The sequence below is a fragment of the Aeromonas sp. DNRA1 genome, from assembly GCF_963888745.1.
GTDB lineage: Bacteria > Pseudomonadota > Gammaproteobacteria > Enterobacterales > Aeromonadaceae > Aeromonas > Aeromonas hydrophila.
Window position 1 is genome coordinate 56892 of record NZ_CAWPKQ010000009.1, and the last position, 56304, is coordinate 113195.

The 56304-nt window shown below is 61.9% G+C and carries 51 protein-coding genes and 1 tRNA gene (2 of these 52 running past the window's edge); 28 read left to right on the forward strand and 24 right to left on the reverse strand.

What is annotated here, in order from left to right; all coding sequences use genetic code 11:
• The 7 genes in view from nagA to kbaZ are tightly spaced (at most 46 nt apart) and all read right to left on the reverse strand, a layout consistent with a single transcriptional unit that may run on beyond the window.
• A protein-coding gene (gene nagA / locus AACQ43_RS20790; protein WP_168968590.1) for an N-acetylglucosamine-6-phosphate deacetylase crosses the window boundary here: on the reverse strand, window positions 1–636 show its 5' portion. 564 nt of this gene lie to the left of the window's left edge; the window shows 636 of its 1200 coding nt (coding positions 1–636); it begins with the start codon at window positions 634–636; its stop codon lies beyond the left edge, outside the window.
• The gene (agaF, locus tag AACQ43_RS20795; protein WP_010635027.1) at window positions 637–1071 is read right to left on the reverse strand and encodes a PTS galactosamine/N-acetylgalactosamine transporter subunit IIA; all 435 of its coding nucleotides are present in this window, start codon (window positions 1069–1071) and stop codon (window positions 637–639) included.
• A gap of 46 nt (window positions 1072–1117) precedes the next feature.
• The gene (gene agaE, locus AACQ43_RS20800) at window positions 1118–1996 is read right to left on the reverse strand and encodes a PTS N-acetylgalactosamine transporter subunit IID (protein ID WP_017786470.1); all 879 of its coding nucleotides are present in this window, start codon (window positions 1994–1996) and stop codon (window positions 1118–1120) included.
• Window positions 1986–2762, reverse strand: a complete 777-nt coding sequence (gene agaW / locus AACQ43_RS20805) for a PTS N-acetylgalactosamine transporter subunit IIC (RefSeq protein WP_168968591.1) — start codon at window positions 2760–2762, stop codon at window positions 1986–1988. Before agaW ends, agaE begins: the two co-directional genes overlap by 11 nt.
• Before the next feature lie 15 nt (window positions 2763–2777).
• Entirely contained in the window at window positions 2778–3251 is a 474-nt protein-coding gene (gene agaV / locus AACQ43_RS20810; protein WP_005309404.1) for a PTS N-acetylgalactosamine transporter subunit IIB, read from the reverse strand.
• Complete coding sequence (locus AACQ43_RS20815; protein ID WP_168968592.1) at window positions 3251–4420, reverse strand: SIS domain-containing protein; 1170 nt, start codon at window positions 4418–4420, stop codon at window positions 3251–3253. Before AACQ43_RS20815 ends, agaV begins: the two co-directional genes overlap by 1 nt.
• 12 nt (window positions 4421–4432) lie before the next feature.
• On the reverse strand, window positions 4433–5746 hold the full coding sequence (gene kbaZ, locus AACQ43_RS20820; RefSeq protein WP_045527949.1) for a tagatose-bisphosphate aldolase subunit KbaZ: 1314 nt from the start codon (window positions 5744–5746) through the stop codon (window positions 4433–4435).
• A gap of 272 nt (window positions 5747–6018) precedes the next feature.
• Between kbaZ and AACQ43_RS20825 the strand changes: the two genes are divergently transcribed.
• A complete protein-coding gene (locus tag AACQ43_RS20825) occupies window positions 6019–6816 on the forward strand; it encodes a DeoR family transcriptional regulator (protein WP_045527951.1) in 798 nt (265 codons plus the stop codon).
• 69 nt (window positions 6817–6885) lie between these two features.
• On the opposite strand, the gene AACQ43_RS20830 is transcribed toward AACQ43_RS20825, so the two are convergent.
• The 3 genes from AACQ43_RS20830 to barA form a co-directional block, all read right to left on the reverse strand.
• Window positions 6886–7806, reverse strand: coding sequence for an N-acetylmuramoyl-L-alanine amidase (locus AACQ43_RS20830; protein WP_168968593.1), 921 nt, complete (start codon window positions 7804–7806; stop codon window positions 6886–6888).
• A gap of 3 nt (window positions 7807–7809) precedes the next feature.
• On the reverse strand, window positions 7810–8289 hold the full coding sequence (locus AACQ43_RS20835) for a YehS family protein (protein ID WP_043125137.1): 480 nt from the start codon (window positions 8287–8289) through the stop codon (window positions 7810–7812).
• A gap of 72 nt (window positions 8290–8361) precedes the next feature.
• Window positions 8362–11073, reverse strand: a complete 2712-nt coding sequence (gene barA, locus AACQ43_RS20840; protein WP_024946174.1) for a two-component sensor histidine kinase BarA — start codon at window positions 11071–11073, stop codon at window positions 8362–8364.
• Window positions 11074–11226: 153 nt separating this feature from the next.
• Between barA and rlmD the strand changes: the two genes are divergently transcribed.
• The 14 genes from rlmD (at window position 11227) to rpoS (ending at window position 25838) form a co-directional block, all read left to right on the forward strand.
• The gene (gene rlmD, locus AACQ43_RS20845) at window positions 11227–12549 is read left to right on the forward strand and encodes a 23S rRNA (uracil(1939)-C(5))-methyltransferase RlmD (RefSeq protein ID WP_168968594.1); all 1323 of its coding nucleotides are present in this window, start codon (window positions 11227–11229) and stop codon (window positions 12547–12549) included.
• 266 nt (window positions 12550–12815) lie between these two features.
• Window positions 12816–15026 carry a GTP diphosphokinase gene (gene relA, locus AACQ43_RS20850; protein WP_011704766.1) on the forward strand — a complete coding sequence of 737 codons (2211 nt, stop codon included), beginning with the start codon at window positions 12816–12818 and terminating at the stop codon, window positions 15024–15026.
• Window positions 15027–15110: 84 nt separating this feature from the next.
• Window positions 15111–15908: a nucleoside triphosphate pyrophosphohydrolase gene (gene mazG / locus AACQ43_RS20855; protein WP_168968595.1), complete on the forward strand. Its 798-nt coding sequence runs from the start codon at window positions 15111–15113 to the stop codon at window positions 15906–15908.
• 141 nt (window positions 15909–16049) lie between these two features.
• A complete protein-coding gene (gene pyrG / locus AACQ43_RS20860) occupies window positions 16050–17687 on the forward strand; it encodes a glutamine hydrolyzing CTP synthase (protein WP_017410643.1) in 1638 nt (545 codons plus the stop codon).
• A gap of 89 nt (window positions 17688–17776) precedes the next feature.
• Window positions 17777–19078 carry a phosphopyruvate hydratase gene (eno, locus tag AACQ43_RS20865; protein ID WP_106553325.1) on the forward strand — a complete coding sequence of 434 codons (1302 nt, stop codon included), beginning with the start codon at window positions 17777–17779 and terminating at the stop codon, window positions 19076–19078.
• A gap of 178 nt (window positions 19079–19256) precedes the next feature.
• Window positions 19257–19574 (forward strand): cell division protein FtsB, encoded by a 318-nt coding sequence (gene ftsB, locus AACQ43_RS20870; protein ID WP_011704770.1) that lies wholly within the window; start codon window positions 19257–19259, stop codon window positions 19572–19574.
• Window positions 19567–20298, forward strand: a complete 732-nt coding sequence (ispD, locus tag AACQ43_RS20875) for a 2-C-methyl-D-erythritol 4-phosphate cytidylyltransferase (protein ID WP_146061336.1) — start codon at window positions 19567–19569, stop codon at window positions 20296–20298. The genes ftsB and ispD overlap by 8 nt, the downstream gene beginning before the upstream one ends.
• On the forward strand, window positions 20295–20771 hold the full coding sequence (gene ispF, locus AACQ43_RS20880; protein ID WP_016349536.1) for a 2-C-methyl-D-erythritol 2,4-cyclodiphosphate synthase: 477 nt from the start codon (window positions 20295–20297) through the stop codon (window positions 20769–20771). The genes ispD and ispF overlap by 4 nt, the downstream gene beginning before the upstream one ends.
• A complete protein-coding gene (gene truD / locus AACQ43_RS20885) occupies window positions 20771–21829 on the forward strand; it encodes a tRNA pseudouridine(13) synthase TruD (protein WP_168968596.1) in 1059 nt (352 codons plus the stop codon). The genes ispF and truD overlap by 1 nt, the downstream gene beginning before the upstream one ends.
• Window positions 21810–22556, forward strand: coding sequence for a 5'/3'-nucleotidase SurE (gene surE / locus AACQ43_RS20890; RefSeq protein WP_168968597.1), 747 nt, complete (start codon window positions 21810–21812; stop codon window positions 22554–22556). Before truD ends, surE begins: the two co-directional genes overlap by 20 nt.
• A gap of 4 nt (window positions 22557–22560) precedes the next feature.
• Complete coding sequence (locus tag AACQ43_RS20895; protein WP_011704775.1) at window positions 22561–23178, forward strand: protein-L-isoaspartate(D-aspartate) O-methyltransferase; 618 nt, start codon at window positions 22561–22563, stop codon at window positions 23176–23178.
• Window positions 23175–23756: a YqaA family protein gene (locus AACQ43_RS20900; RefSeq protein WP_016349540.1), complete on the forward strand. Its 582-nt coding sequence runs from the start codon at window positions 23175–23177 to the stop codon at window positions 23754–23756. The genes AACQ43_RS20895 and AACQ43_RS20900 overlap by 4 nt, the downstream gene beginning before the upstream one ends.
• A 10-nt stretch (window positions 23757–23766) precedes the next feature.
• On the forward strand, window positions 23767–24807 hold the full coding sequence (locus tag AACQ43_RS20905; RefSeq protein ID WP_029302383.1) for a peptidoglycan DD-metalloendopeptidase family protein: 1041 nt from the start codon (window positions 23767–23769) through the stop codon (window positions 24805–24807).
• A gap of 47 nt (window positions 24808–24854) precedes the next feature.
• Window positions 24855–25838, forward strand: a complete 984-nt coding sequence (gene rpoS / locus AACQ43_RS20910; RefSeq protein ID WP_011704778.1) for an RNA polymerase sigma factor RpoS — start codon at window positions 24855–24857, stop codon at window positions 25836–25838.
• Between the two features lie 84 nt (window positions 25839–25922).
• On the opposite strand, the gene tsaD is transcribed toward rpoS, so the two are convergent.
• A complete protein-coding gene (gene tsaD, locus AACQ43_RS20915; RefSeq protein ID WP_024946180.1) occupies window positions 25923–26936 on the reverse strand; it encodes a tRNA (adenosine(37)-N6)-threonylcarbamoyltransferase complex transferase subunit TsaD in 1014 nt (337 codons plus the stop codon).
• A gap of 179 nt (window positions 26937–27115) precedes the next feature.
• Here tsaD and rpsU point away from each other — a divergent pair, with 179 nt between their 5' ends.
• The 5 genes from rpsU to AACQ43_RS20940 all read left to right on the forward strand — a co-directional run bounded on the left by rpsU (window position 27116) and on the right by AACQ43_RS20940 (window position 32017).
• On the forward strand, window positions 27116–27331 hold the full coding sequence (rpsU, locus tag AACQ43_RS20920) for a 30S ribosomal protein S21 (protein WP_005309452.1): 216 nt from the start codon (window positions 27116–27118) through the stop codon (window positions 27329–27331).
• 15 nt (window positions 27332–27346) lie between these two features.
• Window positions 27347–27790, forward strand: a complete 444-nt coding sequence (locus AACQ43_RS20925; RefSeq protein ID WP_076362682.1) for a GatB/YqeY domain-containing protein — start codon at window positions 27347–27349, stop codon at window positions 27788–27790.
• A gap of 88 nt (window positions 27791–27878) precedes the next feature.
• Window positions 27879–29666 (forward strand): DNA primase, encoded by a 1788-nt coding sequence (gene dnaG, locus AACQ43_RS20930; RefSeq protein WP_168968598.1) that lies wholly within the window; start codon window positions 27879–27881, stop codon window positions 29664–29666.
• Between the two features lie 183 nt (window positions 29667–29849).
• On the forward strand, window positions 29850–31745 hold the full coding sequence (gene rpoD, locus AACQ43_RS20935) for an RNA polymerase sigma factor RpoD (protein ID WP_263642045.1): 1896 nt from the start codon (window positions 29850–29852) through the stop codon (window positions 31743–31745).
• A 195-nt stretch (window positions 31746–31940) separates the two neighbouring features.
• Window positions 31941–32017, forward strand: a tRNA-Ile gene (locus AACQ43_RS20940).
• Window positions 32018–32488: 471 nt separating this feature from the next.
• Here AACQ43_RS20940 and AACQ43_RS20945 read toward each other — a convergent pair.
• From AACQ43_RS20945 to purH, 5 genes are all read right to left on the reverse strand, one after another.
• On the reverse strand, window positions 32489–35065 hold the full coding sequence (locus AACQ43_RS20945; protein ID WP_168968599.1) for an alpha amylase C-terminal domain-containing protein: 2577 nt from the start codon (window positions 35063–35065) through the stop codon (window positions 32489–32491).
• Window positions 35066–35340: 275 nt separating this feature from the next.
• Window positions 35341–35895 carry a cytochrome b/b6 domain-containing protein gene (locus tag AACQ43_RS20950; protein WP_103829262.1) on the reverse strand — a complete coding sequence of 185 codons (555 nt, stop codon included), beginning with the start codon at window positions 35893–35895 and terminating at the stop codon, window positions 35341–35343.
• Window positions 35876–36250 carry a cytochrome b562 gene (locus tag AACQ43_RS20955; protein ID WP_011704785.1) on the reverse strand — a complete coding sequence of 125 codons (375 nt, stop codon included), beginning with the start codon at window positions 36248–36250 and terminating at the stop codon, window positions 35876–35878. Before AACQ43_RS20955 ends, AACQ43_RS20950 begins: the two co-directional genes overlap by 20 nt.
• Before the next feature lie 263 nt (window positions 36251–36513).
• On the reverse strand, window positions 36514–37803 hold the full coding sequence (gene purD, locus AACQ43_RS20960; protein ID WP_168968600.1) for a phosphoribosylamine--glycine ligase: 1290 nt from the start codon (window positions 37801–37803) through the stop codon (window positions 36514–36516).
• Window positions 37804–37913: 110 nt separating this feature from the next.
• The gene (gene purH / locus AACQ43_RS20965) at window positions 37914–39506 is read right to left on the reverse strand and encodes a bifunctional phosphoribosylaminoimidazolecarboxamide formyltransferase/IMP cyclohydrolase (RefSeq protein WP_168968601.1); all 1593 of its coding nucleotides are present in this window, start codon (window positions 39504–39506) and stop codon (window positions 37914–37916) included.
• A gap of 411 nt (window positions 39507–39917) precedes the next feature.
• Here purH and zntR point away from each other — a divergent pair, with 411 nt between their 5' ends.
• The 3 genes from zntR (at window position 39918) to AACQ43_RS20980 (ending at window position 41228) form a co-directional block, all read left to right on the forward strand.
• Complete coding sequence (zntR, locus tag AACQ43_RS20970; RefSeq protein ID WP_005309469.1) at window positions 39918–40355, forward strand: Zn(2+)-responsive transcriptional regulator; 438 nt, start codon at window positions 39918–39920, stop codon at window positions 40353–40355.
• Window positions 40345–40881, forward strand: coding sequence for a dihydrofolate reductase family protein (locus AACQ43_RS20975; protein WP_168968602.1), 537 nt, complete (start codon window positions 40345–40347; stop codon window positions 40879–40881). Before zntR ends, AACQ43_RS20975 begins: the two co-directional genes overlap by 11 nt.
• Before the next feature lie 128 nt (window positions 40882–41009).
• Window positions 41010–41228 carry an alternative ribosome-rescue factor A gene (locus AACQ43_RS20980; RefSeq protein ID WP_017410628.1) on the forward strand — a complete coding sequence of 73 codons (219 nt, stop codon included), beginning with the start codon at window positions 41010–41012 and terminating at the stop codon, window positions 41226–41228.
• Between the two features lie 225 nt (window positions 41229–41453).
• Here AACQ43_RS20980 and hemW read toward each other — a convergent pair whose 3' ends face one another.
• Complete coding sequence (hemW, locus tag AACQ43_RS20985) at window positions 41454–42599, reverse strand: radical SAM family heme chaperone HemW (protein ID WP_168968603.1); 1146 nt, start codon at window positions 42597–42599, stop codon at window positions 41454–41456.
• A gap of 134 nt (window positions 42600–42733) precedes the next feature.
• On the reverse strand, window positions 42734–43330 hold the full coding sequence (gene rdgB / locus AACQ43_RS20990; RefSeq protein ID WP_041217113.1) for an RdgB/HAM1 family non-canonical purine NTP pyrophosphatase: 597 nt from the start codon (window positions 43328–43330) through the stop codon (window positions 42734–42736).
• 222 nt (window positions 43331–43552) lie between these two features.
• Between rdgB and AACQ43_RS20995 the strand changes: the two genes are divergently transcribed.
• From AACQ43_RS20995 to AACQ43_RS21005, 3 genes are all read left to right on the forward strand, one after another.
• Window positions 43553–44716: a multidrug effflux MFS transporter gene (locus tag AACQ43_RS20995; RefSeq protein WP_045790579.1), complete on the forward strand. Its 1164-nt coding sequence runs from the start codon at window positions 43553–43555 to the stop codon at window positions 44714–44716.
• A gap of 108 nt (window positions 44717–44824) precedes the next feature.
• Window positions 44825–45874: an oxidoreductase gene (locus AACQ43_RS21000; RefSeq protein ID WP_076362690.1), complete on the forward strand. Its 1050-nt coding sequence runs from the start codon at window positions 44825–44827 to the stop codon at window positions 45872–45874.
• Window positions 45875–46183: 309 nt separating this feature from the next.
• A complete protein-coding gene (locus AACQ43_RS21005; RefSeq protein WP_005309486.1) occupies window positions 46184–46429 on the forward strand; it encodes a hypothetical protein in 246 nt (81 codons plus the stop codon).
• A gap of 102 nt (window positions 46430–46531) precedes the next feature.
• Here AACQ43_RS21005 and rimJ read toward each other — a convergent pair whose 3' ends face one another.
• Both rimJ and AACQ43_RS21015 read right to left on the reverse strand, forming a co-directional pair.
• Window positions 46532–47083, reverse strand: a complete 552-nt coding sequence (gene rimJ / locus AACQ43_RS21010) for a ribosomal protein S5-alanine N-acetyltransferase (RefSeq protein ID WP_146061347.1) — start codon at window positions 47081–47083, stop codon at window positions 46532–46534.
• Window positions 47083–47637, reverse strand: coding sequence for a GNAT family N-acetyltransferase (locus AACQ43_RS21015; RefSeq protein ID WP_073348946.1), 555 nt, complete (start codon window positions 47635–47637; stop codon window positions 47083–47085). The genes rimJ and AACQ43_RS21015 overlap by 1 nt, the downstream gene beginning before the upstream one ends.
• A 350-nt stretch (window positions 47638–47987) precedes the next feature.
• Here AACQ43_RS21015 and AACQ43_RS21020 point away from each other — a divergent pair, with 350 nt between their 5' ends.
• Complete coding sequence (locus AACQ43_RS21020) at window positions 47988–49757, forward strand: M4 family metallopeptidase (protein ID WP_168968604.1); 1770 nt, start codon at window positions 47988–47990, stop codon at window positions 49755–49757.
• Window positions 49758–49808: 51 nt separating this feature from the next.
• Here AACQ43_RS21020 and AACQ43_RS21025 read toward each other — a convergent pair whose 3' ends face one another.
• The gene (locus AACQ43_RS21025; RefSeq protein ID WP_024946193.1) at window positions 49809–50708 is read right to left on the reverse strand and encodes a LysR family transcriptional regulator; all 900 of its coding nucleotides are present in this window, start codon (window positions 50706–50708) and stop codon (window positions 49809–49811) included.
• Window positions 50709–50916: 208 nt separating this feature from the next.
• Here AACQ43_RS21025 and mdtH point away from each other — a divergent pair, with 208 nt between their 5' ends.
• Entirely contained in the window at window positions 50917–52110 is a 1194-nt protein-coding gene (mdtH, locus tag AACQ43_RS21030) for a multidrug efflux MFS transporter MdtH (RefSeq protein ID WP_011704798.1), read from the forward strand.
• Between the two features lie 64 nt (window positions 52111–52174).
• Here mdtH and AACQ43_RS21035 read toward each other — a convergent pair whose 3' ends face one another.
• The 3 genes from AACQ43_RS21035 to aspA all read right to left on the reverse strand — a co-directional run.
• Complete coding sequence (locus AACQ43_RS21035) at window positions 52175–53260, reverse strand: porin (protein WP_168968605.1); 1086 nt, start codon at window positions 53258–53260, stop codon at window positions 52175–52177.
• A gap of 200 nt (window positions 53261–53460) precedes the next feature.
• Complete coding sequence (locus tag AACQ43_RS21040; RefSeq protein WP_011704800.1) at window positions 53461–54780, reverse strand: anaerobic C4-dicarboxylate transporter; 1320 nt, start codon at window positions 54778–54780, stop codon at window positions 53461–53463.
• A gap of 127 nt (window positions 54781–54907) precedes the next feature.
• A protein-coding gene (aspA, locus tag AACQ43_RS21045) for an aspartate ammonia-lyase (protein ID WP_016349560.1) crosses the window boundary here: on the reverse strand, window positions 54908–56304 show its 3' portion. It continues 46 nt past the right edge of the window; the window shows 1397 of its 1443 coding nt (coding positions 47–1443); its start codon lies off the right edge, out of view — the gene reads right to left on this strand; the stop codon is at window positions 54908–54910.

The following is a 56304-nucleotide window of genomic DNA, read 5'->3' on the forward strand; positions in this document are numbered from 1 at the left end:
GTGCACCAGCCCGGAGGCCCCCGCCGCCAACGCCGCCATGGTGGTGTCGTGGTCGGCGGCGGAGTGACCCAGCATCACCCGGATGCCGGCCTGCTTGAGATGACGGATGGCGGCCAGCGCCCCGGTTTTCTCGGGGGCGAGGGCGACCACCTTCAGGGTGCCTCGCGCCACCTGTTGCAGCCGGTCGAGCTCCGCCAGGTCCAGCTCCCGGAACAGGGCCGGGTCATGGGCCCCCTTGTTGTCCGGGGTGAAGTAGGGCCCCTCCAGATAGCTGCCGAGCAGCTGTGCGCCCGGCAGGGGGCTGGCCATGGCATCGGCAATGCGACCGAGGGTGCTGAGGATGGCGGGCAGCGGGGCGGTGACCGTGGTGGCGAGGAAGGCGCCCACCCCTTCTGCCGCCTTGGCAAGGGAGAGGTGGGCCAGGGCGTCGGCCGCCTCGTCCATCACGTCGACGCCGGCCCCGCCGTGGACGTGGCCATCGATGAGGGCAGGCACCAGCAGCTCGACCTCCCGCACCGGGTCGTCGGCCGGGATGGGGTCGATGGCGGTGATGACGCCCCCTTCATGGGTCAGTACCTGATGTTCCTGCCAGCCCTGCTCGGTCAGCAGGCGGTGGGCGCGGATCCGCTCTGCCATCTAGATTCCCTCCTCGGCCAGCGTCTCGGCCCGCTCGCGCGCCAGCTCGTCCACTAGGCTGGTGAGGCCGCGATGACCGCAGCACAGTGCCTGTTCACGAAACTGGGACGGGGTCAGCTCGCCGCGCTCCATCACCATCTCCAGCAGTAGCTGCAGATTGGTGCCGGTGACCACCTCCCGCCCGGGTTGGCGCAGTGCCAGGGTGGAGGCGACCCGAAACGGGGTTCCCCCCAGCAGGTCGGTCAGAAAGACCACGCCATCCCCTCGTTCCACCTGAGTCAGGGCGGTTTCGCACTGATCCTGCAGCAGGGCCGTGGTGGAGGACTCGGGAAAGTCGATGGCGACCACCGCCTCCTGCTCGCCGAGGATCTGCAACATGGCCTGTTCCATGCCGCTGGCGAAGCCGCCGTGTCCGCAAATGATGATGCCCAACATAATCTGTTCCTTTACAGCAAAGGGCCGGCCTGGTGCCGGCACCGGATTAGAGGAAGCCTGCAAACTTGCCGACGATGCCGAGCACGACCGTGATGACGATGAGGCGCAGCGGGCTCCAGCCGCGGCGGATCAGCCCATACATGGCCAGGGTGTAGAGCAGCGGCAGGAAGGCCGGCATCAGCTTGTCGAGCACGTCTGCCTGCAGCTTCACCACGGCATCACCGGCGGTGATCTCCAGAGTGGTGCCGAGCCGCACATAGGTGGCGACCAGGGCGCCGATCACCGTCATGCCGACGATGGAGGCGGCATGACCCACCTTGCGGGTGTTGGCCTTGATGAGCGGAATGGCGGCCACCCCCATGCGATAGGCGTAGTGCGCCAGCCCGAAGCGCAGGCCAAAGTGCACCAGGTTGAACAGCAGGAAGAAGACCACAGCCCCCATGATGGAACCCTGCAGGGCAAGATCTGCCCCGATGCCGCCGCAGATGGGCAGCAGGGTGAGCCAGAACATGGCATCGCCGATCCCGCCGAGCGGGGCACCGACCGCGATCTTGGTGCTCTGGATGCTGTTGACGTTCTGCTTGGAGCGCTCCATCGCCAGCACTATCCCCATCACGAAGGTGACCAGGAAGGGGTGGGTGTTGAAGAAGCCCATGTGGCCCTTCATTGCCCGGGAGAGATCCTTGGGATTGGTGTGGATCTTCTGCAGGGCTGGCAGCAGGCCGTAGAGCCAGCCGGAGGCCTGCATCCGCTCGTAGTTGAAGGAGGCCTGCAGCAGCAGGGATCGCCAGGCGAAGCGGTTGATGTCCTGGCGAGTCAGCTCGGCCCCCAGTTGTTGATCTTCGTAGACGTCGTCGGAGACGGCGCGGGTCGGTTGCGGCTCGGCCGCCTGGGCCAGCCGGGTGGCTGTGTTGTTAGATGCCATCTTCAGTTTCCTCCTGGATGGGGCGGGCTTGTGGCGCCGGGTCCTTGCGCATGAAATCGATCAGAGCCATGGCCAGGGCGGCCGCGGCGATGGCCAGCACCGGCAGCTTGAGCCAGGCGGCGGCGACGAAACCGAGGATGAAGTAGGGGATGTAGACATTCTTCATCATGATCTTGAGCAGCACGGCGAAGCCGATGGCGGGCATGATGCCGCCGGCGACGCCGAGGCCGTCAATGAGACGGGCGGGCAGCACGTCGATGGCGGTCTTGGCGTGTTCGGCCCCGAAGTAGGTGGGCAGGAAGGCGCACAGGAAGTAGAAGGAACCGAGCGCCAGCAGCGCCAGGTAGTTGACCCGCTCGATGCCGCGCACATCCCCCTGTTCCGCCATCCGGTCACAACGGGACATGACCCCCGACATCACCGAGAAGAGGAAGGTGATCCCCATCTGGACCGCCACCGCGAACGGTACCGCGACCCCGACCGCCACATCCGGCTTGACCCCGGTGGTGATGGCGAAGGTGGCGCCGACTATGGTGCCGATGATGACGTTGGGCGGCTGGGCGCCTGCCAGCGGGGCCAGCCCCATCCAGACCAGCTCGAGAGTACCGCCCACCAGAATGCCGGTGGGCAGGTCGCCGAGGACCAGGCCCACCAGCGGGCCCAGTACCACGGGCCGGTGGAAGTGGGTCAGGCCGTTGAACAGGTCAAGCCCGGCGAAGAACGCCAGCATGCCCAGCAAGAGCCCTTGCAACAAACTGATTTCCATCACAATTGTCCTTAATCAGATGAGGTTGAAAATGTCCTGTGCCGGTTCGGTCGGCACCCCCTGGACAAAGCAGGCGACGTGGGCGTCCTGCAGGGCGCGAAACGCCGCTATGTCCGACTCGTCCACCGATACCGTCTTGTGGATCTGACGCTTGCCGTCGGCGTAGTGCATGTTGCCGACGTTGATGCGGGGGATGGGCACCCCGCCCTCCACCAAGGTGCGAAAGTCCGCCGGACTCTTGCACACCAGCAGGATCTTCTGGCGATCGGCGGCCTTGCCGATGTTGTCGATCACCTTCTGCAGCGGCCAGAAGCGCACTGCGATGCCCTCCGCCAGCACCATCTCCATCAGGTTCTGCTGGATAGGGTCCTCTGCGACTTCGTCGTTGGCTACCAGCACCAGATTGGCGCCGGCGAAGCCAACCCATTGCACGCCGACCTGACCGTGGATCAGGCGCTCGTCGATACGGCTCAGCACTATGTTCGGCATCAGACGCCTCCTTGCTGGTTGAACGGATAGATGTTGACCCCCTGTACGACCCGGTTGACCCGCCCGCTCGGGCAGGGATTGTCCGGGGTGATGCCCAGCACCAGCGCGGTGTGGAAGGCGTAGTACTGGGCGTAGAGCAGGTAGCAGAGCGCCAGCTCGGCGTCGTCACCGTTGAGGGGGGTTGGCAGGTAGATATGTTCGCCGGCGCTGATGAGCGGATCCGGCCGGTCGGCCAGGGCGACCACCCGGGCGGCATGGCCGTCCTGGCGCAGCTCGCCGAGCAGGTCCAGGTCGTACTGGCGGGTATAGGGATCGTTGGACACCATCAGCACGATCAGGGTCTGCCGATTGATGGCCGACTTGGGCCCGTGGCGAAAGCCGGTGGGGGAGTCGTACATGGCCATCACCTGGCCTGCGGTGAGCTCCAGCAGCTTGAGGGCCGCCTCCTGGGCCACCCCCTGCAGGCTGCCACTGCCAAGGTAGATGACCCGCTCCGGCAACGGCCGATCCCACTCGGGCACCTTCAGTTCGGCCTGGGGCAGGATGGCGTCCCCCAGCGCGATGAGCGGCTGGCTGGCGATCGGGTTGAACTGGCGCGGCAGGAACACCGCCAGGCAGCTCAGCATCATGCTGGTCAGGCTGCTGGTCATGGCAAAGCTGCGGTCGTGGGTCTGGGGCGGCATCAGCAGCGCCAGGGAGCGGGCATCCTTCTGGCAGCGGCGATAGAGCTCCCCCTCGCCGTTGCAGGTCAGCACCAGGTGATGGCACTCGCTCAGCAGCTGGCTGGCCAGCTCCACCGCCGCCACGCTCTCTGGGCTGTTGCCGGAGCGGGCGAAGGAGATGAGCAGGGTCGGGCAGTCCTGTGCCAGGTATTCGCCCGGATCGGTGACGATGTCGGTGGTGGCGATCGCCTCGAAACGGCCGTTGAGGCGGGCACTGAGATAGGGGGCGAGGGCGCGGCCGGCAAAGGCGGAGGTGCCGGCTCCGGTCAGGATCACCCGCAGGTTGCCCCGCGACAGCAGGGGCAGCAGGAAGCGCTCTATGGTGGCGCGGCACTCCTCCACCATGGTGAGGGTCTCCCGCCAGGTGGCGGGTTGCTGGTGAATTTCACGGGCGGTGGCCAGGCCGTTGGCCGACCGCAGCGTCTCTTCTGGATAACCAAGGATCATCTCTACAACTCCTTATACAACCGGGGTCAGCCGGGAGTGGCTGGCGGGGGCGGCGCTGCAGGCCGCCGCGTATTGGCGCAGCACCTCCTGCACCTGATCGAGAATGAGGTCGTGAACCCGGGGCGACAGCGTGCCCTGGCGCACCTTGCGGTATTGCAGCGGCAGGTGCTGGCTGAGCAGCGGCAGGGGAATGGGTTCGGCGGCCAGGTTGGCCAGCAGCCGGGCGTAACAGTCATCGACCCGGCTGTCGGGCCAGTAGTAGCGAATGCGATCGGAGTAGCTGTAGCCGCGGGCCAGCCGGCACTCGTTGGGGCTGCCCTGATAGTGGCTGCGCCAGAAGTCGGGGCGATCCAGCATGGTCTCTTCCAGCACCTGACGCAGGCCCGAGCAGGCCTTGGCCACCACCAGCTCCTCCTCGATGGCGGCAAGGGCAAACAGCGCCTCGCGCAGGGCAAAGGTGAGGGCCGGGCCGACCTTGAGGATGGCGAAGTGATCGCGCACCAGCTGGCGGTAGGCGTCCGGGGTCTGGTAATCGGTGGAGTGGGCCTCGAACACCAGATGGGGATAGGCCTCGATCATCCGGCTCAAGGGGGCGGCCCGCTCAGGGCGGTAGTCGATGACGTGGGTGTGGTCGAACTCCACACCGGGCTGCACCACCAGACCGATCACCCGCGGCCAGAGCTGGGCCAGTCCGGCCTGCTCGAAGGCCTGCTGGTGGGCGGCCAGGGTGTGGCGCGCCGCTTCCGGCGTGGTGACCGCCAGCTCGGCCAGCTCTTCGTGGGCGCCGCCCGGTACCGGCACTTCGGTGCCAATCACATAGACCAGGTCGCTGTGGCCAAACTGCCGGATGGCGGTCTGCTCGGCCACGTTTGCCAGCCGGGCGGCGCGCGCGGCCACCAGCTCGTCGGTCAGCGGCACCGGATCCCCCTGGCAGGACATGCTGCAGTCGAGGTGGATCTTCTTGAAGCCGGCCGCGACATAGCTGGCGATAAGATCTTCGGCGTGGACCATGGCCTGTGCGGCGGGCTCGCTCTGCCAGCGGTTGGGGCCGAGGTGATCCCCACCCAGTACCAGCCGCTGCACGGGAAAGCGGCACTCGGCGGCGAGCCGGTGCAGCAGGTCGCGAAAATCGGCCGGCGTCATGCCGGTGTAGCCGCCAAATTGATCCACCTGATTGGAGGTGGCCTCGACCAGCAGCAGCTGGTCCCCTTGCGCCGCCAGTCGCAGGGCCGCCTCCAGCACCAGCGGATGGGCGGAGCAGACGGCGTAGATCCCGACCTGCTCCCCCTGCTTGTGTTGTGCGACCAGATCCAGCATTGATTTCATTTCCCTCTTCCTCTTGGCCTGAACAAGATGCTTTGCTTTCGATTTCTTTCTTTACCCTAGGCGTACGGCGTTCGAAACGAAATAAAAGCGTGTTCACATCTTGAGCAAGATCACAAAAAGAAATGAATCGAAAGTGCTGTTGCTGTTTTAGGGAGTCTGACGGCACTTTTCAATTCAATGAAAGCTTGATTTGCCATCGAGGCTGAGTGTTAATAGGGAAACGTAACGAAGTGAAAGCTCTACTTTCACCACAGGACTCCGGCAGAGAGACTATGCAAATCACCGAAAAGAGCGTGCTCGGCACCAGCGAGCGACGGGAGCGCATCATTCAACAGCTGCGCAGCAATGGCAGCGTTCAGGTCAACGAGCTGGCCAGCCACTATCAGGTCTCCACCGTCACCATCCGCAACGATCTGGCATTTCTGGAGAAACAGGGGGTGGCGGTGCGCGCTTACGGCGGCGCCCTGTTGTGTGAATCCGGCCAGCCGGTGGCCGAGCGCACCATCGCCGACAAGAGCGTGCTCAACACCCCGGTCAAACAGCGCATCGGCGCCATGGCGGCGAGCCTGGTGCAGCCGGGCTGCCGCCTCATTCTCGACTCGGGTACCACCACCCTGGAGGTGGCACGCCACCTGCGCGATCACCAGGAGATAGTGGTGATGACCAACGGCATGAACGTGGCGAATGCCCTGCTGGAGGCGGAAGGGGTGGAGCTGCTGATGACGGGCGGCCACCTGCGCCGCAAGTCGCTCTCCTTCTACGGCGCCCAGGCGGATCTCTCCTTGCAGAACTATCACTTCGATCTGCTGTTTCTCGGGGTGGATGGCATCGATCTGGAGCGCGGCGTCAGCACCCATCATGAAGACGAAGCGCGCCTCAACCGCTGCATGTGCCACGTGGCCGAGCGGATCATCGTCGTGACCGACTCCAGCAAGTTTGGCCGGCTGAGCCTGCACAAGATCATCGATACCCGGCGCATCCACACTCTGATCACTGACGACGCCATCGCGGCCGAGACCCTGGCCGGTCTGCGTCAGGCCGGGATAGAGGTGCTGCTGGTGGAGGCCTGAGTCGGCACTCGACTGAGAATGTGAAAGAGGGACGCCGCGGCGTCCCTCTTTTGTGGTCGGGGGCAAAGCTCAGCGTTGCTCGGGAAAATAACGTTCCAGCAGGGCGGTCAGGATGGCCTGGCTCTCGGCATCCGGTTCACCGCTGACCAGGGCGGGCCGAAAGTGGAGCTGGAAGGCGCGCAGAGCGGCGCGGCTCTGCTCGTCCCAGTTGCCGCTTTGGGCGACGCCGTAGCCGTAGCGGGCCAGTCGTTGCTGCCAGCCGAGGGCATCCCAGGCCGGTGCCGGCTGCTGGCGCAATTCGGCCAGCCGTGTTTCGTCGGGCCAGGCTCCCACCCCGTAGTGCAGGGCCAGTTCGCGCCAGGGGAAGTGGGGGCCGGGATCCTGCTTGCGCTCGGGGGCGACATCGCTGTGAGCCAGCACCTGGGTGGGGGGGATCTGGTAGCGCTCGACCAGCTTGCGGGTGAGGGCACCGAGGGCGGCTATCTGTGCCTGGGTGTAGGGCTGCCAGCGACGCTGGTGGGCGGGCAGCAGCTCGTCTTGTGGCGGGTAGCCGAGATTGACGATCTCGATGCCGAGCGAGCTGGCGTTGAGCCCCGCATATTGATGCCAGCGACTGCGGCCGGCATGCCAGGCGCGCTGGCTGTCGGGCACCAGCTGGTAGACCGGCAGCGGCCGCTCATCGGTATCGCGCGGGATCAGGTAGTGGGCGCTCACCTGATGGGCCGGCTCGGTCAGCAGGCGCAGGGAGTGGCCATCGTCTTCGTCCGTGTAGTGCAGGATCAGAAAGGCGATGCGCTCGTTCTGGCTGGCGCTCTGATAGTCGTTGTTGAGCCGATAGGGGGCGGGCTGACAGGCGCAGAGCAGCAGGGCGAGGCAGAGCGCAAACCCGTGGCGAGGAGTGCCCGGGAGGTGAATTCCCAGTTGCCATGGCCGGCGCCACCCACCGGCCGCCTGCTGGCGGGATGACGGTGAGTGCAGACGCCGGCCCATGGTTCAGCCGCGATACTTGGCGGTGAGACCGATGAGGAAGTTGCGCAGGATCTGATCCCCGCAATCCTGATAGTGCTTGTGGTCCCGTGAACGGAACAGGGCGCTCAGCTCGGACTTGGAGAGGTTGAAGTGGGCCAGCTTGAGGGTGCCCAGCATGTCCTCTTCCTTGAAGTTGAGGCCGATGCGCAGCTTGCGCAGGATCATGTTGTTGTTGATCCGGTTCGGGATCACCTGGGCTGGCGCATCTTCCCGCGCGCCGCGGCGCGCCAGGATGAAGCCGTCGAGGAACTGGCTCAGGGCCGAATCCGGACAGGCGGCAAAGCCCGCTTCCTGCTCTTCCCCTTCCTCCGCCTCTTTGATCAGCCAGCCGTGCAGCTGGGCATGGGTGACGGTCAGGTTGCCCTTGGCAAACATGTCGACCATCTGGTCGTTGCTGATGCTGAGGGCGTAGCGCAGGCGGCGCAAAATATCGTTGTTGGTCATGTCGACTCCTGTGGAAACGGCGCAACTTTACCATCTGGCGGGGCCCGCGTCAGAAAAAGCGGGTTGCCCGGTTCAGGATAGATAGCGTGGCGCCTCCTGGCGTACCTGCTCCATCGCATCCTGCAGCTCCAGCAGCTCGGGCTCGAGTTCGGCCACCGGCACCCCGTCGCGCAGCTGCTGTTCCAGCTGGGAGAGCAGCCGCTGCAGGCCGGGGACGCCGGAATAGGCGCAGCCGCCGTTGAGGCGATGGAGCTGGGCCAGCACCTCGCTATCCTCCACCTGGCCGGCAAGCGCTGCCTCCAGCACCGGATCCACCTCGTCGAAACTGGCCATCAGCATGGTCAGCATCTCCTTGGCCAGATCCAGCTTGCCCGCCGCCTGGCGCACCGCCAGCGCCCAGTCGATCTGCTGGCTGGCGTGATTCTGGTGGCGACGATGGGCGAAGTCGGTGATGAGCTTGGCCAGCATGGCCTCGTCGATGGGCTTGGCCAGGTAGTCGTCCATGCCCTGGCGGATCAGCCGCTCCCGCTCGCCGGGAATGGCGTGGGCGGTGACCGCGACGATGGGGGTCTCGGTGTTGAGGGACTGGCTGCGAATCGCCTGGGTGGCGCTGATGCCGTCCATGATCGGCATCTGGATATCCATGAAGATGATGTCGAACGGCTGGCTCTGGGCCAGTCTGACCGCCTCCTTGCCGTTCTTGCACACCACCACCTGGCTCACCATCTCCTTGAGCATGGCGGCGATGAGCTTGAGGTTGGCGGCGTTGTCGTCCACCGCCAGCACCTTGATCTCCTGCACGCTGCGCGGGGAGGGGGTCGGCAGCGGGGCGCTGCGGACCGCCTCGGGGGAGAGCAGGGCATGCAGCAGCTTGCGATGGTTGATGGGTTTGGAGAGGCAGTGCTGGGCACCGTGGGCCAGCATGGCCTCATAGAGCGAAGGCTCGTGGCTGCTGAGCAGCACTATGGTGTTCTGCTGGCGATCCAGCCCGTCGAGGCGCGCCACCACCTGCTGCGGGCTGTGCTGGGTGCCGCTGCCGATGATTACCATGTCCTGGCTGCTCATTTCGGGCCAAGGGGCGTCGCTGGCGAGGGATTGCACCTCCAGCTGCCACTCCGCCAGCAGGGCGCAGAGGGCCGAGTGGCTGAAGGGATCAGGCTCCAGCAGCCAGACCCGTTTGCCCTGAATGCGATCCAGCGGCAGCTTGTCGGTCTGGGGCAGGGGAGAGACCTCCAGATCCAGGCTGAAGGAGAAGACAGAGCCTTTGCCAAGCTCGGATTCGAACCGGATCTGGCCACCCATCTGCTGTACCAGCTTCTGGGTGATGACCAGGCCCAGCCCGGTGCCGCCATAGCGGCGGGAGATGGAGGAGTCAGCCTGGTTGAAGGCCTGGAACAGCTGGCGCTGCTGCTCTTCCGAGATGCCGATGCCGGTGTCGCGGATCAGCACGTTGAGCCGCACCTTGCTGCCGCTGGCACTGCCGATCTGCTCGATGCGCACATCCACGTTGCCGTGCTCGGTAAACTTGATGGCGTTGCCGGTGAGGTTGGTCAGCACCTGCTGCAGGCGCATGGGGTCGCCGGTGAGGTAGTCCGGCACCTCGGCATCCACCTGCAGGGAGAGCTCCAGCTGCTTGTCGTGAGCGCTGGGGCCGAGCAGGTGCATGGTCTCGTTGAGGGTGTCGCGCAGGCTGAACGGGATGTGCTCCAGCTGCAGCTTGCCCGCCTCCAGCTTGGAGAAGTCGAGGATGTCGTTGATGATGCCGAGCAGGTTGCGAGCCGACTTCTCGATGGTCTGCATGTAGTCGGTCTGGCTCGGGGTCAGGCTGGTCTTGAGCAGTTGGCGGGTAAAGCCGATGACCCCGTTGAGCGGGGTGCGCAGCTCGTGGGACATGTTGGCGAGGAACTCCGACTTGACCCGCGCCGCCTCCTGCGCCCGCTTCTTGGCCATGTCGAGCTCGACGTTCTGGATCTCGATCTGTTCCAGCGTTTCGCGCAAGTCGGAGGTGGCCTGATCGATGTTCTGCTGCATCTCCTCGTGGTATTCCGAGAGCGCCTTGGCCATGGCGTTGATGCCGTTTTTCAGCATGTCCAGCTCGCCGGTGAGCTGACCGCTGACCCGTGTATCGAGCCGCCCCTCCCTGATCTTGTGCACCGCCTGCACCATGTCGGTGATGGGCTGGGTCACGCTCTTGACCAGCCTGAAGCCGAACAGGGTACTGAAGGCGATGCCGATGAGCACCATGATCACCGCGAAGAAGGTGTCGCGGTATTGCAGGATCATGGCCCGATCGGTGGTCATCTGCATGGAGATGTAGCCGATCATCGGCGGCTCCACGTCGCTTGGCAGCGGGAAGCCATCCATGCTGGTCTCGGCCTGGATCGGGGTGCGCAGTATGATGTCATCACCATAGAGGGTGACGCTGGTGAGCTCGGGGATCTGGCTGCCGTCCGGCAGCCGCAGCCGGGTGAAGTCTCTGTGGTAGTTGGACGTCACGAACAGCTGGTTGTCCTGGGTAAAGACGGCGATGGACTTGATGAGCGGCGAGTTCTTGCGGTGGGTGAGGCCGATCAGCCGCTTGAGCGACTCGCGGCTGTGCTGGGTCATCCCGTATTCGCTGGCGATGGCCAGCGGCTCTATGATGTTGATGCCCTGATCGATCAGGTTGTTTTCCAGCTGCTGATAGCGGTGGAAAGTGAAATAGCCGGCCATCAGGCCGCCGATGATCAGGGTCGGCAAGATGGTAAAGGCCAGCACACGTGCCCGAAGGCCGTATTTGGTCATGCGGATGGTCCCCCGATGAGCAGGGTTGGCAATGGCGTAAACGAGCGGGAGCGGGCCCACAGGCCGTATTTGGTCATACTATTATTCTTGTGGGACAATAGCCTGCTGCAGATTCCACAATCATGACATAGCCACCTATAGGCACCAAGTTTTATGGCCCAGTTTTTCAAGCCCCAAAAGAAATCCACCCAGCCCCAACGCATTGAATTTACGGTAGACAGCCTGGATCACCACTGCGTCGGGATCGGCCGCCACCAGGGCAAGGCGATCTTCATCGAAGGGGCGCTGCCCGGTGAGCAGGTCAAGGCCCGCATCCTCGAAGACAAGAAGCAGTATGCCCACGCCGCCCTGCAACAGGTGGTGACGCCGGCGGCCAATCGCGTAGCCCCCTTCTGCAGCCACTACCGCGAGTGCGGCGGCTGCAGTGCCCAGCACCTGGCCGAAGCGGATCAGCGCGCCGCCAAGGAGGCCGGACTGGTCAGCCTGTTCGAGCGGCTCGGCAACATCCAGCCTCCGGCGCTGGAGCCCGTGCTGGGCGGAGAGTCCCGCGCCTATCGCCGGGTCTGCCGGCTGGCCATCAAGTTTGACAAGAACGGCCGCTGCACCCGGGTGGGCTTTCGTCGTCGCCAGTCGAACGATCTGGTGGAGATCGGCGGTTGCCCTGTGCTGGCCGAGCCGCTCTCCGTGCTGATCAGCCCGCTGCGTGAGTGCCTCAACCGCCTCAAGAGCCAGCGCGAGCTGGGCCATGCGGAGCTTATCCAGGCCGAGCAGGGGATCCTGATGCTGCTGCGCCATACCGGTCGGCCGACCGAGGCGGATCGGGCGCAGCTGATCGAGTTTGCCAAGACGCAGGGGATCGACCTCTATCTGCAGGCGGCCGACGAGCAGATTGAGCCGCTGCACCAGCAGTTTGCGCCCTCCTACTCGCTGGATGGCCTGTCTCTTGCATTCGCACCCGGTGACTTCATTCAGGTCAATGCGCCGGTCAACCAGCGCATGGTGGAGCAGGCGCTCTCCTGGCTGGAGGCGGGCAAGGATGACAAGGTGCTCGATCTGTTCTGTGGTATCGGCAACTTCACCCTGCCGCTGGCCCGTCAGGCCCGCGAAGTGGTAGGGGTAGAAGGAGAGCTGGCCATGGTGGCGCGCGCCGAAGAGAACGCCCGTCGCAACGGTATCAACAATGCTCGTTTCTACAAGGCGGACTTGAGCGGCGACATCGCCGGCATGTCCTGGGCACGGGAAGGCTTCGATCTGGTGCTGCTGGATCCGGCCCGCCCCGGTGCGTTCGAGGTGATGGAGCACGTCGTGAAACTTTCACCCAGACGGGTGGTCTACGTTTCCTGTAATCCGGTCACCCTGGCGCGCGACAGTCAGGTGCTGGTGAAAGGGGGCTACCGGCTGGTGCGCCTCGGCATGCTCGACATGTTCCCCCACACCGGCCATCTGGAGTCCATGGCGCTGTTCGAGCGCAAGTAACGGGCGCTGCGGGGCAGATGAAACGGTACCGCCGCAGGGGCGTCGGCTCGCCAGGTTGGGTGGCATTTGCCCGGTCCATAACGCTGTCTGGGCGGGCATGATTGGGGTAATCTAGACCCTCGTAAATCGGCAGGGGCTGGCGGAGAACTCTATTGTCTTTCTTGACAATATGCCTTGAAAACATCTCCGCATATCCCCATTTGAGGCATTCTCATGAGGGGGAGGGGGCGACAGCCTTCGGCCCAATAATTTAAAGGATTGATACCATGGTTGCGGTTCGCGATATTCATTTGAAAGACAACTTCACCCTGGAGGAGTGGGTCAGCTCGCTCACCTTGAGTGACAGTGACAAGGATCAGCTGCGAACCGTCTACCAGTACTGTCTGACGCTCGGTGACGAAGCGCTCACCAACCGCCTGCTGGTGCGCGGGGTCGAGATGGTGGGCATCCTGCTGATGCTCAGCATGGATCTCGGCACCCTCAAGGCCGCCATCATCTACCCCTTCGTCGAAGCCGGTCTCATCAGCCAGGAGCGGATGGACGAGGACTTCGGCCCCAAGATCGCCAAGCTGGTGGAAGGGGTGCTGGAGATGGAGGCCATCCGCTCCCTGCAGACTCTGCACCGCAGTGAAACCTCGCCGGAACAGGTCGACAACGTGCGCCGCATGTTGCTCGCCATGGTCGAGGATGTGCGCGCCGTGGTGATCAAGCTGGCGGAGCGGATCGCCTGCCTGCGGGAAGCGAAGAAGGCGGATGAAGAGACCCGGGTGTTGATGGCCCAGGAGATCACCAACATCTACGCCCCGCTGGCCAACCGGCTCGGCATCGGTCAGCTCAAGTGGGAGCTCGAGGATCTCGCCTTCCGCTACCTGCACCCGGATACCTACAAGCAGATCGCCAGGCAGCTCGACGAGAAACGGCTCGATCGGGAGCGCTACATCCGCGAGTTCGTGCAGTCTTTGCGCGATGCCCTGAAAGAGGCGGGGGTCGAGGCCGAGGTCTACGGCCGACCGAAGCACATCTACAGCATCTGGCGCAAGATGCAGAAGAAGCACCTCGAATTCAACGAACTGTTCGACGTGCGGGCGGTGCGGGTGGTGACCAAGCGGCTGCAGGATTGCTATGCGGCGCTCGGCATTGTTCACACCCACTTCCATCATATTCCCCGCGAGTTTGACGACTACGTCGCCAACCCCAAACCCAACGGCTACCAGTCCATCCACACCGTGGTGGTGGGGCCCGAGGGCAAGACGGTGGAGATCCAGATCCGTACCGACCAGATGCACCAGGATGCCGAACTCGGTGTCGCGGCGCACTGGCGCTACAAGGAAGGGGCTCAGGCCGGTGGCAAGGCCAACACCTTCGAAGACAAGATCGAGTGGCTGCGCAAGCTGCTCGCCTGGCAGGAGGATCTCTCCGAGAGTGGCTCCCTGCTCGAAGATCTGCGCAGTCAGGTGTTCGAGGACCGGGTTTACGTCTTCACCCCGAAAGGGGATGTCATCGACCTGCCGGCGGGCGCCACCCCGCTCGACTTTGCCTATCACGTGCACAGCATGATCGGTCACCGCTGCATCGGCGCCAAGATTGACGGCCGCATCGTGCCGTTCACCTATGCGCTGCAGACCGGCGATCAGGTGGAGGTGATCACCCAGAAGGAGCCGAACCCTAGCCGCGACTGGATGAACCCCAACTCCGGCTTCCTGCGCTCCAGCCGGGCGCGGGCCAAGGTGGCCACCTGGTTCAGAAAGCTGGATCGGGACAAGAACATCGCCGCCGGCAAGGAGTTGCTGGAGAAGGAGCTGGACAGGCACAACCTGACCCTCTCCAAGGTGGACAAGGTGGTGCTGGAGCGCTTCCATGCCGACGAGCTGGAAGATCTGCTGGCCGGCATCGGCAGTGGCGACATCCGCATCAACCAGCTGCTGAACTATCTGGACACCCGCTACAACAAGCCGACAGCGGAAGAGGAAGATCGTCGCCTGCTGGAGAAGCTGGAGCAGAAGGCCAACGTGCCGTTCCGGCCCAAGCCCAAGGATCACATAGTGGTGGAAGGGGTCGGCAACCTGATGACCCACATCGCCCGTTGCTGCCAGCCCATTCCGGGGGACGGCATTCAGGGCTTCATCACCATGGGGCGCGGCGTCTCCATCCACCGCGAGGATTGCGAGCAGCTCAAAGAGCTCTCCCGTCGCAACCCGGAGAGGCTGATCGATGCGGTATGGGGGGAGAACTACTCCGGTGGCTACGGCCTCACCATTCGCATCCTCTCCAACGACCGCTCCGGCCTGCTGCGCGACATTACCACCGTGCTGGCCAACGAGAAGATCAACGTGATGGGGGTGCGTTCGCGCTCCAACGTGCGCGAGCAGACCGCCGAGATCGACATGGAGCTGGAGATTTACAACATCAACGCCTTCAACCGGGCATTGGCCAAGCTCAGTCAGCTCAACGACGTGATCAGCGCCAAGCGCCTCTGATTGTCATCAACAACCAATTCGTGACCGACCGCCAGGTCGGTCACTGTTTTCCCCCTGCGTTACGAATCAAGAAGCGAATATCCCATGTCCCAACGTTACGACCTGCCTCAACTGCTCGACATCATGGCCAGATTGCGCGACCCGAACGGGGGTTGCCCCTGGGATCTGAAACAGAGCTTCCAGACCATAGTGCCGCACACCCTGGAGGAGGCCTACGAGGTGGCCGATGCCATCGAAACCCAGGATTGGGACGGATTAAAGGGTGAACTGGGCGATCTGCTGTTCCAGGTGGTGTTCTACGCGCAGCTCGGCAAGGAACAGGGGCTGTTTGATTTCGCCGATATCGTCGATACGGTGAGCGAGAAGCTGATCCGCCGCCATCCCCATGTTTTCTCCGATGCCGACCTTGGCGACGAGCAGGCGGTGAAGGTGAACTGGGAGGCGGAAAAAGCCAGAGAGCGGGCCGCGCTCGACAAGGAGAGCGTGCTGGACGATATCCCGCTCTCGCTGCCGGCCCTGACCCGCGCCGCCAAGATCCAGAAGCGCTGCGCCACCGTCGGCTTCGACTGGAAGACCTTGGGCCCGGTAGTGGACAAGGTCCACGAGGAGATCGACGAGGTGATGGAAGAGGCGCTGATGGCCGACGTGGACGAAGCGCGGGTGAGCGATGAGCTCGGCGATCTCTTGTTCGCCACCGTCAATCTGGTGCGCCATCTGGGCAAGGATCCGGAGCAGGTGCTACGGGGCGCCAACGCCAAGTTCGAACGCCGGTTTCGTCAGGTTGAGCAGTTTATCGCCGCAGAAGGGCTGAAAGTGAGCGATTGTTCGCTGGAAAAGCTCGATGCCGCCTGGGACCGGGCCAAGGAAACCGAACAAAGTTGATTTGGCGCAAGATGGGGGCGCCAGGAGCCTGATAGATTTTTGTTCATTGTTTGGGAGAGGGGGTTTTGGTATACTGTTTCCCCGTCCTGCTTCATCCCCGAAGCACCCCTTAAAATTCCCTAAACTTCTTTCAGGTTCAGCATGACGACAAAATATATTTTTGTAACTGGTGGCGTTGTTTCATCCCTCGGCAAAGGCATTGCCGCAGCTTCTCTGGCAGCCATTCTGGAAGCCCGTGGTCTGGATGTGACCATCATGAAACTGGACCCCTATATCAACGTGGATCCGGGCACCATGAGCCCGACCCAGCACGGTGAAGTGTTCGTAACCGAGGACGGGGCCGAGACCGATCTGGACTTGGGCCACTACGAGCGTTTCATCCGCACCAAGATGACCCGCCGCAACAACTTCACCACCGGTCGCATCTATGCCGACGTGCTGCGCAAAGAGCGCCGTGGTGACTATCTGGGCGCCACCATTCAGGTGATTCCGCACATCACCAACGCCATCAAAGAGCGGGTGATTGCCGGTGCCGAAGGCCATCAGGTTGCCATCGTCGAAGTGGGCGGTACCGTGGGCGACATCGAGTCCCTGCCGTTCCTCGAGGCCATTCGTCAGCTGGCTGCCGAAGTGGGCCGCAACAATGCTATGTTCATGCACCTGACGCTGGTTCCTTACCTGGCTGCCGCCGGTGAAGTGAAGACCAAGCCGACCCAGCACTCCGTCAAAGAGCTGCTCTCCATCGGTATTCAGCCAGACGTGCTGATCTGCCGCTCCGACCGTGCCATTCCGGCCGTTGAGCGCGCCAAGATCGCCCTGTTCTGCAACGTGCCGGAGCGCGCCGTCATCTCCATGAAAGACGTCGACTCCATCTACAAGATCCCGGCACTGCTCAAGTCCCAGAATCTGGACTCCTACTTCACCGAGCGTTTCGGTCTGGAGTGCAAGGAGGCCGATCTGGCCGAGTGGGAACAGGTCATCTATGAAGAAGCCAACCCGACTGCAGAAGTGACCATCGGCATGGTCGGCAAGTACGTATCCCTGCCGGATGCCTACAAGTCCGTCAACGAGGCGCTCAAGCACGGTGGCCTCAAGACCCGTCTGTCCGTCAACATCAAGTACATCGATTCCCAGGACATCGAGACCCGTGGCGCCGAGCTGCTGGAAGGTCTGGACGCTATTCTGGTGCCGGGTGGCTTCGGTGAGCGCGGCGTGGAAGGCAAAATTCAGGCGGCCCAGTATGCCCGCGAGAACAAGATCCCCTACCTGGGTATCTGCCTCGGCATGCAGGTAGCCATGATCGAATTCGCCCGCAACGTGGCGGGCATGGAAGGGGCTCACTCTTCCGAGTTCAAGAAGGATTGTGCCTATCCGGTGGTGGGTCTCATCACCGAGTGGGTGGATGACGAAGGCAACGTCGAAACTCGTACCGAGAAGTCCGATCTGGGCGGTACCATGCGTCTGGGTTCCCAGCTCTGCCACCTGGTCGAAGGTTCCAAGGTGCGCCAGATGTACGGCAGCCCGACCATTTACGAGCGCCACCGTCACCGTTATGAAGTGAACAACAAGTTGCTGCCGCAGATTGAAGCAGCAGGCCTGAAAGTGACCGGTCTCTCCGCCGACAAGAAGTTGGTGGAAATCATCGAGATCCCGGATCACCCCTGGTTCGTGGCCGCGCAGTTCCACCCGGAGTTCACCTCGACTCCCCGTGATGGCCACGCCCTGTTCGCCGGTTTTGTGAAGGCGGCAGGCGAGTATCAGAAGCGTAATCTGAAGTAATTGAAAATAAATGCGGTTGGGGCCCTGTGCCGCAGCCGCTTTTTTTGGCATATTTTTGTTGTTTTTTTACGAAACCTGAGGAAATACACATGTCCAAGATCGTTAAAGTGATCGGTCGTGAAATCATCGACTCCCGTGGTAACCCGACCGTTGAGGCCGAAGTTCACCTGGAAGGTGGTTTTGTTGGTATGGCAGCCGCTCCGTCTGGCGCGTCCACCGGTTCCCGCGAAGCGCTGGAACTGCGTGACGGCGACAAGAGCCGTTTCCTGGGTAAAGGCGTGCTGAAAGCCCTCGAAGCCGTAAACGGCCCGATCGCTCAAGCTCTGCTGGGTAAAGATGCCAAGGACCAGGCCACTGTCGACCAGATCATGATCGACCTCGACGGTACCGAGAACAAATCCAAGTTCGGCGCCAACGCCATCCTGGCTGTTTCCCTGGCTAACGCCAAAGCTGCCGCTGCTGCCAAAGGCATGCCGCTGTACGCCCACATCGCCGAGCTGAACGGCACCCCGGGTGTTTACTCCATGCCGCTGCCGATGATGAACATCATCAACGGTGGTGAGCACGCCGACAACAACGTCGACATCCAGGAGTTCATGATCCAGCCGGTTGGCGCCAAGACCCTGAAAGAAGCCGTTCGCATGGGCGCAGAAGTGTTCCACAACCTGGCCAAAGTGCTGAAGTCCAAGGGCTACAACACTGCAGTTGGTGACGAAGGTGGTTTCGCTCCGAACCTGAAATCCAACGCCGAAGCGCTGGAAGTGATCGCTGAAGCCGTTGCCGCTGCCGGTTACAAACTGGGCACCGACATCACCCTGGCTATGGACTGCGCTGCTTCCGAGTTCTACGACGCAGAGAAGAAAGAGTACAACCTGAAAGGCGAAGGTCGTGTCTTCACCTCCAACGGTTTCTCCGACTTCCTGGCTGACCTGACCACCAAGTTCCCGATCGTCTCCATCGAAGATGGCCTGGACGAATCTGACTGGGAAGGTTTTGCCTACCAGACTGCTGAACTGGGCAAGAAAATCCAGATCGTGGGTGACGACCTGTTCGTAACCAACACCAAGATCCTGAAGCGCGGTATCGACAACGGCATCGCCAACTCCATCCTGATCAAGTTCAACCAGATCGGTTCCCTGACCGAAACTCTGGCTGCCATCAAGATGGCCAAAGACGCTGGCTACACTGCCGTCATCTCCCACCGCTCCGGTGAGACCGAAGACGCTACCATCGCCGACCTGGCTGTTGGTACCGCTGCTGGCCAGATCAAGACCGGTTCCATGAGCCGTTCTGACCGTGTTGCCAAGTACAACCAGCTGATCCGTATCGAAGAAGCGCTGGGTGCCAAAGCTCCGTTCCGTGGTCTGAAAGAAGTGAAGAACCAGGCTTAATTTTCGCCTGCTTCCACGCTTTGCAAAGCCCCGCCAATCGGCGGGGCTTTTTCGTTTCTGCCGCCGCTGCGGCGGGTTTCTGCATTTTTTATTCCGGCCCAACCCATCCGGGGCACAGGCTTTCTTTTGTCTTGCCTGCGAATATGGGAAACTAGGCCGCTTGAAGGAGACTCAGTGCATGCGGCTACTCACTCTTATCCTGCTTCTCCTGTTGGGGGGGCTTCAATATGACCTCTGGCTGGGGAAGAACGGCCTGTCTGACTATCATGAGCTGTCCGATGCCATCACCCGGCAGCAGCAGGACAATCTGGTACTCAAGGATCGCAACAACCTGATTTATCGCGAGATCGACGATCTGACCTCGGGCCTGGAAGCCATCGAGGAGCTGTCGCGCAACGATCTTGGCTACATCAAGCAGGGCGAGACTTTCTACCGGATCATCCCCAAGGACAAAGACAAGGGTTCCAGCTCCGGAGACGCAGCCTACGATGACTGATCTCCGCCCCGGCCTGACCGCCATCGTCCCGGCCGCGGGCATCGGCAGCCGAATGGGGGCCGAGTGCCCCAAACAGTATCTGCAGCTGGCGGGCAGGACCATTCTGGAACATACCCTGACCCGGCTGCTCTCCCACCCGGCCATCGCTCAGGTGATCGTGGCGCTGGCTCCCCATGACCGCTGGTTCGACACTCTGGCCGTGGCAGCCGATCCGAGGATCCTGCGAGTGAAAGGGGGCGCCGAGCGGGCCTTTTCCGTGCTCAATGCGTTGCATGTGGCCGCAGGGGAGTGGGTACTGGTGCACGACGCCGCCCGTCCCTGTCTGACCCACGGCGATCTCGATGCCCTGATTGCCACCGCCATGGCCTGTGATGGTGCCATCCTCGGCAGCCGGGTGCGCGACACCATGAAGCGCTCCGACGGAGCGGGCAACATCCTCGCCACCGTCGATCGCGAGCAGCTCTGGCATGCCCTGACCCCCCAGATGTTTCCCACCCGTCCTCTGCTGCGGGCACTGGAAGAGGGGCTGGCGCTGGGGGCCACCATCACCGACGAGGCCTCCGCCATGGAGCGTGCCGGTTTCACGGTGCGGATGGTGGAAGGACGAGCCGACAATATCAAGGTGACCCGGCCGGAGGATCTCTCTCTGGCGGGGCTCTATTTGCAGCAACAGAATGCGCGCCAGCCGGCGCAACCCGATTCACCCACAGAGGAGCTGGCATGATCCGGATTGGACATGGTTTTGATGTACACAAGTTTGGTGGGGTTGGCCCCTGCATGCTGGGCGGGGTGGCGGTGCCGTATGAACAGGGCCTGCTGGCTCACTCCGATGGTGACGTGGTGCTGCACGCGGTGAGCGATGCGCTGCTCGGCGCCATCGGGGCCGGCGATATCGGCCGTCACTTTCCCGATACTGCGGCCGAGTTCAAGGGGATCGACAGCCGCATCCTGCTGCGAGACGTGTTTGCCCGGGTGCAGCAGTCGGGCTATGCCATCGGCAACCTGGATGTGACCATCATTGCCCAGGCACCCAAGATGGCGCCGCATATCGAAGCCATGTGCGCCGTGCTGGCCGCCGATCTGCAATGTGATTTGAACCGGGTGAACGTCAAGGCGACCACCACCGAACAGCTGGGATTCACGGGGCGCAAGGAAGGGATCGCCACCGAAGCCGTCGTCTTACTGGTGAAACAATAATGCTGGAACAACTTGCCTATCTGCACGGGGCGCCCACCGCCCGTGGCATTCTCAAGGCGCAAGCCGCCGATTTCGTGGTCAATGAAGATCTCGGGTTTGAACCCTGCGGCGAGGGGGAGCACATCTTCGTCCGGGTGCGTAAAACCGGGGAAAATACCGCCTGGGTGGCTGGCCTGCTGGCTGATGCAGCCGGGGTCAACCGCAATGCGGTGACCTGGGCCGGGCTGAAAGACCGCCACGCGGTGACCGAACAGTGGTTCGGCATTCATCTGCCGGGCAAGGCGGAACCTGATCTCTCCGTCATCGAGAGCGACAGCATCCAGATCTTGCAGGTGAAGCGCCACAACAAGAAGCTGCGGGTCGGCTATCTCAAGGGCAACCACTTCATCCTGCGCCTCACTGGGCTGGAGCAGGTCGATGGTCTGGAATCCCGCCTGCAGGCCATCGCTGAGCAGGGGGTGCCCAACTATTACGGCGAGCAGCGTTTCGGCCGGGGCGGCAACAATCTGGAGGCGGCCAAGGCGATGTTCGCCGGCAAGCGGATCAAGGATCGCAACAAGCGCTCCCTCTATCTCTCCGCTGCCCGCAGCATGCTGTTCAATGCCATCGTCAGTGCCCGCATCGAGCAGGGACTGGCCCATCAGCTGCTGGCCGGCGACTGTGTGATGCTCAAGGGCAGCCACTCCATCTTCAGCGAAGAGAGCGTGACCCCTGAGCTGGCGGCGCGTCTGGCCTCCGGCGACGTGCAGCTCACCGCGCCCCAGTGGGGTCGTGGCCGGTTGGCCAGCCAGGGTGCCGCCGCCGAGTTCGAACAGAGCGTGCTGGCCCCCTATCACGATTGGTGTGATGGCCTGGAAAAAGCCGGGCTGGACCAGGACCGCCGCCCGCTGCTGCTCAAGCCGCAAGCCATGAGCTGGCAGCTGGAGGGGGCCGTGCTCACCCTGTCGTTCTTCCTGCCGGCCGGGGCGTTTGCCACCAGCGTGGTGCGCGAGTTAATGCAGGCCGAAGAGGCCGATCATGGTTTCAGGAATCAGTCCGATGAGAATTCTGGTCAGTAATGATGACGGTGTGCATGCGGAGGGCATAAGAGCCCTCAGCGAGGCGCTGGCTGCCTGCGGCGAGGTCATCGTGGTGGCACCGGATCGCAATCGCAGCGGGGCGAGTCATTCCCTGACGCTGGAAGTGCCGTTGCGGGTCACCCGCATCGCCGAAACCGGATATCATGCGGTGAAGGGAACGCCGACCGACTGCGTGCACCTGGCGGTCAACGAGCTGGTGCGCCCGGAGCCCGACATGGTGGTGGCCGGCATCAACCACGGCGCCAATCTGGGGGATGACGTCATCTACTCGGGCACGGTGGCGGCGGCAACCGAGGGACGCCACCTCGGCTTCCCCTCGCTGGCCATCTCGCTGGTAGGCAAGACCCATTTCGCCACGGCGGCCCACTACGCCGCCCAGCTGGTGAGGGGCATGATGGTGCACCCGCTGCCCGCCGATCAGATCCTCAACGTCAATGTGCCGGACCTGCCCCTCGACCAGATCAAGGGGATCAGGGTGACGCGCCTTGGCAACCGCCACCGGGCGGAGTCGGTCATATGCAGCAAGGATCCCCGTGGCCAGCCCATCTACTGGATTGGCCCGCCCGGCAGCCAGCAAGATGCGGGCGAAGGTACGGATTTCGCCGCCATCGAGCAGGGCTACGTCTCGATCACCCCCCTGACCATCGATATGACTGCCTACAGCAGTCTGGCGGGGCTGGGGGCTTGGTTGGACCTGCAGGGATGAAGGTGTGATAGTACAGCGCCTGTTAAACCAGCTGATCGCGCAGGACATTCGCGATTTCCGCGTACTCGCGGCGATTGCCAAGGTGCCGCGCCAGCTGTTCGTGGATGAAGCCATGGCCCACAAGGCCTGGGACAATACGGCGTTGCCCATCGGCCACGGTCAGACCATCTCGCAACCCTACATGGTGGCGCGGATGACCGAACTGCTGATCCAGAACGATCCGGCCCATGTGCTGGAGATCGGCACTGGTTCGGGTTACCAGACAGCGGTACTGGCTCATCTGGTGGAGCACGTCTACACGGTGGAGCGGATCAAGTCGCTGCAGTTCCAGGCCCGGCGCCGGCTGCGTCAGCTTGATCTGCACAATGTCTCTGCCAAGCACGGCAATGGCTGGTTGGGTTGGCCCAACAAGGGACCGTTCGATGCCATTCTGGTGACGGCTGCCGCCAGCGAGGTGCCGACGGCCCTCACCGATCAGCTGGCCGACGGTGGCCGGCTGGTGTTGCCGGTGGGGGACAGCCAGCAGACCCTGCAGCTGATCGAGCGGTCGGGCTCCCAGCTGACCAGCCGGATCCTGGAGCCGGTCCGTTTCGTCCCCCTGATTGACGGAGATGTCGAGTGAAGTTGTTTTCCCGCCTCTATGTGCTGGTGATGCAGTGGGCACGCCACAAGTATGCCCCCTGGTATCTGGCGATCACCGCCTTCATCGAGTCGGTGTTCTGGCCCATTCCGGTGGACGTGATGCTGGCCCCCATGGCGCTGGCCAGACCGCACAAGGCCTGGCACTACGCCGCACTGGCGACCCTGTTCTCCGTGCTGGGCGCGCTGTTCGGCTATCTGCTCGGTTATGCCCTGTGGGAGCCGGTGGTCCAGCCGCTGGTGGTCTCGGTGGGTTATGAAGACAAGATTGCCCTGGCCCGGCAATGGTTCGAGCAGTGGGGCATCTGGGTGATTTTTATTGCCAGTTTCACGCCGATCCCCTACAAGGTGTTTACCGTGACGGCCGGCCTGTTGCAAATGGCACTGCTGCCCTTCATCGTGACCTCGCTGATCGGGCGTGGCATGCGCTTTTTCCTGGTGGCAGGCCTGATGCGCTGGGGTGGCGAAAAGATGGAGCGCAAGCTGATGCACTATGTGGATGTGCTGGGTTGGCTCTGTATTGGTTTGGCCGTTGTGGCCTATTTCTGGTTTAGTCGTTAAAGGATCCACTATGCGTTCGCGTGTTTGGCAAGGAAGCAGTGTCGTCGTGTTGTCATGGCTGCTGCTCGCTTGCTCTTCCAGCAAGACTGCTGCTCCGGTACAAGGATTGGGCAATGATGGTCTCGTCTCTACCATTCCGGCTCGTCAGATGGCGGCTCAGCCCGCCATTCAGGGCAACAGCTACACGGTGAAAAAAGGGGACACCCTCTACTCCATCGCCTTCAATTCGGGCAATGACGTGCCCTCGCTGGCCAGTCTCAACGGCATCAGCCCCCCCTACAACATCTATCCGGGCCAACAGATCCGGCTCGATGCCTCCGGCAGCACCATGGCCGTTGCGCGCAGTGCTGGTACCTATCAGGTTCGTCCTGGGGATACGCTGAGCAGCATTGGCCGCCAGTTTGGCATGTCGAATCAGACTCTGGCACAAAGCAACAATCTGCAGGCACCCTTTGCCCTGCAGGTCGGGCAGGTGCTGAATGTGCAGTCCGCCAGCAGCGGCAGTGGCCAGATGGTGGCGGCGACTCGCCCGGTGGTGACCCAGAGTTCCGGCCCCAAACCCCTGGCGCCAGCGACCTCAGGTACGACCACTCCATTTATCAAACAGAAAACGATTGCTCAGCCATCTTCAAAAGAATACGCTCAGGTAAAAGAACAAAAATCAGACAATTCCTACAGCAAGCTATCTTGGCACTGGCCTACCAAGGGTCGGATCGTCGAAGGTTTCTCTGTTGCAGAACAGGGTAACAAGGGCATAGATATCGCCGGTCAGAAGGGGCAACCCATCTACGCGGCGAGCGGCGGCAAGGTCGTCTATGCCGGTAGCGCACTGAGGGGTTATGGCAAGCTGATCATTCTCAAACATGATGATGACTACCTCTCTGCTTACGCCCACAACGATGAGTTGCGAGTGAAGGAAGGAGACAGCGTCAAAGGCGGATCAGTCATTGCCAACATGGGTAGCACGGACGCGCCGGATGTGCGATTGCACTTTGAAATCCGGTACAGAGGCAAGTCGATTAACCCGATGAGCCATTTGCCAAAGCGTTAGACCCAGAGAGTTAAGTCTTACTCTGGTGCCGGTCAGGGAGACACGCCATGAGCCAAGAACAACTGGTGATGCAGGATGCAGAGTTAGAGTTCGACGAAGAGCTGGAGACCCACGAAGAGGAAGAGGTTCAGGAAGTCGCGGCCGAGGCCGAAGAGACGATTTCCGATGAACTGATGGCACCTGAACTGAACAAGGTGATGGACGCCACCCAGCTCTATCTCGGGGAGATTGGTTTCTCCCCGCTGCTCACCGCCGAAGAAGAAGTCTATTACGCCCGTCGTGCCTTGCGAGGTGACAAAGCTGCCCGCAAGCGCATGATCGAGTCCAATTTGCGACTGGTGGTCAAGATCGCCCGTCGCTACAACAATCGCGGCCTGGTGCTCCTCGATCTCATCGAAGAGGGCAACCTCGGCCTCATCCGCGCAGTCGAGAAATTCGATCCCGAGCGCGGCTTCCGTTTCTCTACCTATGCGACCTGGTGGATCCGTCAGACCATAGAGCGGGCCATCATGAATCAGACCCGTACCATTCGTCTGCCCATTCATGTGGTCAAGGAGCTGAACGTCTATCTGCGTACCGCCCGCGAACTCTCCCATCGGCTCGATCACGAACCGACGGCGGAAGACATCGCCTTTGCGCTGGATCGCTCGGTAGACGATGTGAATCGCATGCTCAAGCTCAACGAGAAGATCACCTCGGTCGATACCCCCATCGGTGGCGATCGCGACAAGGCGCTGCTGGATGTGCTCTCCGACGAGCGCGGCATGGGCCCTGAGCTGGAGTCCCAGGATGACGACATGCGCGCCAGCATAGTGCACTGGCTGGAGGAGCTGAACCCCAAGCAGCGCGAGGTGCTGGCCCGTCGCTTTGGTCTGCTCGGCTATGAGCCGGCGACTCTGGAAGACGTGGGCGCCGAGATTGGTCTGACCCGCGAGCGGGTTCGCCAGATCCAGGTAGAAGGGCTACGCCGCTTGCGGGAGATCCTGCTGGGGCAGGGACTCTCCATTGAGGCGCTGTTCCGTACCAACTAAGGGTTGCTAGTGAGTGGAAATGCTTACCAAGCAAAACAAAAAGGGGCCAGAGGCCCCTTTTTCATGTCGGCAGGATCCGCTGGATCAAACCGGATCCAGGGTATCCAGCGGCCAGCGCGGCACAGCCTTGACCGCCAGCGGCTCGAATACCCCGGCTTTCAAGCGCTGCATGCCGGCATAGGCGATCATGGCGCCATTGTCGGTGCAATATTCGGTGCGCGGGTAGAACACTTCCCCCTTGAGGCTCTCCATCAACTCGGCCAGCTGGGCGCGCAGGTGGCGGTTGGCGCTGACGCCGCCGGCCACCACCAGGCGATTGAGGCCAGTCTCCTTCAAGGCACGGCGACACTTGATGGCCAGGGTGTCGACTACCGCGTCTTCAAACGCTCGAGCGATATCGGCACGGGTCTGTTCATCATCACCGTTGGCGGCGATGGTGTTGGCGGCGAAGGTCTTGAGGCCGGAGAAGCTCATGTCGAGCCCGGGGCGGTCGGTCATGGGGCGCGGAAAGGTGAAGCGCCCGGTGGTGCCCTTCTCCGCCAGCCGGGAGAGTAGAGGGCCGCCTGGGTAATCCAATCCCATCAGCTTGGCCGTCTTGTCGAAGGCCTCGCCAGCAGCATCATCGATCGACTCGCCCAGCAGCTGATAGCTGCCGATGCCATCGACCCGTACCAGCATGGAGTGGCCGCCGGAGACCAGCAGCGCCACGAAGGGAAACTCGGGGGCTCGCTCTTCCAGCATGGGGGCCAGCAGGTGGCCTTCCATGTGGTGCACGGCAATGGCCGGTTTGTTCCAGGCCATCGCCAGCGAGCGGCCTATGGTGGCTCCCACCAGTATGGCGCCAACCAGGCCCGGACCTGCGGTGTAGGCGATGCCGTCGATGTCGTCCTTGCCCAGTCCCGCCTCTCGCAACGCGGCCTGGATCAAGGGGATCGTCTTGCGGACGTGATCCCGGCTGGCCAGCTCGGGAACGACGCCGCCGTAGTCCGCATGCAGCTTGACTTGGCTATACAACTGGTGGGAAAGGATCCCTTTTTGATCGTCGAAGATCGCGATCCCGGTTTCGTCACAGGATGTCTCTATGCCCAATACACGCATTGCTAAAAAATTTCACTGCTAAAATGAGACGGCTATGGTAACCTTCGCGGGTTTTTTAAACCAGAGCGATCTCTGCGGGTTTACTTTCATTCCCTGTCCAGAGTATAATTTCGCACCATTTTAAGACATGCTGATCGATTGAAGGTCAGCTAACAATTTATCACTGAGGTGAAAGGCACATGCCAGTAATCAAAGTCCGTGAAAATGAGCCGTTTGACGTTGCTCTGCGTCGCTTCAAGCGTTCTTGCGAAAAAGCCGGTATCCTGTCCGAAGTTCGTAGCCGTGAGTTCTACGAGAAGCCGACTACCATTCGCAAGCGTGCCAAAGCGTCTGCCGTTAAGCGTCATGCCAAGAAGCTGTCCCGCGAAAACGCACGTCGTATCCGCCTGTACTAATCAAGGGTTCATGCCGTGTCGCTGAAGGATCAACTCAAGGATCAACAAAAACTCGCCATGCTTGCCAAAGACAAGGCTCGCTTGGGGGCGATCCGTTTGTTGATGGCTGAAATCAAGCAACGTGAAGTTGATACCCGTGTCGAGCTCAATGATCAGGATATCCTCGCTGTGGTGACCAAAATGGTCAAACAGCGTCGTGATTCCATCAGTCAATTCGAAGCTGCCGGTCGCCAGGATCTTGCCGACAAAGAGTCCGCAGAGATCGTTGTGTTGCAGGAGTTCCTGCCGCAACAGCTGACCGCAGTCGAAATTGCCGCACTGATTGAGCAAGCCATCGCTGAAAGTGGTGCTGCCGTCATGGCTGACATGGGCAAAGTCATGGCTGTCTTGAAGCCGAAAATTCAGGGGCGTGCCGATGTCGGCGCCGTCAGTGCTCAGGTGAAAACCCGCTTGGCGTAACAGGCTACTCTCTTGTTTGGTCAAAGAAGCCGTGCTTCCCTGGGAATGCGCGGCTTTTTTATTTTCTATGCAATGAAACAGGACGGTTATGGCAGGCAGGATCCCACAATCCTTCATCGATGATCTGCTCGTACGCACCGATATCGTCGAGTTGATCGACTCGCGGGTGCGGCTGAAGAAAGCCGGTAAGAACTACCAGGCTTGCTGCCCTTTTCATAACGAAAAAAGCCCCTCTTTTACTGTCAGTCAGGAGAAGCAGTTCTATCACTGCTTCGGTTGCGGTGCTCACGGCAATGCCATCGGCTTTGTCATGGAGTATGACGGGCTCGAATTTCCCGATGCCATTGAGGAGCTTGCCAGCCTGCATGGTATGCAGGTTCCCCGTGAGCAGACCGCAGGTGGGGCGAGCAGCAGCCAACCAGCGGTCAGCAAGGATCTGTTCGAGCTGATGAACCAGATTGCCCGCTTCTACGAGAGCAATCTCAAGAACGCGCCGCAGGCGGTGGAATACCTGAAGGGACGCGGTCTGACTGGTGAAGTGGTCAAGCGCTTCAATATTGGTTATGCCCCTGCCGATTGGGATCAGGTGCGTCGGCGCTTTGGCGCCAGCCGGGAGCACGAGCAGTTGCTCATCTCTGGCGGCATGCTGATCACTCGTGACAGCGGCCCCGGCAGCTATGATCGCTTTCGCGATCGCATCATGTTCCCGATCCGTGACAAGCGTGGCCGGGTCATCGGTTTCGGTGGCCGGGTGCTGGGGGAGGGGACGCCCAAATATCTGAACTCGCCGGAAACACCCATCTTCCACAAGGGACGGGAGTTGTTCGGCCTTTACGAGGTCAAGCGGGCACACAAGGATCCGCGCCGGATCCTTGTGGTAGAAGGCTATATGGATGTGGTGGCGCTCGGCCAGTACGAGATCGATTATGCGGTGGCGGCGCTGGGCACCGCGACCACCAGCGACCATATCCACACCCTGTTTCGCACTACGGCCGAGGTCGTCTGTTGCTACGACGGCGACAACGCCGGTCGGGAAGCGGCCTGGCGGGCGCTGGACAACGCGCTCTCCCACCTGCAGGACGGTCGTGAACTCAAGTTCGTCTTTTTGCCGGATGGTGAGGATCCCGACTCGCTGGTGCGCCAGATCGGCAAGGAGGGATTCGAATCTCTGCTAGACCAGGCCCAGCCCTTCGCCGACTTCATGTTTGAGCGCCTCGGGCGCGATGCGGCTCTTTCCGGTGAAGCGGGCAAGTTCGAAGTGGCCAACAAGGCCGCCGAGCTGATCCGGCGAGTCCCGGAAGGTTTCACGCGTGAGGGGTTGATCACCCGCCTTTCCAGCATGATGCGTTGGGGGGAGAACAAGCAGCGGATCGCCGAACTGTTTGCCCGCAACAGTCAGCCAAAGGCCGAGGTCAACAAGCCCAAGGCGGCCAAGCTGACGCCGCTGCGCCGGGCATTGGCACTGATGGTGCAGTATCCGGCGATCACGGCCGAATTGCCGGCCATGCCTGAACTGGCCGGACTGCGCCTGCAGGGCATCAGATTCCTGCTGCAGCTGCATCAACAGATCCTGACTCAGCCCGGGGTCACGACGGGCATTCTGCTGGAACACTGGCGTGGCACCAAAGAGGGAGAGATCCTGGCGCAACTGGCGATGCACGATCTGTTTGAAGAGGTAAAACTCGACCAGGAGCCGGATATTCTGGGAGAATTGCAGGATACTTTCGTCGGTTTCATCAACCTGTTCCTGAAGCAGCGCATCGAGGAATTGCAGGCCAAGGTGGCGCAGGAAGGGCTAAGCTCTGAGGAAACTCAGGAGCTGATGATGCTGATCAGAGAGGTGCAAATTGAGAAAAGAAATGAGAGTGGGGCTTGATATTTGAGTGATTAACCCCAATATGAATACCGTTGCCCGAATCGACGGGATTAAAAGCAAACATTTTATAACCGCCTGGCCCCGACAATACTGCGGGCAGGGGTTTCTCATGACCGACGCCGCAACCAGACATAGCATGTCTGGCGGTTTTCTATTAGAATTGGCTATTTGCGCAGCAGCGCACTGTACGCGCAACCTAGCAACACCAACCGGATGAGTTCTATGGAGCAAACCCCGCAGTCTCAGCTTAAACTCCTCGTTGCCAAAGGTAAAGAACAGGGCTACCTGACCTATGCCGAGGTGAACGATCACCTCCCGCAAGACATTGTCGACTCTGACCAGATCGAAGACATCATCCAGATGATCAACGACATGGGCATTCAAGTGGTGGAAAACGCCCCGGATGCCGATGACCTTATCATGGCTGAAGGTGGTACCGCCGATGAGGACGCTGCCGAAGCAGCGGCCCAGGCACTGGCATCTGTTGAATCCGAGATTGGTCGTACGACCGATCCCGTCCGCATGTACATGCGGGAAATGGGTACCGTCGAACTGTTGACTCGCGAAGGCGAAATCGACATCGCCAAGCGCATCGAAGACGGTATCAACCAGGTACAAAGCTCCGTCGCCGAGTACCCGGAAGCGATTACCTATCTGCTTGAGCAATACGACAAATACGAAGCGGAACAGCTGCGTCTGTCCGATATCATTTCCGGCTTCATCGATCCCAACGAGACCGACGACGTCGCCCCGACCGCTACTCACATCGGCTCCGAGCTCAGCGAAGAAGATCTGGCTGACGAAGATGAAGACGAAGATGAAGACGAAGACGGTGATGGCGATGATTCCGACGATGACGGTGACGGTGGCCCGGATCCGGAAGTCGCTCGCGAGAAGTTCGGTGATCTGCGCGCCCAGTACGAAGTAACTCGTCTCTCCATTCAGCAGAATGGTCGTGCGCACGAAGATACTCAGGCTGCGATTGCCCAGCTGGCCGATGTATTCCGTCAATTCCGCCTGATGCCCAAGCAGTTCGACCGCTTGGTCAACAACATGCGCGAGATGATGGAGCGGGTCCGCGTGCAGGAACGCATCATCATGAAACTCTGCGTTGAGCAGGCCAAGATGCCGAAGAAGACCTTCGTCGCTGCCTTCACCAACAACGAGTGTGAAACTGCCTGGTTCGAGTACCAGAAGCAGGCCGGCAAGGCCTGGTCACCGCGTCTGGTCGAGATGGACGAAGATGTGCTGCGCGCCATCGGCAAGCTGCAGCAGATCGAGGAAGAGACCGGTCTGTCCATCGCCCAGATCAAGGACATCAACCGTCGCATGAGTATCGGTGAGGCCAAGGCCCGCCGCGCCAAGAAAGAGATGGTCGAGGCCAACCTGCGTCTGGTTATCTCCATCGCCAAGAAGTACACCAACCGTGGTCTGCAGTTCCTGGATCTGATCCAGGAAGGCAACATCGGTCTGATGAAGGCGGTAGACAAGTTCGAATACCGTCGTGGCTACAAGTTTTCGACCTATGCGACCTGGTGGATCCGTCAGGCCATTACCCGCTCCATCGCGGATCAGGCCCGTACCATCCGTATCCCGGTACACATGATCGAGACCATCAACAAGCTCAACCGTATCTCCCGTCAGATGCTGCAGGAGATGGGTCGTGAACCGAACCCGGAAGAGCTGGCCATGCGCATGGGCATGCCGGAAGACAAGATCCGCAAGGTATTGAAGATCGCCAAAGAGCCCATCTCCATGGAGACGCCCATCGGTGATGATGAAGATTCCCACTTGGGCGACTTCATCGAAGATACCACCCTGGCGCTGCCAGCGGATGCTGCCACCAGCGAGAGCCTGCGCAACGCCACCCGCGAAGTGCTGGCCGGCCTGACCGCCCGCGAGGCCAAGGTACTGCGCATGCGCTTCGGTATCGACATGAACACTGACCACACCCTCGAGGAAGTGGGCAAGCAGTTCGACGTTACCCGTGAGCGTATTCGTCAGATCGAAGCCAAGGCGCTGCGCAAGCTGCGCCACCCGAGCCGCTCCGAAGTACTGCGCAGCTTCCTGGACGAGTAATCCCGGGCGGGTCCAACCCGTAACCGCTGTCAAAAAGCCCCGCCATGCGGGGCTTTGTTTTATTCGTGGCGACGGGGGCGTGAAGATGAGTCACGGAACCGCTTGAATATGGATGAAATCTCGCCAAGTGGTTGATATGCCTATGGACGGGGTATCCGCCATCCCCTATAATCCACGCCGCAAACCAGTATCAATGGCCCCTTAGCTCAGTTGGTCAGAGCAGTCGACTCATAATCGATTGGTCGTGGGTTCAAGTCCCCCAGGGGCCACCATTTTCAGACAACGCCGCTCTCTTGAGCGGCTTTGTCGTTTCTGGCGTTCACCGGCGCCGGCCCTGGGCATGCGCTCCATAGTGCGCTCCATAGTGCGGTCCATCGTGCGGCCTATAGTGCAATTCAAACAGCCAGAACTAGGCAAGGTTTCGCACAGAGAGGCGTTGCAAAGCCTCGCTGTGGCGGCTTTCTGCAAGAGTAAGGGATAGCCTGATCCTCTCGCCCGAGCCTGCCGGGCAGGCTGGTCATGTGATCATGCTGTTCGGCTTGCGTGCGATGCGCTGTGACCTTGAGCGTTCCTTTTTTCGGCGTTGAGGGGGGGCATGGTTTGAGATGAGCCTGGGCATGGCGCCAGGTCATCAGCCTGCTGAGCTGCCGGCTGGAAGGGGCGGAATGACGCCATAAAAAAGGCCTCCCACCGATGGTGGGAGGCCTGGGACAGTGCTCCTGGTCTGGTGACCGAGCGTAGCATTACTGGGCGTTCAGACTATAGGCCAGCGTCTGGTCGTTGAAACGCACCACATAGACACCGACCAGTGCTGTGGCGATGTCGGCGCCGGCCAGCTCGGCGACACCGTCCTTGTTGGTGTCGCCGTAGTTCTGGGTCCAGTCGCCCTTGACGTCGAATTTGAAGCGCTGACCGCCGTTGCCATCGCCGCTACCGGTGAAGGTGACGCTGGCCTGCCAGAGGTGATCGCCTGCCAGCGACATGGGGGTGGAACCCCAGTTGTTGGTGGTGCCGCGAATGTTGAGGCTGGCGAAGTTCTTCGCGTAGCCGACGCTGACCGGGGTCAGGCTGTATTGCAGGGTCTGATCGTTGAAGCGCACCCGATACTGGCCGGTGACCGAGGTCAGGATGTCACTGCCGGCCAGTTCGGCCACCCCATCCTTGTTGGTGTCACCATAGTTCTTGCTCCAGTCCCCCTTGACGTCGAACTTGAAGCGCTGGTTTGCCTGACCATCGAAGGTGACCAGAGCCTCCCACTGGTTGTCGGCGACCAGCGTCATGGCAAGGGATCCCCAGGCATTGGGAGTGCCGCGGAAATTCAGGGTAGGCAGCACGCTGGCGTAGGTGCCGTTGTCGTCGGTGACGGTCACGGTAGCGCTGGCACTGGCGGTCAACCCTTCAGCATCGGTCACGGTGACCGTCACGGTATGGGTACCCGGTGTATCGAACCGGACCGTCTCGGTGGCGGCGGTGCCGCCGCTGGACCAGCTGTAGTTCACCACGCCCCCGTCGTCGCGGGAGGCGGAGGCATCGAACACCACGCTCTCACCCGCCTTGATGCTGAGGGTCTTGGGGGAGAGGGCGGCCACCGGTGCCTGGTTGCTGGTGAGGGGGGTGACCGTATAACGCAGATCGCTTTCGTTCAGGGTGATGCGGTAGGTGCCCGCTCCGCTGACCAAAATGTCCTTGCTGCTGCCCTTGTCGGCGATGCCATCCCCTTCGTTGTCTCCGTAGTTTTCGGCCCAGTTGCCGAAGACGTCGAACTTGAAGCGCTGGGCGCCGGTGGCGTCACCGTTGCCGGTCAGGGTGAGGGTGGCTGACCAGACACGGTTGGCATCGACGGTCATGGGGGTATTGCCCCAGGCGTTGTGGGTACCGCGCAGGTTCATGCTGCTGAACTTGGTGCCCGGCAGGGCGGAACCGCCGCAGGGGCTGGCCTTGGTGCAACCGGCGATGATGGCGGCCGCCTTCATGCCGGGCACGTTCAGGCTGGCCTTGCCACTGCCGTCGACGGTGACATAGCCGCCGCTGCAGTAGTCGTTGCCCCCCAGCAGGTTGCAGTACTCACCGGCCGGCAGACCGGTCTGCAGCGAGGCCACCAGGCTGCCGCTCTCGTTGTTGATGGCGATGAAGCCCTTGTCACCGCGGCCGAAGGCGATCTGGTTGTTGCCGTTGTCCCACCAGTTGTTGACCGGCTGGCCTTCGGTCCGGTTGTGGAACAGTGCCATGTTCATGATGGTCGGCCGGCGCTGTTCGCAGTTCCACTGACTGTCCGTGCAAGGTGTGCTGCCCGGTGCCCCCTTGTCGGTTTCATAGGTGCTCATGTTTTCGAAGCGATAGCCCGACATCACCTGCTTCCAGCCATAGGGCCAGGCCATCATGAAGGTGTTTGCCAGATCGTAGCGAGCACCGCTCATGAAGGTGAGCATGCCGCCCCCACCGTGGCCGCGTTCGCGGTCGTGGTTGACCACGAAGACGAAGGCCTTGGCGGAGGGGAGCAGGCCCCAGCTCTCGCCCAGCGTCTTGAGGTTCTTGATCTGGCCGTTGAAGTTGGCGGCCAGATCGGTGCCGTATTTGAAGTCGGTGACGGTGTCGATATAGGTGTAGCGGCCCGGCTGGATGTCGGCGGACTCTCCGCCTGCGCCGATCACCTCCAGATAGGCCTTGGGGCTGCCCGCCTTGTCGAGGATGGCCTTCACGTCGGTCGGGGCCATGTGCTTGGCCGCATCGATACGAAAGCCCGCCACGCCCCAGCCGAGCAGGGTCTTCATGTAGGTGGCGATCTGATCCTGCACGTAGGGAGAGCCGGTATTGAGGTCCGGCATGCCGTAGAGGGCGCCATTCCAGACGTTGTTGCTGTCACCGTAGTTGGTGATGTCGCCGCTGTGGTGGAAGTCGTTGTAGCCGAACTGGGGATACTGGTACTGCCCCGCGTTGTAGCTGCCGCCACCGGTGGCGGTGCCTGAGCCCGATGCCAGCTGGTTGAAGACGGCGTCGGCATAGACCTTGACCCCGGCTGCGTTGCAGCGGGCGATCATGCTTCTGAGTTCCGCCTCGCTACCACCGAAGCTGTTGAAATTCTTGAAGCTGACGGGTTGATAGACGGTCCACCAGACCTGGCTGCCCTGCTTGTGCTCGGCCGGTGGGGTGATCTGGACGCCCCCGAACCCCTTGGGCCCGAGCACGGTTTCGCACTCGTTGGCGATGTCGTTGAACTTCCATTGGAACAGGTGAACCATGACCCCTTCGGCGGTGGCAGTGTGGCTGAAAGAGCCGAGTGCCGCCGTCAGCAGGGCGGTTCGAAGCAGTGTGCTGTGCATGACGATTTTCCCTTCGATCTTGTTATTGACATATCACTGTCGTGTAGTCGAACGGACAACGAACAACCTCGTTCAGCTCAGTAGCATTCATGAAATCGCAGTGGTTGAAAATCGAACAGCCTGAATTAATTAAGAAATGTGAATGAAAATGCTTTCATGGCCCCTAGCGATGCAAGTGGCGAAAGAGAGGGCAAGAGCCGGGGACCCGGCGGGTAGTGTGGGATCAGGGGAGTGGCAGAGCAATGAACAGGGGCCCAGCAGGGCCCCATGAGTATTCAGGCGTCGGATTCCTGCGGCAAGGCTCGGGCCTTGCCGCGGCGCCTTGGCAACATGCGCTTCACCAGATTGCTGCGCTGGCGCCAGGAGGTGAACAGGATGGCCAGCAGGTGCAGCGCTATCATGCCCTGCAGGGCCCAGGTACACCAGACGTGCCAGTCGTCCGCCCCCAGTTCGAACCCCATCTCGGTATTCTGGAACCAGCCGGTGCCAGCGGTGGCCAGGATCAGCAGCCAGAGCGTCCAGACCGCCAGCTTGCCGCTGCCGTGGTGACCGGGAGCCGGTGGCGTGCGCTCGCGCAGCTCCACCGCTTGCTGGCGAAAATCTTCCCGGCTTGGGATGAGGGCTCGCAACCGGGCATGGCCCTTGGCAAACGAGAGCCCCCACGCCAGGCGCAGGCTGATCAGGGCGATGGCCAGGTAACCCAGCCGTTCATGCCACTCCTCGCCCGCCTCGTTGAGCCAGAGGTTGCCGATACAGATGGCCGCCACACCCCAGTGGGTGAGGCGGACCAGACTATCCCAGTGGAAGGGATCAGCCTTTTTGCTTGGCATATTTGTGGTACTCCTTCTTCAGGTCGTTGACCTTGGCCAGGTGCTCGCGCGCCTTGGCTTCGTCACCTGCCTTGAGGGCTGCCAGGCTGGCATCCAGCTCGGTCTGCACTTCGTTCATGCCTTCCAGAAACTTCTCTTTCTTGGCGGCCGGCATGTTCTTCTGCTTGGCGATGTCGAACTGCGCCTTCATCTCGTTGATGTATTTTTCCATGGTGGCGGCATCGTCGGCCTTGACCGCCTGCTTGTAGTTGAAGCCGATCTTCTTCATCGGCTGTTCCAGCTCACCGGCCATGGCGGGCAGGGTCATCAGGCCAAACATCAGGGGCAGCAACAGGGGGCGAACAGTTTTCAACATGGGATTTCCTTATTTAAACGACATGCTTATCGATCTTGTGTGGCTTCTTATGAACCCTTGTTTGGATTCATCACAGGCATGATGCCATGACAGTGCGTGAACTGTTTGTGAATATTGCTGTTTTTTGTCACAAAGGGTAACAGGGAAGAGGGAGATGTAAGGGAGTTGCTGAGCCAAGTAAACCAGGTCATTCGGGCCATCTACCGGGCTGCGTGACCGCGAGATACGCCAGATGAAGAGAGGGCCCTTGCGGGCCCTGTTGATTACTGCTGCTGTTCACGCTCGATGGCGCGCCAGCCGATGTCGTGGCGGTAGAAGACGCCGTCCCACTTGATGCGACCTGCCAGCTGATAGGCCCGTTTTTGCGCCTCGGCCACGCTGTGACCGAGGGCTGTGGCGCACAGCACGCGGCCACCGGCGGTCACCACGGTGTCGCCTTCCAGCTGCGAGCCGGCGTGGAATACCTTTTCGCCGCTCGCCTCTTCCACCGGCAGGCCGCTGATGGGCTTGCCCTGCTGGTAGTCGCCGGGGTAGCCACCGGCCGCCAGCACCACGCCGATGGCGACGCGGGGGTCATAGATGGCTTCGACCTGATCCAGCTTGCCGGCACAGGCCGCCAGGCAGAGCTCCACCAGATCGGAGCGCATGCGCAGCATGATGGGCTGGGTTTCGGGATCGCCGAAGCGGCAGTTGAACTCGATCACCTTGGGGTTGCCCTGGCCGTCGATCATCAGACCGGCGTAGAGGAAACCGGTGTAGACGTTGCCCTCGGCCGCCATGCCGCGTACGGTCGGCATGATCACCTGCTCCATCACCTTGCGATGCACATCGGCAGTGACCACGGGGGCGGGGGAGTAGGCACCCATGCCGCCGGTGTTGAGGCCGGTATCACCATCACCGACCCGTTTGTGATCCTGGCTGGTGGCCATCGGCAGCACATGCTCGCCGTCCACCATGACGATGAAGCTCGCCTCTTCCCCGTCCAGAAACTCCTCGATCACCACCCGGGCCCCGGCGTCGCCAAAGGCGTTGCCGGAGAGCATGTCGCGTACCGCCTCTTCGGCTTCGCTCAGGGTCATGGCAACGATGACCCCCTTGCCGGCGGCCAGGCCGTCAGCCTTGATGACGATGGGGGCGCCCTTCTCGCGCAGGTAGGCCAGTGCCGGCTCCACCTCGGTGAAGTTCTGGTACTCGGCGGTCGGGATGGCGTGGCGGGCCAGAAAATCCTTGGCAAACGCCTTGGAACCTTCCAGCTGGGCTGCTGCGGCGGTCGGGCCGAAGATGGCTAGCCCCTCGGCGCGGAACGCATCGACCACCCCTTTCACCAGCGGCGCTTCCGGCCCGACGATGGTCAGACCGATGCGCTGCTCCTTGGCAAACGCCAGCAGGGCCGCGATGTCGGTGGCCGAGATGGCCACGTTCTCGATGCTCCCTTCATGGGCGGTGCCGGCATTGCCGGGGGCGACGAAGACTCGGGTCACCAGAGGGGATTGCTTGGCCTTCCAGGCCAGGGCGTGTTCACGGCCGCCGTTGCCAATGATCAGTACTTTCATCGTATCGCTCGCTTCTATTCGGGGTCACTGGCGGGCCTGGGGCCTGCGCCGGTGAAAATAGCCAGGTGAAAAGAGACAACAAAAGGGCCGCCGGTGGCGGCCCTGATCCATCAGTGACGGAAGTGGCGCATGTTGGTGAACAGCATGCACATGCCGTGTTCGTCGGCAGCGTCGATCACCTCCTGATCGCGCATCGAGCCACCGGGCTGGATGACGCAGGAGATGCCGGCTGCCGCTGCGGCGTCGATGCCGTCGCGGAACGGGAAGAAGGCATCGGAAGCCATGACGGAGCCCGCCACGGTCAGCCCTTCATCCTCGGCCTTGATGCCGGCGATCTTGGCCGAGTAGACGCGGCTCATCTGGCCGGCGCCGACGCCGATGGTCTGGCCGTCTTTGGCATAGACGATGGCGTTGGATTTGACGAACTTGGCCACCTTCCAGCAGAACAGCAGGTCGTTCAGCTCAGCCTCGGTGGGTTGACGCTTGCTGACCACGGTCAGATCCCCCAGGGTCACCATGCCAAGGTCACGCTCCTGCACCAGCAGGCCGCCGTTGACGCGCTTGAAGTCAAAGCCTTGCGCCGGCGCGGTCCACTGACCGCACTCGAGCAGTCGCACGTTCTGCTTGGCGGCGACAGCGTCGCGGGCAGCCTGGCTGACGGTGGGGGCGATGATCACCTCGACGAACTGGCGCTCGACGATGGCCTTGGCGGTGGCGCCATCCAGTTCACGGTTGAAGGCGATGATGCCGCCAAACGCGGAGGTGGGGTCGGTCTGCCAGGCGCGCTCGTAGGCACTCAGCAGGTCGCTGCCAATGGCCACGCCGCACGGGTTGGCGTGCTTGACGATGACGCAGGCCGGCTGGTCGAACTCTTTGACGCACTCCAGCGCCGCATCGGTGTCGGCGATGTTGTTGTAGGAGAGCGCCTTGCCCTGCAGCTGGATGGCGCTCGCCACCGAGCCCGGCGCGGCATGCTCCTCGGCATAGAAAGCAGCAGCCTGATGGCTGTTCTCGCCGTAGCGCATGTCTTGCTTCTTGATGAACTGGCTGTTGAAGGTGCGCGGGAAGCGGGACTCCTCGTCACCTTCCTTGTTGTCACCGTAAGAGGGAACCATGGTGCCGAAGTAGTTGGCGATCATGCCGTCGTAGGCGGCGGTGTGCTCGAAGGCGGCAATGGCCAGATCGAAGCGGGTTGCCAGTTTCAGGCTGTTGCCGTTGCCATCCATCTCGCGGATGACGCGGTCATAGTCGGCAGCCTTGACCACGATGGCCACATCTTTGTGGTTCTTGGCGGCGGAGCGAACCATGGTCGGGCCGCCGATGTCGATGTTCTCGACCGCATCGGCCAGGGTGCAACCGGGCTTGGCGACGGTAGCGGCGAAGGGATAGAGGTTGACCACGACCATGTCGATGGGGGAGATAGCGTGCTGGGCCATGATGGCGTCGTCTTGCTCGCGCCGGCCGAGAATACCGCCGTGGACCTTGGGATGCAGGGTCTTGACCCGGCCATCCATCATTTCAGGGAATCCCGTGTAATCGGAGACCTCGGTCACCGGCAGACCGGCGTCGGCCAGCAGCTTGGCGGTACCGCCGGTGGAGAGCAGGGCCACGCCACGTTCGTTGAGTGCCTTGGCAAATTCCAGGATGCCAGTCTTGTCAGACACACTCAGCAGTGCACGGCGAATGGGTCGAGCTTGTTCCATCACACTATCGTCCTCAGCATAACGGGGACCGTTCCATGGGAGGCGAGGCTCAACACAGAGAGTCCCCAAATAAATGGAAGTGGGGGATTTCGCAAACCGCTCTCGCCTGAAAAACCTGCCGACAGGCAAAAGCGTTTTAGGAAATGCCCGCTTGACGCGACGCTCTCTTGTGGGCGCGTATTCTACACAAAAAATGTGACCCGTGGTGGATTTTTTAAAGTGACAAAGCCTTGTCTGGTGCGGTGTTAAACGTTTTCTGGTTGGTTTTTGTGAAACGTTTGTCTTTTCAGTCTCTTGATGGCAAAAGGGTGGCCGCGTCCTCTTTCCTGCCGCCGGCTGGCAATCGCCGGGCAAAGGGGTGATAGTGGGGGCCGGTTGTGGCTGTGTGGCAAATTCAACGGGAGAAAAGGCATGTATCGGATCGGGGAGCTGGCCAAGGCGTGCGGGGTGAAGGCGGATACCCTGCGTTTTTACGAGAAGAATGGTCTCATCTCGCCAGGCATTCGCAACGAGTCCGGCTATCGCCTCTATGGTGAGCAGGACAAGCGGCGGCTGGAGTTCATCATCCGCGCCAAGTCGGTGGGGTTCTCGCTGGCCGACATCGGCGAGCTGCTGGATCTCGATACCAACAAGGCCAAGGTCACCTGTCAGGAGGTGAAGGCGGTGGCCGACACCAAGCTCGAACAGGTGGAGCAGAAGATCGTCGAGCTGACCCGTTTTCGCGACAACCTGCGCGAGCTCTCCAACATCTGCTGCGGCGGCCCGCGCTCGGCGGAGCACTGCGCCATCCTGGAGACGCTGGAGTCCGGTGCCCCCTCCCGTCATGAGCACCACGACCATGAGCACTGAGCTGCACCGGCCCCGGGTATCCGCCTTTCTTGCCCTCTCCCTCGATGGCTTCATTGCCGGGGAGGGGGGTGATCTGGCCTGGCTTGAACCCTACAACGGCGACTCCCAGGAAGAGACCGGCTACAGCGCGCTGATGGCGAGCGTTGATACCCTGCTGATGGGGCGCAACAGCTACGACACTGTGCTCGGCTTTCCCGAGTGGTTTTATGGCGACAAGCCGGTGGTGGTATTGACCCACAGACTCGCCGCTCCCCGTGAGCATGTCTCCTTCCGGCAGGGGGCGCTGGCGCAGGTGCTGGACGAGCTGTGGCAGGCGGGCAGCCGCCATCTTTATCTGGATGGCGGCGAGGTGGTCAGGCAGGGACTGCAGGCCGCGCTGGTGGACGAGCTGATCCTGTTCTGGGTGCCGGTCACCCTGGGAGGCGGGGTGCCGCTCTTTGCAGGATCGCTGCCCGGCGCGCTGGTGCCGGTGTCGAGCACTGTGCTGCCAAGCGGGCTGGTGCGGGTCGTCTATCAACCGGCCTGAGGAGCTTACCAGCCCCTTGCAGGCGGGCCGGGAGAGGTGCACAATCGGCACGTTTTTTCGCCGCCTGCCCCGGATCTGTGGTGGCAGGGGCGATGGGCAAACACGACCAACCGCATCAAGGAGCCGACATGGCCAAGAAGAAGGTGACCCGGGTCACCACCGAGCCCGCCTGCGAACATCAGCGCGGTATCATTCAGGACAACCACCTCAAGGCACTGGTGACCTCCCCCCTGTTCCAGGCCCGGGTCGAACCGAGCAAGAAAGGCAAGGGCAGCTATCAGCGCAAGGCCAAGCACGGCAAGCGGTGGGAGCCCGGTCAACAGCAGATGGTACGCGTCTGCTGCTGAGCGGGTTCCTGCTTTGGAACCAGTCCACGATCTTGCTGCGAGGCCGTGATCAAGGCTCATGTGCTGCTCGCAATCCTCATGTGTACTTACATACTCCGGTTCCTGCGCTGCTCTTCACCTTGCTGACAGCCTCTCGCGACAGACCGTGAACAGGTTCTTGGAACCAAAACAAGCGGGGCGCTCATGGCGCCCCGCTTGTGTTCCATCTGGTTAAAGGCGGTTACCTCATTCGTCCATAAAGAGTTCGAGCAGCACGTTGAGATAGCGATGGCCGAGGGAGGTGAGCTGCCAGCTGTCGCCGAGATCTTCGATCAGCTCCTTGCTCTGGGCGATGGTCAGCATGGTTTCTACCCGTTCCAGCGGCAGGCCGGTGTAGGCCTCGAACTCCGCCTTGGGGGCCGGTTCAAACAATCTGAACCGGTTCATGAAGTACTCGAGCGGCAGATCGTCCGCACTCACTTGCCACTGCTCGTCCAGATAGGGTCGGTTCGTATCCAGGTAGCCTTTCGGGTGTTTCACCTTGGCGGTGCGCAGGATCTGCTGGTTGGCAAGATCCGTCACCTTGCCGTGGGCGCCGCAGCCGATCCCCAGATAGTCGCCGAAGCGCCAGTAGTTGAGGTTGTGGCGGCACTGATACCCCTCTTTGGCATAGGCCGAGATCTCGTACTGCTGATAGCCGTGGGCGGTGAGCATGGCGTGGCCCTGCTCGTAGATGTCCCACAGGGTGTCATCCTCCGGCAGGGTGGGCGGCTTGGAGGCAAACGCCGTGTTCGGCTCTATGGTGAGCTGGTACCAGGAGAGGTGCGGCGGCGCGCAGGCGATGGCCTGTTGCAGATCCGAGAGCGCGTCTGCCAGGCTCTGATCCGGCAGGCCGTGCATCAGATCCAGGTTGAAGGTGGGCAGTTTGATGGCGTGAGCCAGTTCGGCGGCCTTGTGCGCCTCTTGCGGGCCGTGAATGCGGCCGAGCCGGGTCAGCTTCTCCTGCTGGAAGCTCTGCACCCCGATGGAGATGCGGTTGATGCCGGCCCGCTGGAAGCCGGCGAACTTTTCTGCCTCCACCGTGCCCGGGTTGGCCTCCATGGTGATCTCGCAGTCCACGGTGAGTTCGATGCGTGCGCGCACCCCGTCCAGCAGCGCCTGCATGGCCTCCACGGAGAGCAGGCTCGGCGTGCCGCCACCGATAAAGATGGAGGAGAGGGGGCGCCCCTGGGCCCAGTGCAGGTCTTGCTCCAGATCCTCCAGCAGGGCGGCAACGTACTCGAGGTGGGGCAGCTCTCCCTTCTGGGCATGGGAGTTGAAGTCGCAGTAGGGGCACTTCTGGACACACCAGGGCACGTGGATATAGAGGGAGAGGGGCGGCAGTTGCAGCATGGGGTTTCCAGTGTTCAAAAAATCATCAGGGGTCGGGTTGCCCTTGTCGTCGATGACAACGGGCCGGGGCGCCGCGAACGAAACGGGGGCCGACGGCCCCCATTGTAGATGACAACGCGGCGGGAGACAGCGCTTTAGTTGACCGCCGCCAGGGCCGCTTTCAGCTTGGCCAGCGCCTGGCCGCGATGGCTGAGCTGGTTCTTGAGCTCGGCCGGCATCTGGGCCGAGGTGCAGTCGTGATCGGGCACGAAGAACACAGGGTCATAGCCGAAGCCGTGCTGACCGCGCGGCTCGTCGATGATCATCCCTTCCCAGCTGGCCTGGCAGATGATGGGGGTGGGATCGTCGGCGTGGCGCATGTAGACCAGTACGCACCAGAAACGGGCGCTCTTGAGATACTCGGGGGCCCCTTTCAGCTCGCCCAGCAGCTTGTCGATGTTGTCCTTGTCGCTGGCACCTTCACCGGCAAAGCGGGCGGAGTAGACGCCGGGACGGCCGTGCAGCAGATCCACTTCCAGGCCGGAGTCGTCGGCAACCGCCGGCAGGCCGGTGATGCGGGCGGCGTGGCGGGCCTTGATGATGGCATTCTCGACGAAGGTGGTGCCGGTCTCGTCGGCATCGGAGACTGCAAACTCGCTCTGCGGGATCACCTGGATCTTCATATCGGCCAGCATGGCGGCCAATTCCTTCACCTTTTTCTGGTTCCCTGTTGCCAGGACAAGCTTGTTCATCGAGCACCTCCGCAAAAATAATCTGCGCATTCTATGCGGGGCTGGCGCCCAGGAAAAGCGCCAATTGCCCTGGATCGCCCTCACCGGGGTCATGGCAAGATGCGGATAAAATGAATGTTTCCTGAATGGAATAACAGAAGTGATTAAATACCATTTCAATTCATTACTGTGAGCCAGTAGACTCGCGCCCCAATCTAATTTCCCCATGCCACGAGGTGACTGATGCCATTGATTCTTTTGCTTGTCCTACTGGTGCTGTTCAGTCCGCTGGCCATCGACATCTACCTGCCCGCCATCCCGCAGATGGCCGATCAGCTGGGGGCCGAGGTGACTCTGATGCAGGGCACCATCACCTGGTTCCTGTTCAGCATGGGACTGGGGCAACTGCTGGTGGGGCCGCTGGCCGATCGCTACGGCCGTAAGCCCATCGCCCTTGGCGGCGTGCTGCTCTACGGTCTGAGCGCCCTGGGGGCTGGCTTTGCCGCCAGCCTAGGTGAGCTGATGCTGGCGCGGGTGCTGCAGGGTTTTGGCGCTTGTGCCACCTCAGTCGCCGCCTTCTCGGTGGTGCGTGACAGCTATGGCCCCAAGAAGAGCGGTCAGATGATCTCCTACCTGAACGGTGCCATCTGCTTTATACCGGCGCTGGCCCCCTTGCTCGGTGGCTGGCTCACCGCCAAGGCGGGCTGGTCGGCCAACTTCTGGTTCATGGCCGGTTATGCGGTCATTGTCGGTAGCTGGCTGCTGTGGCGGATGCCGGAGACCCGTCCGGAAGAGACCAGCAGCAGCGGCCCGCTCATCAGCTGGTCGCGCTACAGCCCGGTGCTGCGCTCCCCGAGCTTCCTGTTCAACGCGACGCTGTGCATGCTGGCGATGGCGGTGATCCTGGCCTATGTCACCGCGGCGCCGGTGCAGCTGATGGTGAAGCTGGGGCTGGACATGAGCGGCTTCAGCTACTGGTTCACCGCCAACGCGGCACTCAACATCCTGGCCTGCTTCCTGGCACCCCGTTTCATCGCCAGAGTGGGGCCAAGACGCACCCTGCGCATCGGCCTGCTGGTGCTGCTGCTCTCCGCCATCGCCTTGACCCTGGCCATGCACATCGAGCATCCGCTGGCCATGATGGGCCCGGTGTTCCTCTCCAGTATCGGCTTTGCCATGATCCTGGGCGCGGCCGCCGGCATGGCGCTGGCACCGTTCGGCCACTGCGCCGGCACCGCCGCCGCCCTGCTCGGTCTGTTCCAGATGAGCGGCTCAGGTGCGCTGGTGGGCTTCATCGGTGTACTGATGCATGATCCGCTCAGCCAGCTGGCGCTGCACATGTGGCTGCTGCTGCCCCCCCTGTTGATGCTGATGACCCGCCAGGGCCGGCGCTTGTGTTTGCAATAAATCCTGTGCTCTGATGGGCACACTCAGGGGGCCTTGGGCCCCCTTCTTTATTTGGCAGGCAAGGGTTTGCCTGCGCCCCGTGACACAGCTACCCGTGGAGAAAACCGGATGAGCCACACAATCAATGCCGCCCTGGTGGGCTATGGCTTTGCAGGCCAAACCTTTCACGCCCCGTTTTTGACCAGCACGCCCGGGCTCTCCCTCGGCTGGGTGGTGAGCCGCGATGCCGCCAAGGTGCAGAGCGATCTGCCCGGTTGCCGGGTCGGTTCGCTGGCCGAGGTGCTGGCGGACCCGTCGGTCGACCTGGTGGTGATCGCCACCCCCAACGACACTCATGCCCCCATCGCCCGTGAGGCCCTGCTGGCCGGCAAGCACGTGGTGATCGACAAGCCGTTCGCCCTGGATTTGGCCGAGGCGAAGGCGCTGGTCGAGCTGGCGGAGAAGCAGCAGCGGCTGCTCAGCATCTTCCACAACCGACGCTGGGACGGTGACTTTCTCACCGTACGCCGCCTGCTGGCGGAAGGAGCGCTCGGTCAGGTTGCCCAGTTCGAATCCCACTTCGATCGCTATCGTCCCGAGGTGCGCCAGCGCTGGCGCGAGGCGGGCGGACCGGGTTCCGGCCTCTGGTTCGATCTCGGCCCCCACATCCTCGATCAGTCGCTCCAGCTGTTCGGTCAGCCGGACTGGCTGCAGGCGGATCTGGCTCAGCAGCGCCCCGGAGCCCTGGCAGATGACTACTTCCACGTGGTGCTCGGCTATGGCGAGATGCGGGTCGTGCTGCACGGCAGCTGCCTGGTGTCGGCCACCATGCCGCGGTTTGTCATCCACGGTAGCGAGGGGTCGTTTATCAAGTTCGGCATGGATGTGCAGGAGGATCAGCTCAAGCTCGGCAAGCGGCCGCCAGCGGCAGACTGGGGAGTAGACAATGAACCCGGCCAGCTCAGCCGGATCCGCGATGGTCAGCTGCAGCAGCAGAGCGTGGCTGGCGAGGCGGGGGACTACGGCGCCTACTATCGCGGTGTCTGCGCCGCCATTCGTGGGGAAGGCGACAACCCGGTACCGGCCGGCGAGGCACTGGCGGTGATGGCGCTGCTGGACCTGGCCCGCGACAGCGCCCGCGAGGGGAAACGACTGGCTTGTCAGATCCTGTCTGACTGAGGCGCTGTCCGCACGCGGTTGCTGGCACAATGCAATAGCCGTTTATTGCCAGCAACCGCGGGGCCTGTGGCGTTTTATTGTACAAAACTGCGACATTTACAGTGTTTTGTATTAATGTTTGTCGTTGTAGTAGTTCTTTTCATCCAGCCAACGAGAAAATATCATTGTGATACTCGTTTTCATTGGGCGCGTATGGGGATATATTTCGCGCGCCTCTTGGCTCCCGGCATATGGGTTTTTCACCGGGTGAAAGGACGCACTGTGATGGTTGTACCAACCATCTCTCCATATTTTTCTGAGGGTATGCACATGAACAAAGTACTGGTAGCCGGTATCCTGGGTCTGATGTTGACCGCTTGTGGTCAGAAAGAAGAAGCCGCCGCTCCGGCTGCTACTCCGGCCGCCGACGTTGCTGCAACTGTTGAGAAAGCCGCTAGCGAAGCCACCTCTACCGTAGAGAAGGCCGCTTCCGAAGCGACTGCAACCGTTGAGAAGGCTGCCGCTGACGTAGCCACCAAGGCAGAAGCCGCAGTGAGCGATGCCAAGGCCAACTAAGCCTGCACCTCATCTGAAGAACGGGCCCGAAGGCAACTTCGGGCCCGTTTTTTTATGCCCGTTCCCCGCCTTTGACGGGATTCTTGCCGGCTCGGGAACCGGCTAGAGTGCCGGGTTGAGGCGCGCGGTGAGGATATGATCCTCCCAGCGGCCATTGATCATCAGGTAGTCTTTGGCGTACCCCTCCCGCTCGAAGCCGAGCCGCTCGAGCAGGGCGCCGCTGCGCTGATTCGACGGCATGTAGCCGGCCATGATGCGGTGCAGGCCGTGTTCCCGGAACAGGTAGTCGATGCCAGCCTCGACGATTTCCTGCATCAGCCCCTGTCCCTGGTGGGCCTGGTCGATGGCGTAACCCAGATGGCAGGCCTTGAAGGCGCCCATAAGGATGTTGGTGAAGTTGCAGGTGGCGATCACCTGCTCACCATGGGGATCGAGCGCCACCAGATGCACCCCGCTGCCATTGAAAAACTGGCCATAGCTGTCGCGCAGCCGGCCGTGCCAGTGGTTCAGGGTGTAGAAGCTCTCGTCCCGGCTGGGCTCCCAGGGGGCGAGGTGGGCGCGGTTGCGCAGATAGAAATCCAGCATCAGGTCGGCCCGCTCAGGGGGCAGTATGGTGAGCTGGCAGCGGGCCGTGCACAGGTGTGGCAGCGCCATCAGTGATCCCTCTGCCTGAGCCACTCATCGCGCAGCAGGCTGTAGTGAACGTGATCCACGATGCGGTCGGCCAGCCGCTCGGCACGGCGGGTGATCCCCTCCTGCTGCATGCCGAGGCGCTCGCAGACGGCCCGGCTGGGCTCGTTGTCGGTGGCGGCGCTGATCTCCACCTTCTCCATCCCCATCTCCTCGAAGGCGTGATGGATCAGGGCCTGGCAAGCGCGGGTGATGATGCCGTTGCCCTGCCAGCGCTCGGCCAGCCAGTAGCCGATGCTGACCTTGGCCAGCGCCCGGTCGATCTGGTTGTAGCCAATGACGCCGACTACTTCCCCCTGATACTCGATGGCGGTGGTCAGCCCCTCGCCGCGGGCAAACTTCTCGATGGCGTGGCGGATGAAGGTGGTGCTGTCGGCGGGCTGCTGAATGTAGGGCGGCCAGGGCAGCCACTGGGTCAGGTAGTCGCGGTTCTCCCGACACAGGGCAAAGAGTTCGCTGGCCATGTCGGGCTGCAGGAACAGCAGCGCCAGCTCGTCGTCCAGTTGCCATGAAAACATCCACACCTCCCCTCCAGTCAGGGCCCGAAGCGGGCCGCCAAACCGCCAATGTAGCCAATCAACCCCTTGTACGCCAAGGGTTTTCCATCTGTTCTTGCGCCCCGCCATCCCCATATGGAGGGGCGGTTGGTGATGGTCAGAAAGCGCCTGGCCATTGTTCGGCTTTTTTGGTGTTATTCGCCATTTTGATCTCTTCTCACGCTACCAAACAGGGGCAACAGCAGATCCTGCTATGGGTTTGTGCTGCTCTGTCACATATGACAGGCAGCAATCTTGAACGTGCCAACTAGTGTAGGAGCGCCGGGCAACGGACCCGACGTGTAATCTTCATCGACTTAAGGAAAAGACGGATGAACAAAGTCTATTTGGCCGTGGTATTGGCCTGCTGGGGAAGCGCAGCGCTGGCTGCAGAACAGGTGAATGTGCATCAGGTTGCGGGCATTCAGGGGGCGCCGAGCGGCGCTGCCGGGGTGAGCGCGTTGGCAGGGGATGGCGAGTTTCGTCAGGTGCGGGCGGTCAAGCTGCCCAACGGTCAGCAGCGGGTGCGCTATGAGCAGACCTGGCACGGCATCCCGGTCTGGGGCCAGGTGCTGGTGGCCGAGCAGTCCCTCGGCGGGCAGATAAGCCAGGTCTCCGGCCAGATCCTGCGCCAGATCGATGCCGACGTGGCCAGCCCGACCGCCGCCCTGTCGCCGGCCGATGCCGCCAGCAAGGCGCGGGCCGGGGCCAAGGGCAGCAACGAGCGGGTCAAGCTGTTCGTGATGCAGGATGAGGCCGGTCAGGCCCGCCTGGTCTATCTGGTCTCCTGGCTGGCGGCGAGCGATGAGCCGAGCCGCCCCTTCGTGGTGATCGATGCCCAGAACGGCAGCGAGCTCAAGCGCTGGGAAGGGATCAACCACAAGGACGCCACCGGCCCGGGTGGCAACGTCAAGACCGGCAAGTATTTCTACGGCGCTGACTTTGGCCCGCTGCTGGTGGACGACAACTGCCGGATGACCAGCCCGAACGTGGACACCCTCAACATGAATCACGCCACCACGGGCGGCGCCATTCATCAGTTCACCTGTCCGGAGAACACGGTCAAGGAGATCAACGGCGCCTACTCGCCGCTCAACGACGCCCACTACTTCGGCAACGTGGTGTTCGACATGTACCGCAACTGGTACAACACGGCGCCGCTGACCTTCAAGCTGAAGATGCGGGTGCACTACAGCCGCAACTACGAGAATGCCTTCTGGGACGGCAGCCAGATGACCTTCGGTGACGGCGCCACCACCTTCTACCCGCTGGTGAGCCTGGACGTGGCGGCCCACGAGGTGAGCCACGGCTTTACCGAGCAGAACTCCGGGCTGGTCTACTCCGGTCAGTCGGGTGGCATCAACGAGGCCTTCTCCGACATGGCGGGGGAAGCGGCCGAGAACTTCATGAAGGGCGGCAACGACTGGCTGGTGGGCGCCCAGATCTTCAAGGGCAACGGTTCCCTGCGCTACTTCGAGGATCCGACCCGGGACGGCAGCTCCATCGGCCATGCCAGCGACTACTACGATGGCATCGACGTGCACCACAGCTCCGGTGTCTACAACCGCGCCTTCTACCTGCTGGCCAACACCAGCGGCTGGAACACCCGCAAGGCCTTTGAAGTGTTCGTACTGGCCAACCGCCTCTACTGGGGCGCCAACACCACCTTCGATCAGGGCGCCTGCGGCGTGACCAAGGCGGCTACCGATCTGGGCTACAGCGTGACCGACGTGGCGGCGGCCTTTACCACGGTCGGGGTCAATGCCACCTGTGGCGGCACTACGCCGCAGCCGGGCAGCGTGCTGCAAAACGGGGTGCCGGTGACCGGTCTCTCCGCTGCCAAGGGTGGCAAGCTGAACTTCACCATCGACGTGCCGGCCGGCAAGAGCCAGCTGGTGATCGCCAGCAGCGGCGGTACCGGCGATGCGGATCTCTATGTGAAGTTCGGCAGCCTGCCGACCAGCAGCAGCTATGATTGCCGCCCCTACAAGAGCGGCAACACCGAGACCTGCACCCTGAACTCGCCCAAGGCGGGGACCTGGAACGTGCAGCTGAGCGCCTACAGCGCCTTCTCAGGAGTGACCCTCAAGGCCAGCTACTGAGCCTGAGTCACCGTAACAGAGATAGAGCGCCGGACTTGTCCGGCGCTTTTTTTATGCGGATTTGCCCGCCCAGCGCCGGGCCAGGGTACGGGCGGCTTCCAGCACCCGCTCCTTGGCGGGATTGGGCCGTTTGCCGCTGCGCCAGGCCATCATCACATCCCAGTGATCCGGCGGCAGATCCACCACGTCCAGCTGTACCAGCCGGCCGAACTCCAGATCCCGGGCGATGGCGAGCGCCGGCATCAGGGTGATGAAGCCGTGCTCCAGCGCCAGCTCCCGCGCCGCGCTGGCGGGCTGGATGGCGTGCAGCGGGCTCGCCACCTGGCGCAGCAGGCGCAACTGCAGGATCAGCTCGTCGCAGCCGGTGCCCCACTGCTGGGGGGCCAGCCGCTCGTTGGCGATGTCTTGCAGGGTCAGGCCCTGCCGCCCGGCCAGCGGATGGGTGGCGCAGGCCACCGCGATGATGGGGGAGCGATAGAGCAGCTCGAGCTGGATGCCGGCGATGGCCGGACACTTGAGGATGAAGCCGACGTCGGTCTCGCCGGTCAGCAGCTCCTGCATGATGATGCCGGAGTGATCCGTGTTGCAGCGGATCTCGAAGGTCTCGTCGACCAGTGCCAGCAGCAGGGGGCCGAATACCACGGTCGTCAGGGAGGGCAGGCAGGCGAGCCGGATGCGAGGTAGCGCCGGCGCTCCCTGCATCGCCAGGCGACCCCCTTCCAGCGCGCTCAGTGCCGCACTCGCGGCCGGCAGAAACTGCTCGCAGGCCGGGGTGGGGGTGGCACCGCGCCGATGTCGGCGAAACAGGGGTTGGCCCAGATCCTGTTCCAGCACGGCGATCCGCTGGCTCACCATGGGTTGTGACCAGCCGCGCACGGCGGCCGCCTTGCTGAAGCTGCCGCGATTGACCACATCCAGCAGCAATTGCAGATCGTCGAGGGTCATAGCCATAACATAATCCAATATAAAATATAGCCAGTTGTCGGCTACCACTATATCTGGCGTCCTTCCAGAATAGCAGTATCAATCGTTGTGCTTTGGCATATTGCCATATCGGTTCAGGGGCTTGTTGCACCTTGAGCCCGTTTGGTGACGGCGTCATTCGGGCGATGAGACGAATTAATCGGCATGTCATCAGAAAAGCAGGGGACGGGTAGTCATGGTGGAGCGGGCGAGGCGGTTGGGGCGGTGGTTTTTGGCGTTGGATTCCCTGTTGGTGATCCTGGGGTTCTTCGTGGTGATGCCCATGATCAGCCTGCGCTTCGTGGATCAGCTCGGCTGGGCGGCCGGGGTGGTCGGGCTGGCGCTGGGATTGCGCCAGCTGACCCAGCAGGGGCTGGGCATTCTGGGCGGTTCGCTGGCGGACAAGTTCGGCGCGCGGCCGCTCATCGTGGGCGGCATGCTGCTGCGGGCGGCGGGATTTGCCAGCCTGGCCTATGCCCAGAGCGGGCTGGAGCTGATCCTCTCCTGCGTCATCTCGGGGCTGGGAGGCTGTCTGTTCGATCCGCCCCGCGCCGCGCTGGTGATCAAATTCACCCGGCCCCGTCAGCGTGGGCGTTACATCTCGTTGCTGATGATGCTGGAGAGCGCCGGTGCCGTGGTGGGGGCCCTGCTCGGCAGCTGGCTGCTCAACTTCGATTTCGAGTATGTCTGCCTGCTGGGGGCCGGCCTGTTTGTCTGCGCCGCCCTGTGCAACCTGCTGATCCTGCCTGCCTACAAGCTCTCGGTGCGGCCAACCCCAATCCGCGCCGGCCTCGGCCAGGTGCTGGCGGACAAGGCGTTCTGCCGGCTGGTGCTGATCCTGAGCGGCTACTACGCGCTCTGGGTACAGGTGATGCTGATCTTCCCCATCCTGGTCAAGCAGATGGCGGGCACCACCACGGCGGTGGGCTGGATGTATACCCTGGAGACCGCCATCTCGCTGGCGCTGCTCTATCCGCTGGCGCGCTATGGCGAGCGCCACTTCAAGCTGGAGAGCCGCCTGATGGCGGGGGTGCTGCTGATGACCACCGGCATCGGGCTGGTGGCCTTTGCCAACACCCTGCCTGCGGTATTCATGCTGCTGGCCTGCTTCTATCTGGGGATCGTCATCGCCGAACCGGCGCGGGAGACGCTGATGACCAAGCTCGCACAGCCGGGGGCGCGCGGCAGTTACATGGGCTTCAGCCGGCTGGGGCTGGCGCTGGGGGGCATGACGGGTTACGTGGGAGGCGGTGCGCTGCATGACTATGCTATGCTGCAGGGTCAGCCCTGGTTACCCTGGCTGGTGCTGGGCACGGTCGGGGTGACGACCTTGTTGCTGCTGGTGAACTGTTTTCACCGCGAGCCGAGTCTGGCGCGGGTCAACATCTGACGGGCAATAAAAAACCGGCCGCTGGGCGGCCGGTAAAAAATACAGTAGGCAATTCAGGGAAGACTTAGAAGTTGTACTGCAGGGCCACGGCGACCACGTCGTCGGTGTTCTTGCCCAGCGAGTTGGTGTGGGTACCGTTGACGTTGTCCAGCAGGTTGATCTTGTAATCAACGTAGGCGTTGAAGTTGTCGGTGAAGTTGTACCAGGCACCGATGGAGACGTACTCGGTGGCGGTGTCATCGATGCCGCGAGCGCTGTCCTTCACGTCGGTACGCAGGTAGGCCAGGGACGGCTTGAACTTGCCGAAGGCGTACTGGGCGACGGCTTCGTAGCCATCCATCTTCTCGGCGTAGCCGTTGTTGACGAACAGGTGGTCTTCACCGTGGGAGTAGGTGGCTGCCAGGTAGAGGTCGCCGACAGCGTACTTGGCACCGACACCGTACAGCTTGGCGTCGCGGTCACCGCCGAAGGCGGCGTTGGCGGCCTGCTCGTCGGTCTTGCCAGCCTGGTTGTAGGCGGTACCCAGGCTCAGGCCCATGTCGAAGTCATAGTTGGCAGACACGGCGAAGCCTTCGGCGGAGCCCTTCGGATTCCAGGTACCGTTGGTGGCAGTCAGGTTGGAGCGATCTGCGTTCTGCGGATCGTTGTTGCCGGTGAACTGGGCACCCAGGGTCAGGCCCTGATAGGTGTAGATGTACTGGGCCAGGCCGTTGGTACGACCGGTACCGAACACTTCGGTGTCCTTGCCCAGACCGTCACCACCCCACTCTGGCAGCACGTCGGTGTAGTTGTTCACTGCTTTGGTGAACAGACCATCCTGGCGACCGTAGCTGAAGGCACCGAAACGATCGTGTTTGATGCCGGCGTAGGCATAGCGCAGTTCGTCATTGTCGGAGCCGGAGACCGGCAGGTTGTATTCAGCGAAGCCGAACGCGGTCAGCTCGTTGTCGATCTTGGTTTCGCCAGCAACGTGCAGACGCAGGTAGCTTTGGTCACCTTCAGAATCGTTGTTATCAGTGCCGTAGTACATGCCTTGAGCGCGACCACCGATGTCGAGTTTGGTGTCGTTCTGGTTGTAGACGGTAGCGGCTTGCGCACCACCGGCCAGCAGCACGCTGGAGATGGCCATGGTCAATGCTGTCTTTTTCATTGTTCGTTCCTCTGGTGTAAACACTGTCGGACCTGTGCTCGGCCCTGTTGATCGGTTTCTGTTCCGATGCCCCAGAGTAGATCTGCGAACCTTGATAGAAACTGAAGCGTACAAGGATTAATTAATGGTTTGACCTGAAAAGCAGGCATAAAAAACGGCCCGAACAGGGCCGTTTGCGTGTTTGTGGAATTAAATGCTGGTTAGAGCATCATGCCACCGAAGAAGAAGCCCAGCGCCACGGCGATGGCGATGGTGGCAACACCCGGTACGAAGAAGGGGTGATTAAATACCGCCTTGCCGATACGGGTGGAGCCGGTGTCATCCATTTCGACCGCGGCCAGCAGGGTCGGGTAGGTCGGCAGCACGAACAGGGCGCTCACGGCAGCGAAGGAGGCGATGGCGGTCAGCGGGCTGACACCCAGTGCCAGGGCGGCCGGCATCAGGGCCTTGGTGGTGGCGCCTTGTGAGTAGAGCAGCATGGCGGCGAAGAACAGCACCACGGCCAGCAGCCAGGAGTACTGGTTGAGCAGGTCGCCGGCGATCAGCTGGATGGTGTCCATGTTGCCTTTCACGAAGACGTTGCCCAGCCAGGCCACGCCCAGTACGCAGATACAGGCGGACATGCCGGACTTGAAGGTCGGCATGTTGGTGACCTGGGTGGCGTCCAGCTTGCAGACCAGGGTCATGATGGTGGCCGCGGCCAGCATGATGCCCATGATGGCGCCATCACGGGGGATCGGCGGGTTGGCGATCAGGCCCACTTTACCGGAGATGGCGGTGGCGTAGGCCATCACGGCCACGATGGCGGCGATGAAGATCCAGACTGACACCTTGGCGTAAGGCTTGAGCTCCAGCTTGGTGGTGCCGCGCAGCTTGATCAGCCCCTTGGCCTTGCGCTCCAGATAGACTTCGTCCTGATCGAGCGGCTTGCCCAGCATGTTGGCGACGAAGGCGCCGAGGATGCAGGCGATGAAGGTGGAGGGGATGCAGATGGCCAGCAGAGTCAGGTAATCCACGCCAAACGGCTCAAGCATGCCGGAGAAGGCAACCACGGCCGCAGAGATGGGCGAGGCGGTGATGGCGATCTGGGAGGCGATGACGGCGATGGAGAGCGGACGGGATGGGCGAATCCCCTGTTCCTTGGCCACTTCGGCGATCACCGGCAGGGTGGAGAACGCAGTGTGACCGGTACCGGCCAGCATGGTCATCAGATAGGTGACGACCGGGGCGGCGAAGGTGATGTATTTGGGGTTCTTGCGCAGGGCTTTCTCGGCCAGGGAGACCAGATAGTCCATGCCACCGGCCAGTTGCATACAGGCAATGGCACAGATGACGGACGCGATGATCATGATCACGTCCCAGGGGATGTAGGTGACCAGCTGGTCGCTGGGAATTGGCATCCCCAGACCCCAGGTCAGTACCAGTACCCCCAAACCACCGGCAAAGCCGATGCCGATGCTGCCTATCCGGGCCCCCAGATAGATAGCGGCGAGCACGACAAGTAACTCGATTCCAATCATAGCGAACACTCCATTTTCCAGTTTTTTTAGGTTTTATTTGGCAGAAAAGCCAATTCCCGATGGGGCTGGGCAAGACCTATCGGGAACTGACTTTATGGGCCGGGATAAACCCGGCCCATTTGCTCGCTTATACGGTGGCTTCGCGGGTATAACGCTTGGCTTTGTATTGCGGGTTCATCAGGTTCTCGATGGAGAGAATTTCATCCAGCTGCTCGGCGGTCAGCAGGCCGCGCTCCAGCACGACTTCACGGACGTTCTTGCCGGTCTGGGCACAGATCTTGCCGACAATGTCGCCTTCGTGGTGGCCGATGAAGGGGTTCAGGTAGGTCACGATGCCGATGGAGTTCAGCACGTGGTTCATGCAGATTTCCGGGTTGGCGGTGATGCCTTCCACGCACTTCTCGCGCAGGGAGATACAGGCTTTTTCCATCAGGCTCAGGGATTCGAACATCGCCTGACCGATCACCGGCTCCATGACGTTCAGCTGCAGCTGACCGGCTTCGGCGGCGAAGGTGATGGTGACGTCGTTGCCAAAAACCTTGAAGCAGGACTGGTTGACCACTTCCGGAATGACCGGATTGACCTTGGCCGGCATGATGGAAGAACCCGCCTGCATTTCCGGCAGGTTGATCTCTTTAAGAGCGGTACGCGGGCCGGAGGAGAGCAGACGCAGATCGTTACAGATCTTGGACATTTTCATGGCCAGACGCTTGATGGCGCCGTGCAGCATCACGTAGGCACCGCAGTCGGAGGTCGCTTCGATCAGATCTTCAGCCGGGACATAGGCACGACCGGTGATCTCGGCCAGGCGCTTGATGGCCAGGGCGGAGTACTCGGGCGGGGTGTTCAGGCCGGTACCGATGGCGGTGGCGCCCAGGTTCACTTCCAGCAGCAGCTCTTGGCAACGCTTGATGGACTTGATCTCTTCGCGCAGGGTGACGGCGAAGGCGTGGAACTCCTGACCCAGGGTCATCGGCACCGCATCTTGCAGCTGGGTACGACCCATCTTCAGGATGCCCTTGAACTCTGCGGCCTTGGCATCGAAGGCGGCGATCAGTGCTTCCAGTGCGTGCAGAGTGGTGTCGGTGCTGTTGACCACGGCCACGCGGAAACCGGTGGGGTAGGCATCGTTGGTGGACTGGCACTTGTTGACGTGGTCATTGGGGTTGATGACGTCGTAGCGGCCCTTGGCCAGACCCATGATTTCGAGGGCGATGTTGGCCAGTACTTCGTTGGTGTTCATGTTGACGGAGGTGCCGGCACCACCCTGGTAAACGTCGACCGGGAACTGGTCGAAGCATTTGCCGGTGTTCAGCATCAGGTCGCAGGCTTCTACGATCTTGTCAGCAATTTCAGGACGGATGGTACCCAGTTCGCCGTTCGCCAGGGCGGCGGCCTTCTTGGTCAGTACCATGCCGCGGACGAATTCCGGAACGTCAGAAATCTTCTGAGTGCTGATCTTGAAGTTCTCAACGGCGCGCAGGGTATGCACACCGTAGTAGAGATCGTTGGAAACTTCTTTGG

Excerpts from the sequence above, each read along its gene's own strand:
- agaF (WP_010635027.1), bottom strand. The coding sequence starts at position 1,071 with ATGTTGGGCATCATCATTTGCGGACACGGCGGCTTCGCCAGCGGCATG.
- agaE (WP_017786470.1), bottom strand. The coding sequence starts at position 1,996 with ATGGCATCTAACAACACAGCCACCCGGCTGGCCCAGGCGGCCGAGCCG.
- agaW (WP_168968591.1), bottom strand. The coding sequence starts at position 2,762 with ATGGAAATCAGTTTGTTGCAAGGGCTCTTGCTGGGCATGCTGGCGTTC.
- agaV (WP_005309404.1), bottom strand. The coding sequence starts at position 3,251 with ATGCCGAACATAGTGCTGAGCCGTATCGACGAGCGCCTGATCCACGGT.
- AACQ43_RS20815 (WP_168968592.1), bottom strand. The coding sequence starts at position 4,420 with ATGATCCTTGGTTATCCAGAAGAGACGCTGCGGTCGGCCAACGGCCTG.
- kbaZ (WP_045527949.1), bottom strand. The coding sequence starts at position 5,746 with ATGAAATCAATGCTGGATCTGGTCGCACAACACAAGCAGGGGGAGCAG.
- AACQ43_RS20825 (WP_045527951.1), top strand. The coding sequence starts at position 6,019 with ATGCAAATCACCGAAAAGAGCGTGCTCGGCACCAGCGAGCGACGGGAG.
- AACQ43_RS20830 (WP_168968593.1), bottom strand. The coding sequence starts at position 7,806 with ATGGGCCGGCGTCTGCACTCACCGTCATCCCGCCAGCAGGCGGCCGGT.
- AACQ43_RS20835 (WP_043125137.1), bottom strand. The coding sequence starts at position 8,289 with ATGACCAACAACGATATTTTGCGCCGCCTGCGCTACGCCCTCAGCATC.
- barA (WP_024946174.1), bottom strand. The coding sequence starts at position 11,073 with ATGACCAAATACGGCCTTCGGGCACGTGTGCTGGCCTTTACCATCTTG.
- rlmD (WP_168968594.1), top strand. The coding sequence starts at position 11,227 with ATGGCCCAGTTTTTCAAGCCCCAAAAGAAATCCACCCAGCCCCAACGC.
- relA (WP_011704766.1), top strand. The coding sequence starts at position 12,816 with ATGGTTGCGGTTCGCGATATTCATTTGAAAGACAACTTCACCCTGGAG.
- mazG (WP_168968595.1), top strand. The coding sequence starts at position 15,111 with ATGTCCCAACGTTACGACCTGCCTCAACTGCTCGACATCATGGCCAGA.
- pyrG (WP_017410643.1), top strand. The coding sequence starts at position 16,050 with ATGACGACAAAATATATTTTTGTAACTGGTGGCGTTGTTTCATCCCTC.
- eno (WP_106553325.1), top strand. The coding sequence starts at position 17,777 with ATGTCCAAGATCGTTAAAGTGATCGGTCGTGAAATCATCGACTCCCGT.
- ftsB (WP_011704770.1), top strand. The coding sequence starts at position 19,257 with ATGCGGCTACTCACTCTTATCCTGCTTCTCCTGTTGGGGGGGCTTCAA.
- ispD (WP_146061336.1), top strand. The coding sequence starts at position 19,567 with ATGACTGATCTCCGCCCCGGCCTGACCGCCATCGTCCCGGCCGCGGGC.
- ispF (WP_016349536.1), top strand. The coding sequence starts at position 20,295 with ATGATCCGGATTGGACATGGTTTTGATGTACACAAGTTTGGTGGGGTT.
- truD (WP_168968596.1), top strand. The coding sequence starts at position 20,771 with ATGCTGGAACAACTTGCCTATCTGCACGGGGCGCCCACCGCCCGTGGC.
- surE (WP_168968597.1), top strand. The coding sequence starts at position 21,810 with ATGAGAATTCTGGTCAGTAATGATGACGGTGTGCATGCGGAGGGCATA.
- AACQ43_RS20905 (WP_029302383.1), top strand. The coding sequence starts at position 23,767 with ATGCGTTCGCGTGTTTGGCAAGGAAGCAGTGTCGTCGTGTTGTCATGG.
- rpoS (WP_011704778.1), top strand. The coding sequence starts at position 24,855 with ATGAGCCAAGAACAACTGGTGATGCAGGATGCAGAGTTAGAGTTCGAC.
- tsaD (WP_024946180.1), bottom strand. The coding sequence starts at position 26,936 with ATGCGTGTATTGGGCATAGAGACATCCTGTGACGAAACCGGGATCGCG.
- rpsU (WP_005309452.1), top strand. The coding sequence starts at position 27,116 with ATGCCAGTAATCAAAGTCCGTGAAAATGAGCCGTTTGACGTTGCTCTG.
- dnaG (WP_168968598.1), top strand. The coding sequence starts at position 27,879 with ATGGCAGGCAGGATCCCACAATCCTTCATCGATGATCTGCTCGTACGC.
- AACQ43_RS20945 (WP_168968599.1), bottom strand. The coding sequence starts at position 35,065 with ATGCACAGCACACTGCTTCGAACCGCCCTGCTGACGGCGGCACTCGGC.
- AACQ43_RS20950 (WP_103829262.1), bottom strand. The coding sequence starts at position 35,895 with ATGCCAAGCAAAAAGGCTGATCCCTTCCACTGGGATAGTCTGGTCCGC.
- AACQ43_RS20955 (WP_011704785.1), bottom strand. The coding sequence starts at position 36,250 with ATGTTGAAAACTGTTCGCCCCCTGTTGCTGCCCCTGATGTTTGGCCTG.
- purD (WP_168968600.1), bottom strand. The coding sequence starts at position 37,803 with ATGAAAGTACTGATCATTGGCAACGGCGGCCGTGAACACGCCCTGGCC.
- purH (WP_168968601.1), bottom strand. The coding sequence starts at position 39,506 with ATGGAACAAGCTCGACCCATTCGCCGTGCACTGCTGAGTGTGTCTGAC.
- zntR (WP_005309469.1), top strand. The coding sequence starts at position 39,918 with ATGTATCGGATCGGGGAGCTGGCCAAGGCGTGCGGGGTGAAGGCGGAT.
- AACQ43_RS20975 (WP_168968602.1), top strand. The coding sequence starts at position 40,345 with ATGAGCACTGAGCTGCACCGGCCCCGGGTATCCGCCTTTCTTGCCCTC.
- AACQ43_RS20980 (WP_017410628.1), top strand. The coding sequence starts at position 41,010 with ATGGCCAAGAAGAAGGTGACCCGGGTCACCACCGAGCCCGCCTGCGAA.
- hemW (WP_168968603.1), bottom strand. The coding sequence starts at position 42,599 with ATGCTGCAACTGCCGCCCCTCTCCCTCTATATCCACGTGCCCTGGTGT.
- rdgB (WP_041217113.1), bottom strand. The coding sequence starts at position 43,330 with ATGAACAAGCTTGTCCTGGCAACAGGGAACCAGAAAAAGGTGAAGGAA.
- AACQ43_RS20995 (WP_045790579.1), top strand. The coding sequence starts at position 43,553 with ATGCCATTGATTCTTTTGCTTGTCCTACTGGTGCTGTTCAGTCCGCTG.
- AACQ43_RS21000 (WP_076362690.1), top strand. The coding sequence starts at position 44,825 with ATGAGCCACACAATCAATGCCGCCCTGGTGGGCTATGGCTTTGCAGGC.
- AACQ43_RS21005 (WP_005309486.1), top strand. The coding sequence starts at position 46,184 with ATGAACAAAGTACTGGTAGCCGGTATCCTGGGTCTGATGTTGACCGCT.
- rimJ (WP_146061347.1), bottom strand. The coding sequence starts at position 47,083 with ATGGCGCTGCCACACCTGTGCACGGCCCGCTGCCAGCTCACCATACTG.
- AACQ43_RS21015 (WP_073348946.1), bottom strand. The coding sequence starts at position 47,637 with ATGTTTTCATGGCAACTGGACGACGAGCTGGCGCTGCTGTTCCTGCAG.
- AACQ43_RS21020 (WP_168968604.1), top strand. The coding sequence starts at position 47,988 with ATGAACAAAGTCTATTTGGCCGTGGTATTGGCCTGCTGGGGAAGCGCA.
- AACQ43_RS21025 (WP_024946193.1), bottom strand. The coding sequence starts at position 50,708 with ATGGCTATGACCCTCGACGATCTGCAATTGCTGCTGGATGTGGTCAAT.
- mdtH (WP_011704798.1), top strand. The coding sequence starts at position 50,917 with ATGGTGGAGCGGGCGAGGCGGTTGGGGCGGTGGTTTTTGGCGTTGGAT.
- AACQ43_RS21035 (WP_168968605.1), bottom strand. The coding sequence starts at position 53,260 with ATGAAAAAGACAGCATTGACCATGGCCATCTCCAGCGTGCTGCTGGCC.
- AACQ43_RS21040 (WP_011704800.1), bottom strand. The coding sequence starts at position 54,780 with ATGATTGGAATCGAGTTACTTGTCGTGCTCGCCGCTATCTATCTGGGG.